Below are 57,671 nucleotides of genomic sequence, written 5' to 3'. Positions count from 1 at the left end.
CGCGACTTCCCTGCCGCGCACCACGCCGTCGACTGCGATCAGAATCTGCACGCCATGGCAGATGGTGAAGATCGGCTTGCCTGTCTCGTGAAAGTGCCTGACCAGCGCCTGAACCCGCTTGTCGATGCGGATATATTCCGGCCCGCGGCCGCCTGCCGCGTAAACGGCGTCGTAGTCGGCCGGGTTCACCTCGGCGAAGGTCTTGTTGAGTATGTAGTCGTGGCCGAGCTTTTCGGTATAGGTCTGATGACCTTCGAAGTCATGCAGCGAGGTCTTCAGCACATCACCGGCCTTTTTGTCAGGGCACACGACATGGACGGTGTGGCCCACCGCGTGCATGGCCTGCTCAAAGACGAAAATTTCATATTCCTCGCTGAACTCGCCAACGAGCATCAATATCCTCTTGCCGGCCATGCTTTTTCCTCCCTGTGCTGGTTATTTATTTCGAGGTGCGAAATATTCGACCTATCCTAAGGGCAGGAAGCCGAAAGGGGAAGCACGAATCGCACAAGTGGTCTGACCAGATGGTTTAGACCACGCCGCCGAGATCAGGAACTCGCCATGCCCACGCGAAAATGGAAGCGTCTGGTCCGACCAAGCGGCAAGAGAAGCTCAGGCTGCCGCCCGGATCATGTCCGCCGCTTTCTCGGTGATCGTGGTCGCGTGGGTGTTGCCGCCGAAGCATCCACCACGCCGCAAGCCTTCCAGACCGTGAATCCTGAGACCGGGGTCGACCACCGTCGTCGATCCCCATCTTGCAGGTGCCTGCAGGGTGGTAGATCGTATCGGCGCGGGCTCTGATATGCTGGAGGGTCAGCCGCTGCGCTTGCGCCGCCAGGAATATTTCGGCCCCTTGGCCTCCCGCTCCACGGCCGGCTGATAGTAGACCGGCAGCCCGCCGATGCGCCCTTCCTCCAGCCGCTTCAGGAGCACCGGATTGGAGACTTCGAACTCGTCGAAACCGAGCCGCAGCATATGCGGCAATTGGTCGACCAGCACCTGGCCGGTGGCGCGGACCGCGCCCTCGAAGTGATGCCGGCTGCGCAGCAATTCGCCCTTGGAGAAGGAGCGGCCGTCATTGAACGCCGGAAAGGCCAGCGCCACCAGCGACAACTGATCGAGCAGGCCGGTTATCTTCTCGAGTTCATCGCCGGGCTGCAGCAGCACGCCAATGCGTTCCCTGGCCGACTTGCGAACCTCCGGGTCCAAGCCAAGAAAAGCCTGCAGCGGCAGGATGAAGCGGCCATTGCCGGCAAGCGCCTCCGCGCTTTCCGCATGGGTCCACTCATCTTCGCGAAAACCCTCCGGGGTCCAGAGGCGGGTTTCCGCTGCCATCGATCCAGTCATCAAAATTCCCAAAGCCCTAAAGATCCCAAGGATATGTCGCTATTCAGGTCAGGCCGAGTCGAAAATGGTGGCTGGCGAGAACCCGGAGCGTGCTTGAAGTGCGTTAGCACCCGCCTACGCCGGCCGTAGCCTAAATTCAACTGCCACGCCACTCATCAGGTGCTTCGGCCGACGAAGGCCGGAGGCTACCGTTTGGCCGGCCTTCACCTGAAGAGCGGTACATCCTTAAAGTGATGCGTCGGTCAGCGACTTCTCCAGCCCCGACAGGTGAATACCGCACTCGGTCTTGGCGTGACCGGCCCAGCGGCCGCTGCGCGCATCCTCGCCCGGCTGCACCGGCTGCGTGCACGGGAAGCAACCGATCGACAGATAGCCGTAGGCAACCAGCGGATTCTCGCGCAGCGCATGCGCGCGCATGTAGTCGGCCTGATCGGCGGTCGTCCAATGCGCTAGCGGGTTGATGCGGATGCGCGACCCGACCGCCTCGAAAGCCGGGAGTGCTGCCCGCGTCGAGGCCTGGAAGCGCTTGCGCCCGGTGAACCAGGCGCGGAATGGCTCGACACCGCGCGCCAGCGGCTCGACCTTGCGTACGTTGCAGCAGGAATCGGTGTCGGTCTCATGCAGCCTGCCCGTTGGATCGACGCGCTCGATGGCGGCCTCCTCCGGCTTGATCACCCTGATGTCGGTCAGGCCGAAATCGGCGACCAGCGCATCGCGATAGCCGAGCGTCTCCTCGAAATGCTTGCCGGTGTCGAGGAAGATCACCGGCAGCGAACGGTCGATCTCGGAAATCATGTGCAGCAGGACGGCCGAGTCGGCGCCGAAGGACGAGACGGCGGCGATTGCGCCGCGGAACTCGCGCGCCGATCGTTCTATGATCTCGATCGGCTTCAGGTGGCCATGGAGAGCATCAAGCCCTGCCGCCTCCGCGGCAACGCCGGCCTCCACGGCGCCGGTCCGGTCAAGCGGCCTTGGTTTCGCCAGCATAGAGCGCCTCCTTGAACGGCGCGGGACCGACTCTGCGGTAGGCGTCGATAAAACGTTCACTGGGACTGAGCCGAAGGCCGAGATAGGTATCGACGATCTGCTCGATGGCATCGGTGATCTCATCCGAGGAGAAGCCGCGGCCGATGATCTCGCCGACGGAGGTGTTCTCGTCGGCCGAGCCGCCGAGGGTCACCTGATAGAGCTCGGAGCCCTTTTTCTCGACGCCGAGAATGCCGATGTGGCCGACATGGTGGTGGCCGCAGGCGTTGATGCAGCCGGAAATCTTCAGCTTCAGTTCGCCGATCTCGCGCTGGCGCTCCAGCGAGGCGAAGCGCAGCGAAATTTCCTGCGCGACCGGAATGGAGCGCGCCGTCGCCAGCGCGCAGTAATCGAGGCCCGGGCAGGAGATGATATCGCTGATCAGGTTGGAGTTGGCCGTCGCCAGGCCGATCTCGACCAACGCGTCATAGACGGCCTTGAGGTCGGCGCGCGCCACATGCGGCAGGATCAGGTTCTGCTCGTGGCTGACGCGCAGCTCGTCGAAAGCATACTTCTCGGCGATGTCGGCAACCGCTTCCATCTGGCTGTCGGTCGCGTCGCCGGGCACCTCGCCGATGCCCTTGAGCGAGATGGTCACCGCCGCATAGTCGGGATGGCGATGGGTGACGACATTCTGGTCGAGCCATTCGGAGAAGCTCTTGGAATCCAGCCGCGCCTGCTTTGCCGCCGCATCGCCTTCCGACCGGTCGGGCAGCGCCGGCGGCGCGAAATAGGCGTTGATCGCCTGGATGTCGGCTTCCGGCAGCTTCAGCTCGTCGTCCTTCAGTGCCAGCCATTCGGCCTCGACCTGGCGAGTGATCTCCTCGACGCCGGTCTCGTGAACGAGGATCTTGATGCGCGCCTTGTACTTGTTGTCGCGACGGCCATAGAGATTGTACACGCGCAGGATCGCCGTGCAGTAGGACAAGAGGTCGGCTTCCGGCAGGAAGTCACGGATTTTTCTCGCCACCATCGGCGTGCGGCCCTGGCCGCCGCCGACATAGACCGCGAAGCCGAGCTCGCCGGCAGCGTTCTTCTTCAAATGCAAGCCGATGTCATGGGTCTGGATGGCGGCCCGGTCGCGCTCGGCCCCGGTCACGGCGATCTTGAACTTGCGCGGCAGGAAGGAGAATTCCGGATGCACCGACGACCATTGCCGCAGGATTTCCGCATAGGGGCGCGGATCGGCGACCTCGTCGGCCGCAGCGCCGGCGAAATGGTCTGCGGTGACGTTGCGGATGCAGTTGCCGCTGGTTTGGATGGCATGCATCTCCACGCTGGCCAGATCGGCGAGGATCGCGGGAATGTCCGACAGCGCCGGCCAATTGAACTGGATGTTCTGGCGCGTGGTGAAGTGGCCGTAGCCCTTGTCGTATTTGCGGGCGATATGGCCGAGCATGCGCAACTGCCGGCTGTTCAGCGTGCCGTAGGGCACTGCGATGCGCAGCATATAGGCGTGCAGCTGCAGATAGACGCCGTTCATCAGCCGCAGCGGCCGGAACTGGTCCTCGGTGATCTCGCCGGACAGCCGGCGCTGGACCTGGTCGCTGAACTCGGCGACGCGGGCCTGAACGAAATCGTGGTCGAACTCGTCGTAACGGTACATTCTTCGTCTTTCAGGGCGCGTCCGCCCGCTGTCTTCTTGATGCCTAAGCCACCCGGGCCACAGCCGGAGCGGCCTGCTTGCCGAGATCGGTGCGAATGGTCGGGCCTGCGGCGCGGATCTTCTCGCGCAGCCGCACCGGCTCGACCAAGCCGTCGACCACGGCGACGTCGATCAGGTTGACGTCGACCACCTCATTGTTGGCGGAAGCCGCGGCCCCGATCGCCTCCAGCCGGTCTTCCGCCGCCTTGTCATGGGCGAGATCGGCGTGGCCGACGCTCTCCGCCCAGCCGCCATCGGCGTACCAGACGGCGATGCCGTCGGAGAGCCTGTTCGCGGTCAGAACCTTCATTGCTCAACTCCTTCGGCCGTAACGCCGGCCGCATCTTGATGCCCGAAATCATCATGCTTGCGCGCCGCGAGCGGCTCGGATCGTTCGAAATTGGCGCCGGCAACGGCGTCGCCAATGATCGTCATGACCGGGCCGGTGAGGTCGGCGCGCGCTTCCAGGGACGGCAGATCGGCCAGCGTGCCGTGGAAACGTCGGCGGTTGCCGAGGCTGGCGTTCTCGACGACGGCAACAGCCGTGTCCGGCGACAGCCCGGCTTCGATCAGCCGGCCGGCGACTTCGGCCGCCACCGAGCGGCCCATGTAGACGGCGACGGTGGCACCGGAGATGGCGAGCTTTGCCCAGTCGGGCAACGAGTTGCCCTTGAGGTCGTGCCCGGTGGTGAACACCATTGACGACGTCACGCCGCGCAGCGTCAGCGGCAGCTCGAAATCCGCAGCCGCGGCAAAGGCGGCGGTGACGCCCGGAACCACCTCGTAGGCGACGCCAGCCTCGCGGAGTGCGGCCATTTCCTCGCCGGCCCGGCCGAACACCAGCGGATCGCCGGACTTCAGCCGCACCACGCGCTTGCCAGCGCGGCCGAGTTCGATGAGCAGCGCGTTGATTTCTGCCTGGCTCTTGGAATGGCAGCCCTTGCGCTTGCCGACCGGCAGGCGCTCGGCATCGCGGCGTCCCATCCCCACGATCGCCTCGGGCACCAGCGCGTCAAACACGATCGCATCGGCTTCCATCAGCAGGCGGTGGGCGCGCAGCGTCAGAAGGTCCTCGGCGCCCGGACCGGCGCCGACCAGCGCGATGTGGCCTTTGGCCGGCGCGTCGGAAACCAGAAGATCGAGCGCCGCGTCATGCGCTTCGACAAGTTCTCCGGCTTCGACGGCCTTGGCCGGGGCACCGGCGAAGAAATCGGCCCAGAAGCGACGACGGCGATTGCCCTTCGGCAGCCTCTCGGCCGCTGCGCGGAACGAAGCTGCCAAGGCTGCCAGCCGACCGAGCGACGGTGACAGCATGCGATCGATTTGCACGCGCAGCATCTGCGCCAGAACCGGTCCGGCGCCCTCGGTGCCGATGGCGATAGCGACCGGCGCGCGATTGACCAGCGCAGGCGTGAAGAAATCGCAGAATTCCGGCCGGTCTACCGCATTGACCGGAATGCCCAACCGGCGCGCGTCCTCGGCGACACGACGGTCAAGTTCCTCGTCGCCGCTGGCGGCAAACACCAAGGCCGCGCCTTCCAGATGCGCGGCATCATAGGCGGCCTCGACATGGATGGCGCCATTGGACGAGATAAAGCCAAGCAGATCCGCATCCGCATTGTCGGCGATGATGCGCAGCACCGCGCTCGACTGCGCAAGCAGACGAGCCTTGGCAAGCGCCTCCCCGCCATTGCCCACGATGGCCACGGCTTCGCCGTCGACCCGCACGAAGACGGGGAAGGCGTTGAGCTTGGCGTTGGCTTGCGACATGGCGATGAGCAATACGATAACAGTCTGGCAGTTTTATGCGAGCCCGCCAAAAACCAGAAGGCACCCACTCGCGCGCGCCTTCGGAGCAGGCAATCGCTTTTTCGCAACCGCGAAAGGCAAGAGAAAAAATTTCTATTTCGACACTGCGAGCGGTCGGCCAATCGAGACAGCCACCTCGATAGATCGCAATTTTTAGCGCTCGGCCCGCGCAAGCGGCAAAATAGTTTTCTCAAATTCTACTAGCTTAGTGGATTAAAAACGGTGCCCCGCTGGGCGCCATGCTGCTGCCGGTTGGAGCAGGCGATCTGGTCGTCTGTTCGTCTGGAACAATCACGCTTGGCGACACGTTTGGCTAACGACCCATCCCATGCCTTGAGCCCTGTTCAAGGCTCGATTGGCACACCCGGCAACAGGAGGAAGCCCCATGAGCATCAAGCTGAAACACGGTCTTTGGGTTATCGTCGCCGACGGCGAGAAGGCGCTTTTCCTCCGCAACGAGGGTGATGCCAAATTTCCGAACCTGGAGGTGGTGCAGGAAATGGAGCAGGAGAACCCCGCTACCCGAGAGCAAGGCACCGACAGGCCGGGCCGCTACAGTGATGGCCCCACCGTTCACCGCAGCGCGGTTGAAGACACCGATTGGCATCGTCTCGGCAAGGAGCGTTTTGCCGACGATATTGCCGAGCGGCTGTACAAGCTCGCGCATCGGGGCGAGTTCGAGGAAATCGTGCTGATCGCGCCGCCGCAGGTGCTTGGCGAGATGCGGCAGAAGCTGCACAAGGAAGTCAGCGGCAAGGTGCAGGCGGAAATCCCCAAGACCCTGACCAATCACACGATCCCAGACATCGAGGACCTGCTTCGGGCAGCTTGAGCCGACTGGCGGAAGGACTCACCACCAGATCGGAACATTAGCCCGCCTGACGCGGGTGTTGCGCCGGCGCCGCTAGCGCTGATTTCCATGCGGCGGCGGTTGCATCATCGCCTCACTCCCCGTCATATTGCGAAAGGCGCGCGCTCGCGGGCGCCTTCTCAGCGTTGCGCCCTCGAAAGACCGCCTAATAGACGATGCCGCATGACACGCCCCTCATCGCCACCATCGTTGCCGGTCTGGGGCTTGCCTTCGTCTTCGGCGCATTGGCCAACCGTTTCCGTATCCCGCCGCTGGTCGGCTATCTTGTAGCCGGTGTCCTGGTCGGGCCGCACACGCCGGGCTTCGTCGCCGACGCCAGCCTCGCCAACGAGCTTGCCGAGATCGGCGTCATCCTTCTGATGTTCGGCGTCGGCCTGCATTTCTCGCTGAAGGACCTCCTGTCGGTTCGCGCGATCGCCATTCCGGGCGCTGTCGTGCAGATCGGCTTTGCCACGCTGCTCGGCGTCGGCCTCGCGGGGTTGCTCGGCTGGTCGCTGGGCGCCGGCCTGGTCTTCGGCCTTGCGCTATCCGTCGCCTCGACCGTCGTGCTGCTTCGGGCCATGCAGGAGCGGCGGATGATCGAGACCGAGCGCGGCCGCATTGCCGTCGGCTGGCTGATCGTCGAGGACCTCGCGATGGTGCTGGCGCTGGTGCTCCTGCCGGCGCTGGCCGGTGTGCTGGGTGGCCAGCCGCCCGTCGACGACCATTCAAGCCTGTTCTCGCTGCCAGCCAGCTACGGCATATGGGGCGTCGTCGGCGTGACGTTCGCCAAGGTCGCCGCCTTCGTCGTCGTCATGCTGGTGGTCGGTCGCAGGGTGATCCCATGGATCCTGCACTATGTCGCCCATACCGGCTCGCGCGAGCTGTTCCGGCTGTCGGTGCTCGCCATCGCGCTCGGCGTCGCCTTCGGCGCGGCAAAGCTGTTCGGCGTGTCGCTGGCGCTTGGCGCCTTCTTCGCCGGCATGATCATGAGCGAATCCGAGCTCAGCCACCGAGCCGCTGAAGAATCACTGCCGCTGCGCGACGCCTTTTCCGTGCTGTTCTTCGTCTCGGTCGGCATGCTGTTCGACCCTCTCAGCCTGCTCGACAACGGTCTGCCCATCCTGGCCACGCTCGCCATCGTCGTCATCGGCAAGTCGCTTGCCGCCTTCGTCATCGTCATTGCCTTCCGCTATCCGATCGCGACGGCGTTGATGATCTCGGCGAGCCTCGCCCAGATCGGCGAGTTCTCCTTCATTCTGGCCGATCTCGGCGTCGGGCTGAAGCTCTTGCCCGAGCAGGGCCGTGACCTCGTTCTGGCCGGCGCGATCCTGTCGATCCTGCTCAACCCGCTGATGTTCTTGATCGTCGACCGGATGAAACCATGGCTGGAAACGCGCGCCGGCAAGGCCGCCGCGCCTGAGGACGTGAAGCCGATCGGTCCGGCGACCGAGCCCGGGCAACTGGCATCGGTGGCGGCAGTGCCACAGAATGAGGACAGCGCGCCTCCACGGACGGCGCTCGCCGGCCATTGCATCCTGGTCGGCTATGGCCGCGTCGGCAGCCTCGTCGGTGCCGCGCTGAAGGAAGCCGCCCTGCCCTTCCTGGTGGTCGAGGATGCCGACAAGACGCTGGCGAAGCTGGAAGCCGAAGGGGTCGAAACCGTCGCCGGCAACGCCGCCAATGCGGAGGTCTTTTCAGCCGCCAATCCCGAAGCTGCGAAACGGCTGATCCTTGCCATTCCCAACGCCTTCGAGGCTGGTCAGATCGTGCTTCGGGCCCGCGCCGCCAATCCCGCGATAAACATCATTGCGCGCGCCCACTCCGATGCCGAGGTCGAGCATCTGAAACGGCTCGGCGCCGACACCGTGATCATGGGCGAACGCGAGATCGCGCGCGGCATCGTCGAGGTGGTGACCCACAATAACGCCCCTCAATCGACCGAGCGTGCTTTGGACGTCAAGCCTCAGCCTGCTTGAGGCGCGTTCGCGCCCAAACCAAGCGGATCAAGCAACGAACGCTGAACCACCGTTCTGCGCGATGTCGCTGAGGTATCTCGCTGGTGGCTTACCCAACGCCTTCTTGAACATGGTGATGAAGGCGGTGACGGATTCGTAGCCGAGATCGCCTGAAACCTGCTGCACGCTTGCGCCGGCGGAGAGTTCCCGCAGCGCGACGATCAGATGCAGTTGCTGGCGCCAGCGCCCGAAGCTCAGCCCTGTCTCCTTCAGCACGAGGCGGGCGAGACTGCTTTCGCTGAGCGCAACGCGGTTGGCCCATTCCGCCAGTGTGCTGCGGTCGGCAGGGTCGTCCGCCAAGGCGTCGGCGATCCGACGCAGCCGCGGCTCGGCTGACATCGGCAGGTGCAATTGCTGAACCGGCATAAGCGGCAGTTCGGCCAGCAGAATCCTTCCCAGGAACCCGCACCTCGCTTCGTCCGGCGCGCAATCCGACAGTTCGATGATCAGTTCGCGCAGCAGCGGCGAGATCGAAAGCGTGCAGCATCGGTCCGGCAGATCGGCAGCGCCCGGCTCGATGTAGACGAAGAAGATCCGGGCATTGGCGGTCGCGACGTTGCTGTGCTCCATGCGGCTCGGAATCCACACCCCGCAATGCGGCGGCACCATCCAGAACCCGCTGGGAACGCGGCAGGTGACGCCGCCACCGAGGGCGAAGACGAGTTGCCCTTTTCGGTGCCAGTGCTCGGGCACCTCGGCCCGCGTCTCGGTAACATCGACGCGCACCGCAATCGCCGGGGCGAGCACGTCGTCGACATCGAAATCCGGCCAGGGCCAGCGAAGAGGCTGTCTCATGATTGATGGCTTTTAGCGATCAGATGCCATGATAGCTAAATTCTTCAGCCAAGGAAGTCGATAGGCTCCAGTTTGTGGGTGGCGGGCAACAGTCGATCGCCTTGACGCTCCCAAACCAGCCAGGAGATACGACCCAATGCTCGCCCTCGTGACGTCTCCCGACTGCGCTACCGGCCTGAGGCTCTCCGAGGTCGAGGAGCCTCGGCCCTTGGCGAACGAGGCGCTTGTCTCGGTCCGCGCAACCTCGTTGAATCGGGGCGAACTGCGACTGCTCGCCATCCGGCCAAACGGCTTCATACCCGGCCAGGACGTCGTTGGAATTGTCGAACGCGCTGCAGCCGATGGCTCCGGGCCGGACGTGGGCACCAGGGTTGCGGCTTTGGTCGACGAGGCCGGTTGGGCCGAACGTGTCGCCGTTTCAACCGACCGTCTCGCCGTCCTGCCGGATGCCGTCAGCTTCGCCTCCGCAGCGACGCTCCCGGTGGCGGGCACCACGGCGCTGAGGACGTTGCGCCATGGTGGTGATCTGGCCGGCCAAAAGGTCCTGATCACCGGTGCAAGCGGTGCGGTCGGTCGTTTCCAGATCCAGATCGCCCATCAGCAGGGCGCGTTCGTGACCGCAGTCGCCGCCTCCCGGCACGAGGAGGACCTCCGCGCGCTGGGAGCCGAGCGAATTGTCGAGTCGATCGAGCTGGCTGAGGGGTCGTTTTCGCTGATCACCGAGTCAGTCGGGGGCAAAAGCCTCGCTGATGCGATCCAACGCATCGCACCTGGCGGAACCATCGTCATGTTCGGGTCGAGCAGCGGCGAACTCACCCCTGTCGGATTCCGCCAGTTCGTTCCGGGTCACGAGGGGGCGAGGCTTCAGACTTTCGCCTACTACACGTCCGGTTCAGGCATTGGCGCGGACATTGCCTCGCTGCTCGCCTTGGTCGCGGCCGGCCGGTTGGAAACCCGTATAGCCTTGACCGTCCCGTGGACAGAAATCGCCCGAGCCCTGGACGCATTGCGACAGCGCAGCATCAGCGGCAAGGCTGTTCTCACGATAACCGAATAGCAATCGTTAGTCTGAAGTCAGGCGCTCAAACGTGCTGGCCGCCATTGATGTGGATTTCCGAGCCGGTCACGTAGGACGCCTGGCCCGAGCACAGGAAGAAGATGATGTCGGCCACTTCCGAGGTGGCGCCGAGGCGCCGCATCGGGATCGTCTCGACGATCTTGTCGGTGCCTGGCGACAAGATCGCCGTGTCGATCTCGCCCGGCGCGATCGCGTTGACGCGGATGCCGTGCGGTCCAAAATCGTGCGCCATCTCGCGTGTCAGCGAGCCGAGTGCTGCCTTCGACGTTGCATAGGCCGTGCCGGCGAATGGATGCACCCGGCTGCCGGCGATCGAGGTGACGTTGACGATCGAGCCCTTTGCCGCCGCCAGTTCCTTGAACAGGCCCCTGGCCAGCATGATCGGCGCGAAGAAATTGACCTGGAACACGTCGCGCCAGACATGCATCGGCGTCTCGATCGAGTTCATGCGCCTGCCATCGCCGAGCTTGGGCGAGATGCCCGCATTGTTGACCAGCGCATGCAATTGCCCGCCATGCGCCTCCAGCCGGTGGCGGATTTCCGACACCGCGATGCCGACATCCTCCTGGTCGGCGAGATCGACCTTGATGTGGTCCTCCGGACCGGCCGGCCACGGACAATCCTCGGCAAAGGCCTGGCGCGAGCAGGTGATGACCCGCCAGCCCTCGCGTGAGAAGCGTTTCACCGTCGCATGGCCGATGCCGCGGCTGGCGCCGGTTAGCACGATGGTTTTTCTGGTATCGGTCTCTGCCATGGGCTTGGTCTCCGGCCGGACATGTAGCCGAAGGCGCCCGCCATGGCGAGAGGCGAAGTGCGCTCTAACCGCCGCTGAGGATGTCGAGGATCGAGGTATTCCGCTTCTTGGTCGGGCCGCCGACGTCACCCGGCGGCACCGGATGTCCGACCGAGGCGGTGGTGCCGCCGTCGCCCGGCATGTCGAAGCCGTCGGCGTCGACGGTTTGCGCCGGCCGTGCCTGCCGCACCTGAGCCTTGGCGACAGGCGTCGACTGGCCAACCGGCGCCGGGGGTGCCGGCGGCGGCTGCGAAGCGTCCGCCGACGGGATCTCGTCGGGCACGATCGTCTGGGAGGGCGTCGATTTCCAGGTGCCCGGCAGCGGCCTCACCGGCACGCCTTCATGCGCCGCCACCATGAATTCGTGCCAGGCCTGCGCCGGCAGCGCGCCGCCGGTGACCTTCTTCATCGGGCTGCCGTCGTCATTGCCGAACCAAACGCCCGTGGTGAGGTTCGCCGTGTAGCCGACGAACCAGGCGTCGCGCGAATTCTGGCTGGTGCCGGTCTTGCCGGCCGACGGCCAGTTGAACGCCGCCTTCTTGGCGGTGCCGATCTCGACCGTGCCGGTCATCATCGAATTCATCATTCCGACGACATCGGCCTTGATGACGCGGGGAGCGCCGCCGCCATTGTTGTCGTAAAGCACCTTGCCGTCGCCGGTCGTGATCCGGCGGATGAAATAGATGTCAGGCTTGTAGCCGCCATTGGCGAAAGGCACGTAGGCCGCCGTCAGTTCGAGCGGCGTCACTTCCGAAGTGCCGAGGGCAATCGAGGTGTTCGACTGCAGGTCCGACTGGATGCCCATGCGATGTGCCGCCTCGACCACCGCATCGGGGCCGACCTCCATCGTGAGCTGCGCAGCCACCGAGTTCAGTGACTTGGCCAGCGCGGTTGCAAGTGTGACCTTGCCATAATACTTGCCGCCGTAATTCTCGGGCGTCCATTTGCCGATTTTGATCGGGGCGTCGTTGCGTACGCTGTCCGGCGTGCGGCCGGCTTCCAGCGCCGCCATGTAGACGAACGGCTTGAAGGCCGAGCCAGGCTGGCGGCGCGCCTCCGAGGCGCGGTCGAACTGGCTGGTCGAATAGTCGTAGCCGCCGACCATGGCCCGCACCGCGCCGGAGTCGTCGATCGAGACCAGCGCGCCTTGCGTGACGTTGAGCTTCTTGCCGCTTTCGTCGATCAGCCGGCGGATCGACTGTTCGGCGAGCTTCTGCAGCGTCAGGTCGACGGTCGTATCGATGACGATGTCGCCGCGCACGTCGCCGATCAGGTCGGGCAGTTCCTCCATGACCGTGTCGGCGACATAGTTCTCCGAGCCGGTCCAGTAGGAAGGCGCGCGCGTCGCCGGCGCGTCAGCGCCATCTTGTATTCCTTGTCGCCGATCTTGCCCTCCTGGCGCATGGCGGCGAGCACGAGCTGCGCGCGCTCTTCGGCCGCCTTCGGATCGCGCGCCGGCGACAGACGCGACGGCGCCTTGAGCAGGCCGGCGAGAAGCGCCGCCTCGGACAGCGTCACATCGCGCGCGCTCTTGCCGAAATAGCGCCGCGAAGCCGCTTCGACGCCATAGGCGCCGGAGCCGAAATAGACCCGATTCAGGTACATTTCGAGGATCTGGTCCTTGCTGTGCTTGTGCTCCAGCCACAGCGCCAGGAGCACCTCCTGCACCTTGCGCTCCAGCGTGCGGTCCGGCGTCAGGAACAGGTTCTTGGCCAGTTGCTGCGTCAGTGTCGATCCGCCCTGCGCGAAATGCCCGCCGAGGACGTTCGTCACCATGGCGCGCGACAGGCCGATCGGATCGATGCCGAAATGCGAATAGAAGCGGCGGTCCTCGATGGCGACGACAGCCTCGGGGATATAGGGCGACATCTCATTCAGCCCGACCGCCTCGCCGCCACTCATGCCGCGATTGGCGATCAGCTCGCCATCGACCGAAACGATCTTGATGTTGGGCGCGCGGTCGGGAATCGACCATGTCGTGGCCGCCGGCATCTTGGCGCCGTAGTAAACGACGATGCCGGCTGCAGCGATGCCGCCCCAGATGCAGAACACGAAGCACCAGTAGAGCAGGCGGGCGAAAATGGAAACCAGACCGCGGCGGTTCCGATCGCGGCCGCGCCGCGATTTCGCCTTGGCGGACCTGCGCCCGCAGCGGATTTGCGATTGCCCGCACGACGCGATCCTCCTCGCTCACCGAAAACCGTCGGAGGAATTCGCCCGTGGCGAACCCTCGAGCTCGGTTCGATGCGACTGTCTCTGCGGTTCGCCATGCGCTTTTCTTGATATCCGGTGCCGATGGCGCTCGGGTGCAGAGTAGATGCGGCGGTTTAAAGGCGCGTTAATTGATGACCGCACAGCATTTGAACGCTCTGTCGTACGACAAGGAATGCAATCCATTCGCATCGCGCGGGTTTTTTAGTAGGCTGTCGCGAGGCAAGCTTGAGGATCCGGCGTGACGGCAGTCGACGATGATCGTCCTCGAAGCAAATGACCAGGGCAGCCGGCTGGAGCCACGCTGATCTCGAAATTCGAGACGCTGATCAGGAGCGCCGACGACCACTCACTCTATCGCGTTAACCCCTGTCGTTCGCACGCGATCGCGCAATCGCCGAGCCTGAGGCAATCGACCTCTTCCTTCATGCCGCCCGCTGTGGCTTGTTCGACATGAGCTGGGATGTGCTCTGTCCCCAGTCCGGGATGGTGCTCGACAGTTTCGGCGCCCTGCGCACGCTGAAGACGCACTACGTCTGCGGCCTGTGCGACGTCTCGGGCGACACCAGCCTCGACGACTTCATCGAGGTCACCTTCTCCGTATCGCCGAAGTTGCGGCGCCTGCCCCACCACAATCCCGAGACGCTCCCTGTCGAGGATTTTCACTGGAAGCTCCACTTCGGGCATGACGGGCGGCTGCCGGGGCAAAATATTCGCTTTCTTGACGTTCTGCGCGGCCTGGTTCGCGGCATGACGTTTCTGCCGCCCGGCACCACCACAGTGCTCCGCGCCGAGCTAGGACCGGGCGCCCTTGCGGGCGTCAACGTGCAGACGCAGGCCGCATTCGCTGTGCCGATATCAGGCGAGCCGGTGCTGGCGCCGACACTTCTGAAGGTCGATTATGACGGCAAACGCTTCTTGCCGGCATTGCCCGCTGTGCCGCCTGGTCCGATTGTCGTTGAGGTATCGAATAAAGGGCCGGTGCGAGGTTCGTTGCTTCTCATCAACTGGCCGCCCGAGCTTGTCGCGCTCACTAACAAGCCGGCGCTCGATTTCGACCCTTATGTTTCCGGTGGAGCGCTGCTTGCGCGGCAAACCTTCCGCCAGCTCTTCCGATCCGAACGTGTCGACGAGAAGGAAGGACTAGGCATCCGGCAGATCACGTTCCTCTTCACGGACCTCAAGGGGTCGACCGCCATGTATGAGCGCCTGGGCGACCTCAACGCCTATGCTTTGGTCCGCGAGCATTTTGCTCTGGTCAACGCGGCGGTTCGGCAACATTCCGGAGCGGTGGTCAAGACGATTGGGGATGCGGTGATGGCTGCGTTCTCGCAGCCGTCGGATGCGATCTCGGCAGCACTCCACATCTTTGAAGAAATCGATCGCTTCAATGACGAGCATGACGGGCCGGGCATCATCCTCAAGATCGGTGCCCATTGTGGCCCGTCGATCGCCGTGACGCTCAACGACAACCTCGACTATTTCGGCCAGACCGTAAATGTCGCCGCGCGCGTGCAATCCCTGGCAGAGGCCGGGCAGGTCTGCATTTCCGAGGCGCTCCATTCCGCGCCCGGGGTTAGCGAAATGCTTGCCGGCCATCGTGTCGTGTCTTTCGACGCGCCTCTTCGAGGCGTGGAGGGCGATGCAACCGTCTATCGCATCATGCCGAAATAGACCGATTGCGTGCCAACTCCAATTTGCGCTGCCTTGAACCGTCCCTCTTATGGCGTCCATGAGGATCGCTTCGCCAATTGAAAGTAACAACCTCCGAGAAACTCGCGCTTGCCGAAGGGGCTGTCGGGTCTGACGGGATTAGCGTAAGCTAATGTCCACAGGGGGTGCAAGCATGCACCGGATCATCGCCCTAGCGATCGTAGTTCTGGCGGCCGTGTTAAGTTCCGCGCGGGCTGAAGTGCTGATCGGGGTCTCGTCCGCGATGACAGGACGGCTGGCCTGGATCGGCGAGCAGGGACAGCGCGGCGCGGAGATGGCGGTCGCCGACGTCAATGCGGCGGGCGGTGTGCTCGGCCAGAAGGTGAGGCTCATCTCGGTCGACGATTTCTGCGATGCCGAGCAAGCGGTCGCGGCCGCCAAGAAGCTGGTGGCTGACGGGGTGGTGTTCGTCGTCGGGCATTATTGCTCCGGGGCCTCGATCCCCGCATCAAAAGTGTACGAGGAGGCGGGCGTCGTCGAGATATCCCCAGGCTCGACCAATCCGCAGCTGACCGAACAGGGCCGTGCCAATGTCTTCCGCACGATTGGCCGCGACGACGCGCAGGGTCTCATCGCCGGCAACTACCTTGCCGATCACTGGGCCGACAAGAAGATTGCAATCCTTCACGACAATTCGACCTATGGGAAGGGTCTCGCCGACGAGACCAGGAAGCAGCTGAACAAACGGGGCGTGACCGAAGCTGTCTACGACGCATACACGCCCGGGAAGGATGACTATTCAGCCGAGGTGGCTGCGTTGCAGACCGCCGGCGTCTCAGCCTTGTACGTTGGTGGGTATCATGCCGACGTTGCGCTGATCGCTCGCGCTGCACACGACCGTGGCTACACGGTTCAGCTCATATCGGGGGATGCCTTGGCTACCGAGGAATTCGCCCTGATCGCAGGCTCAGCAGCGGAGGGAACCCTGTTCACCTTCTCGGCGGACCCGCGGCGAAATGCCGGCGCGGCCGCGATCGTGCAGCAGTTCCGTGCCGAGAACTTCGAGCCCGCGGGCTATACGCTGTTGAGCTACTGCGCGGTCCAGGTCTGGGCCCAGGCGGTCGCGAAGGCAGGTTCGCTGGAGCCAAAGGCGGTCATAGCGACACTGCACGAACAGCAATTCGACACCATCATTGGCCGGATCGATTTCGACGACAAGGGCGACCTCACGAAGCAGAGCTGGGTTTGGTACGTCTGGCGGGGCGGGGAGTACGTGCCGGTTGAATAAGGTTCGCCGAACGCCGGCGTGCCGTCTGAGACGTCTAGTCTGATGCAGACCAGTGTGGCTGGATTGTTCCGACTGACCGCGATGCTTGAACGCCTCGGCATACGCGGTCGACTGTTGCTCGCCTTCTTCGGGATCAGCGCCCTTGCGGTGCTGGCAACCGCTGCCGCTCTGTATGCCTTCCTCCAAGTCGGCGAGGTCGTCGACCGAATTACCACGGATCGGGTGCCGTCGGCGCTGGCCTCCCTCCAGCTGTCGCGCCAGGCCGAACGGGTGGCTGCTGCCGCGCCATCGGTGCTGGCGGCGACAAGCAGGGCTCAGCACAGCGAGGTCTCGGCTGCCGTGGCGCTCGAGATGTCTCGCCTCGAGGCCCTGCGCACCGAGCTTAGGGATGCCACGCTGGGCACTGTGCCTTTGGCTGAGATCGAGGAGGCCGCGGTTGTTCTGAGGCGCAACCTGAAGGAGCTCGACTCTCTGGTTGTCGCCCGGCTCGACGTGGTCGCCCGCAAGGAGGAACTCCTGAACCGCCTCGCCGCGACGACGACCGGAAGCCATCGCCTTCTTGCCACCGGCATCTTGGTGATGGATTCCAGGCTCCCGCAATGGCGGGCGATCGCCGCCGATACGTCACTGTCGCCCGATAGACGCGCAGCGGCAACGGCCGACATGGTCCAGGCGATTGCGGCTTACATCCCCCAGCAGAAGGCGCTGCTCGATATCTCGGCAGTCAACGACGCGCTGGTGAAAGCCGCGACCGCGCCCACGCCGGGCGACCTGGCGTTGATCCTGTTTCCGCTGCGCCGCTCGCTTGCCGCTCTGGAAGCGGCCTCCTCGGAGATCGACAAAAAGCTGCAGACCCGTTTCCGGCAGCGGGTGGACGAGTTCAAGGCACTGACCGATGGTGAGAACAGCATTCCGAAGGCACGGGAGGAGGAGCTTGCGGTCCTCGAGCAGGGCGAAAAGCTTCTGGCCGAAAACAATCGGCTGTCGCGCAGTCTCACCACTGCCGTCGACCGTCTTGTCGCAGCTGCGGACCGCGAGATAGCTGCCTCCGGTCGCGAAGCCGCGCTCGTCCAGCGCTACGGCACTGGTGTTGTCCTCGGCTCCGCCTTTCTCAGCTTATTGAGCTCGGTTTTGGTCGTCTGGTTCTATGTCGACCGCAGCCTTCTCGCCCGTCTGGGAGCCGTGAGCCAGGGCATGCTCGCGATCGCGGGCGGCGATCTTCGCGCGCGGCTGCCGGCCGCGGGCAGCGACGAAATCGGGCGTATGGCTGAGGCGCTGAGGCTCTTCCGGGATACCGCTGTCGAGGTGGAGGAAAAGAACCTGCGCGACGTCGCAGAAGCGCGTCAGCGGCTAGTCGATGCCATCGAAAGCATTTCCGAAGGTTTCGCTCTCTATGACAGAGAGGACCGGCTGGTCCTTAGCAACAGCCGCTACCGAGAACTGCTATATGCCGGTCTGGAGGCCGAGCTAACCCCTGGCACGGCATTCGAGGAGATCATTCGCCGATCCGCCGAGCGTGGCTACATCAGGGATGCCGAGGGGCGGGTCGATGAGTGGGTTGCCGAGCGCCTGCGGCGGCACCGCAACCCTGGCGAACCATGGGTGCAGCGGCGGGGCGACGGACGATGGATCATGATAAGCGAGCGGCGGATCAGCGCCGGCGGCACGGTCGCCGTCTATTCGGACATCACCGAGCTGAAGCAAAGGGAGGAGAACCTTGCCGAGAAGTCCACGGCCCTGGAGGCGCTTTCCAGCAAGCTGGCCAAATATCTGGCGCCCCAAGTGTACAGCTCGATATTCACCGGGCGCCAGGACGTTAGAATCGCCAGCCAGCGCAAGAAGCTGACCATATGCTTCTCCGACATCGCCGGCTTTACCGAGACCACCGACAAGATGGAGTCCGAGGACCTTACCCAGCTCCTCAATCACTACCTGACGGAAATGTCGAAAATCGCATCGGATCATGGTGCCACGATCGACAAATACGTCGGCGACGCGATCCTGATGTTTTTCGGCGACCCTGAGACGCGCGGCGTCAAGGAGGATGCGCTGGCTTGTGTACAGATGGCGCTTGCCATGCAAAAGCGGATCAGCGAGCTTACCGAAGTCTGGCGGGACATGGGGATCGAAACACCGCTGCGCTGCCGCATCGGCATCCATACCGACTACTGCACCGTCGGCAACTTCGGCAGCGAAGACCGGATGGACTACACGATAATCGGCGGCGCCGTGAATCTCGCCTCGCGCCTGGAACAGGAGGCGGCACCGGGAGCCATCCTCATTTCCTACGAGACGTTTGCGCAAGTGAAAGACACGATCGAATGTGAGGAGATGGGGCACGTCCAGGTCAAGGGGATCGCCTATCCCGTCGCCACTTACCGCGTCATTGATCTGAAGGCCAATCTAGCGGGCGCTTGTCGCGCTGTTCGGACCGAGCAGCCTCACTTCAGGCTGGAACTTGAGCCGGACCTGATGTCCGCCGACGAACGCAGCGGTGCCGCCACTGCGCTTCGAGATGCGCTGGATCGGCTTTCTCACAAGCCCGGACAGTAGGGCTTGGCTCACCACGACCCCTTCCCAAAGGAGGCAAGGAGTAGGAGGTTGGACGCCGCTTATTGGCACTGTCGATGCGAAGGCCGCAGCACGCTCGCGATTAGAATGGTTCAACATTCATTCCATGTCCGGTGCGCCTTCCTTGTTGGCAATGGATGACCGTGACGGATATGAATGGCATGCTGAACTTGCCGAAAAACGCCGGTGGTCGCACGCCGCCACTTTCCCAATGGTCTCTTTATGGCTGCTTTTGTTCTACCACGGACCGGGCGCGGGTGAGACGGCGTGGCGCATAATCCCTTGGTTTCGATCGTGGTTCCTGCGCACAACGCCGAAGCAACGCTGGCGCGCGCGCTCGATTGCCTTCTCGATCAGGAATTGGTGGATTGGGAGGCGATCATCGTCGACGACGCCTCCACTGACCGAACCGCCAAGATCATCGCCGGTTATCTGGAGCGCGATGCCCGATTTCGGACGTTGAGTTCTTGCGCGCATGGCGCCGCCGGCGCGCGCAATACCGGGATTTCGACAGCGCGCGGCCAATGGCTCATGTTTCTGGACGCGCACGATTGGGTGGATCCCAGCTTCCTTGCCAAAATGCTGGCGGCACTGCAAACCGCCCCCGATGCAGTAGCCGCCTATTGCGGTTCTCGGCGCGTGCTGCCCGATGGCGAACTCACCCCTTCGAGCAGCGCAACGCAGGTTGCGGTCCAGCCCTTCGAGACATTCGCCCGCAGATGCGCCACCCCCATTCACGCGCTGCTGGTGGATCGGAAGAAAATTGTCGAGCTTGGCGGTTTCGATGTGTCGCTGCGCACCTGCGAGGACTGGGATCTGTGGCAACGCCTCGCACGTCTCGGCAAACCTTGGGTGATGGTCGACGAGCCGCTCGCTTTCTGTCGAGCCAGCCCCAACGCGCTCAGCCGCAATTCCACGCAGATGCTGGTCGATGCGGAGATCGTGATCGCCCGCGGCTTTTCTCCTGATCCGAGGGTCAAACACCCAGCACCGGCTCACGCCAATGGGGCCAATGATGCGAACGGCACCGCTTCCGAGGCACTCGCGTGGTTCGCGCTGTGGAACGCCGCCTCGGACTGGGGGCGCGGCTCCCGCTTCAGCCCACAAGCCCTGCGCGCGCTCCCAGCAGGACGTAAGTGGGCGCGCGAGATCGCCAAGGTGGTCTTCGATGGCCTTATGGCAAGCACCCAATCGGCGCCGGCGCAGTTGGCCGCCGGGTGGGACAGGTTCGGTGGCCCCCTCACCGAGTTGATCGTCGAACTCGGCAGGATCTGGGACGATCCTGTAGCGGCTCGCCGCGTCGAGTATCAGCTTGATCAAATGCTTCTCGACTTCGACGATCTCGCCGCGCCGCGCAGACTGGCGCGGACACTCGGGATCCGCGTCGATGCTCGAAATCCGACCTCGATCGAGCTGCCGGAAGGAATCGATCAGATCTATGCCCATCTGATGTTGGACAGCCAGATCGAGGCTCGCGTGCAGTTCGGCGCGCTCGGGAAAGTGACAAGGCGCCATTGGATGGAGCTGGCCATGGATCTCGTGCCTCCTGAGCGGCTCGCATCTCAAAGGCGCGCCGGTGCCGACAAGTCGAACATCCTTGCGAGCAAGCCACCGATGTCCATGGCGGAATCCGGGTCTGATCGGGACAGCCACTTCGGCAAGCTCGCGCGATTGGCCGCCGAAGCGCAGCGACTGGTCCGGTCGAGCGCCGAAATTTCAGAGCCTCTTCCAGCGCCGCGCCGTCCACGGGCCGCGCAGGGGCGCGACAACGACCGCACGTCGTTCTGGAACCGCTATTTCGCGACGGAGGACCCCTGGAACTACGGTTCGTCTTATGAGCAGGAAAAATATGAGCGCCAGCTCGAAATTCTGCCTGCTGGTCGCATCGCACGGGCGCTCGAGTTGGCCTGCGCGGAGGGCCACTTCACGCGGCAGCTGGCGCCGCGAGTGGGCCATTTGACCGCAACCGACATCTCCAGCGTAGCCATCGGGCGGGCGCGAGCGCGCTGCAGCGATCAGCCGAATGTTGAGTTCGGGGTGCTGGATTTCTCTGCGGACACGCTTCCGGGTGAGATGGATCTGATCGTCTGTTCGGAAGTGCTCTACTACCTGGATGATCTGGCCGAGTTGCGGCGCATCGCCAGGAAATTTGTCGAGGCTTTGGCGCCTGGCGGCAGTTTCATCAGTGCCCACGCATTCGTGCTCCGTGACAATGTTGAAAGGACGGGCTTCGACTGGAACACATTCGGTGCACAAGCGATCTCGGAAACGTTGGCGATGACCGAAGGCCTCGTCCTCGAGCATTCGATCCAGACCGAACTCTATCGCATTGACCGTTTCCGGCGCCTGTCAGCAGACGAGCTAGCGGCGGAACCGGTAATTGAGAATCTGCCAATCTGTGCGCCCATCGGTGTTGGGATCGCGCGAAATATCGTCTGGGGCGGAGCGCGGGCCTTGCGCCGCGACGTCGCACGTAGCGAGCGGCGGCAGCGTATCCCGGTTCTCATGTATCACGGCGTCTCCGATGAAGGTCCGGCAGCCCTCGCCCGTTTTCGGCTCACGCCCGCCGCATTCGACAGCCAGATGCGATGGCTGCGCGCCAATGGCTTTCACGCGATTGCGTCCGAGCAGCTGGAATGGTTCATCGCCAACCGTCGGCCTTTCGTCGGCCGCCCAGTGGTCATCACCTTCGATGACGGCTTCCAGAACTTTGCCGACCACGCCTGGCCGATCTTGCGCAGGAACGACCTGACCGCCGAAGTGTTCCTGGTCACGGACTTGGTGGGTGAAAGTGCGCGCTGGGACGCCGACAGCGGTCCGCCGACGCAGCTAATGAACGCCGCGACGGTGCGACGCCTCGCCGGCGAAGGTGCGTTCTTCGGAAGCCATCTGGCCACGCATCGCGCGATCGATGGTCTGTCGAGCTCTGACTTGGCCGCCGAGCTCCTGCGCTCTCGTATGTTCATCGAACGGTGGACCGGTCGGCCGACCACGGCGTTCGCGGCACCCTTCTCTGTGACCGACCGACGGCTTGGCCGGCTGGCCAAGGAGTGCGGGTATCGGATCGGCTTCGGCGGCAGACATGGGCCGGCGGATCTCGATTGCGATCCCATCGACCTTCCGCGCATCGAGGTTCGCGGGGATCGCTCGCTCGATGACTTCGTTGCCCGTGTCGAGGCTGTGCTCGAATGATGAACTTGTCAGCACCCTACGTGCTGCCATGAGCATGCCGCCCTTGACCTTGTTTGCCAGTCTATTGGGCGACTTGCGACACGGCTGACATCAGCTCCTGCGGGTTTGGCACCCCGAACATGTATCGCCCACCTTCTGGAACCTCGGTGAAGCTCCAGCGGACGACCCCCTGCCGGTCGAGCAGGAATTGGCCGATCAGTTGGCCATGTCCGGTTGCCATCATCTGCTCGTCGGCTTCGGTGACTTCGTAATGATCCTTCTTATCGAGGAATTTGCTGGCCGAAAAAGGATCCATTGGGCCGGGCAACTCGCCTGGTACGTCGACCCGCATCTCCTTTGCCGCCGCCATCGACACCTTGTACGGCCACTCCGTCTCATCTTGGGTGAATTCGAGATTAGGCAGTCCAAAGGCCCGATGCGATGCGCGTTCAGGGTCGGAGGCCGCAAGCAGATTCGGCATCGGGTGATAGCGGAAATAGAGACGTGCCCGCTCGATCGGCGTGTTGACAACGGTCAAGCTCCCCACGCCCTTTTCGCGCAGCTCCGGATCAAGCCGTGCCTGGGCTGCGATATGGCGCCGGCAAAACGCGCAATGCAGACCTCGAAAAAGGCCGACCAGCACCGGCTTTTGTCCGCGAAAGTCGTCGAGGGCGATCTTGCCTTCCTGTGTGATAGCGTCGAGTACCACGTTGGGCGCACGATCACCCGGTTGAAGCGGTACCAAGTCACTACGCGGCGACATTTTCAACCTCCCGCCCGGCTAGTCGAGAAAAGGCAGCACCACAAGCGTTTCCGGGTCGAGCCCGTGCTGGGCGCATATGCCCTGCGCCAGGGAAAAATATCGCTCGGCCTCGACCAGGTTGTCGAGGTCGAGATTAAGCGTTGCGAGACCATCATAGCACGGAAACAGCAGTTGGGGTTCGTCCGTTTCGCGGGCTACGTCCAGTGCTTCCTCGAACAAGCCAACCGCCAGTTCCGGACGGCCGCTGCACTGGTGGATCTGCCCCAGCACGATCAACGGCACCGGCAGATGCTCGCGCTGGTCGAGCGCCTTGTCGATCTCGATGGCTTTCTCGGCAGCAGGCACGCCCTCCGTTGGACAGCGATCCGTGAAAGTACAACAAGCGACCGCCAGATTGGCGAGGAGGCGGGCCTGGAACCCGGAATCACCAATACGACGCGCCACTTCAAGACCGCGCCGGCAGACCTCGATCGCCTTCGCCGGATTGATGGTCGTGTAAAGCACGCCGAGATTGGTGTAGCCGCGGCAGGCGGCGCCCAGCAGACCGGCGGCTTCGGCCAATTCGATGCTACGCTCCACCTGACGCACCGCTTCAAGGTTACGCCCGAGCCGCGCCAGCGCAACAGCCTTGGTGTTGAGTGCCTCGGCGGTCACGAGAGTGGCTTCTCGCCCTCCCTCCGAGACATGCTCCGTTGTCAGAGTGCGCACGCTGTCCAGCGCCGCGTCTGCCCATGTGGCCGCAAGAGCGTGATCTCCGCTCCGGCACGCGTGTCGGCCGCGCTCCTGCCACAGATGCGCCTGCTCGATCGGGGCATCCGCTCCATCGAGGAGCGCTGCCGCTTCAGCATAGCGGGATTCTGCGTTCTCCCGCTTGCCGACGTCCCAGAGCAGCCGACCGATCTTACGCAAAACGCGCGCCGAAGCGACACGATCGCCTGACTCGCGATATGCCTGCAGCACCGTTTCGTAGTGCTGGTGCGCGACCTCGCGGCGGCCCGCCGGGCCGCTCAGATCGGCAATGCGCTCTGCAACAGCCAATTTGAGCGGTGTTTGCCCGATCGTGCCCAGCGCAGTCAGCGCCCGCTCGTAGAAACGAAGGGCGTCGTCGTTGGCGTATATCATGCGAGCGCGATCGCCCGCCGCCTGCAAGTACTGCGCGCCTTTCTCGCGCTCGGCGCTTTGCGCGAAATGGTGACCGAGCACGGTCAAATCCTCGAGCCGTTCCGGCTTGTCGCCGCACAGTCGCTCCAAGGCAGCTCCCACCCGCCCATGAATGTCGGTCCGGCGCTGCAGGAGCAGATTCTGGTAGATCACGTCCTGCAGCAACGTCTGCGTAAAGCGGTAGCTTTGCGACGAGATCGAGCCTGATCCGGCAACCTCCTCGATGATTTCCGCGTCGCAAAGCAGTTCGCAGCCGGCTTCCAGGCGGCCGGGATCGGCCGTCACGGATTTCAGAAGGGTCGCGTCGAAGCGCGGGCCGATCACCGCGGCTTCCTGGGCCAGCCGGCGCACCTCTTGGGGCAGCCGGTCGACACGGGCAAGCAACATTGCCTGGATGGTGGCGGGAATGCCGGTTGCGACTTCGCCTGCCACGGTCCGCCATCGATGGCCTTCGCGCATCAGCACACCGCGATCGATAAGGCCGCGAACGATCTCCTCTACGAAAAGCGGGTTGCCGCCGGCGCGCTCGAGGATCTGGTCGACAAGCTCTCCTGCCGAGTTTACCCAACCCTCGCCGAAAACCGCCGCCAGCAGTCTGCGTCCGTCATCGCTGTTGAGCGGCGAAAGCCTGAGTGCTGTGTGACTGACCCGACTTGAGTCGAGCTGGTCGTTGTCCGGCGCCGGACGATGCGTCACCAGCAACATCAACCGCGTGCGTTCCAGCCTGTCCATCACGAAGCGTAGTGCCTCGAGCGACACAGCATCGGCCCAGTGCAGATCTTCGACGACGATCAACAGCGGCGACAACGCAAGCCGCCGTTCGATGATCGTGCGGACTGCGTAGAGAATTTGCCGCCGCAACTGCTCGGGCTCGACATGCTGCAAGGTGGCATCGGGGTCGCCAAGGCCAAGCACATGGTAGAGCAAAGGCATGAGCCGCTTCGCCTCCTCGTCCTGCAGGCCGAGTTCGGTGAGCAAGCCTGCGAGCTTCGCCCGCATTTCATCCCCATTGTCGCTTTGCATCATCCCGGCAGCGCTGCGCACCACGGCGCCCAGCGCGCCAAATGATTGTTCGCCCAGCGGTGAGCACGTGGCCTGCCGCACGGCGACGTTGCGAAAACGATCCTCGTCGCCGACGCGGGCGATGAACTCCTTCACCAGCCGCGATTTCCCGATACCGGCTTCTCCGACGAGGCGCACAAGCTGGGCCGAGCCGCCGCACGCCTGGTCGAGGCTCGCCAGCATTCTGTGGAGCTCCGCACCACGACCTATGATCGGCGCGCTGAGGCCGAGCGCCTCGAGCCCACGCGCTGCACGCGGCGCCGCAAGTGGTGCATCCAGCCGATGGACGAGCACACTTCCGGCCTTGCCGCGAAGCACGACATCGCCCAGCGGCTCATATGAGAAGGCATGCCGGGTCAGCCTGTGGGTGAGCTCGCCCACCAGCACCTCACCCGGTGCGGCCAGCGATTGCAGGCGTTGCGCCGTATTCACTGTATCGCCGGTCACCGAATAGGATTTGGCGGTGCCGATGCCCAATCCGCCGGTGACGACCGGACCAGTGTTTATGCCGATGTGCAGCAGCAGAGGCGAGCCGGAGTGGGGGGCGCTTTCGCCGAGCCGCGCCGTTCGCGCCATCATGTCGAGTGCGGCGCGAAGCGCACGTTCCGGATCGTCCTCATGGGCAACCGGCGCACCGAACAAAGCGAGCAGCGCATCGCCGATGAATTTGTCGACGAAACCGCCGAAGTTTCGCACAGCCGCCGTCAATTCCTTGAACAGCTCGTTCTGCAGCGCCTGCATCACCTCTGGGTCGAGTTGCTCGCTGAGTGTCGTGAAGCCGCAAAGGTCAGCGAACAGGACCGTCACCGTCCGGCGATCGGCGTCGGAGTCGGGATGCGGCCTGTCGCCTTCGATGTTGGGAAGCAGCGACGGAGTACGGGACGGCGGCACGATGGTCCGGCTTGGTGTCGGAGCAGGCCGTTCGACGGCTTTTGCGGGCGCACCGATGCTTGCCCCACATTTCGGGCAGAACTCGAAATCAGGTGCACACAGGTAGCCGCAACTTGCGCATGGCACGGGCTGACGCCTGCCACACTTCGGACAGAAAGCGTAACCGGATTCAACCTCGAAACCGCAGCCTGAGCAGTCCATCGAACAAGACCTCACTAGGGGCCATGACGGCGTGACCTCGCTACGCACTTCACGGCCGAGCGTTCACCCAAGGATGAACCGATAGCGGTCGACCAGCAAGCGGCAGCGCAAGTGGCAATCGAGCGCCAGTGTGGTCTGGTGGCAAAACCCTGCCGATTCCCGCTGTTGCGCGGCCGTCGTTTGCGAAAGTTCCCTCTTACCTTGCGTCTCCTGCTATCGTGGAGATTGGGAGATGGACCGATGAGCGAGAATCGGAAGCTAGCCGCAATCCTGGCTGCGGATGTGGTCGGATACAGCCGGCTCGCGAGCGCGGACGAAGATCGTACCTTGGCGAGGCTGCGGGCATTGCGCAGCGACCTGATCGATCCGATCATCGCAGTGCACAACGGGCGGGTGATCAAGCGCACCGGGGATGGAGCGCTGGTCGAGTTTCGCAGTGTGGTGGATGCCGTGCGCTGCGCGGTCGAGATTCAGAATGGCATGGTTGAGCGCAATGCCGGCGTGCCGCACGACCGCCGCATCGAGTTCAGGATCGGTATCCATTTGGGGGATGTGGTCGAAGAGAGCGACGGCGACCTGATGGGCGACGGCGTCAACATCGCCTCGCGTTTGGAGGGCGTCGCAGCGCCCGGCGCCATTTGCCTATCCGAGGACGCCTATCGCCAGGTGAAGGCGAGGCTCGACCTCTCCGTCAGCGATCTCGGCAGCACGCAGCTCAAGAACATCGCCGAGCCGATTCGGGTCTACTCGCTGCAAGTCGGCAGCGCTGCGACCAGGGCCGCAACATCGGAAACCGTGACGAGCCGGCCAGCCACGGCAGCGCCCCCGGAGCTGTCGATCGCCGTTCTGCCGTTCGCCAACATGAGCGGTGACATCGAACAGGACTACTTCGCCGACGGCATCTCCGAAGACATCATCACCGCGCTGTCCAAACTGTCGCAGCTCTTCGTCATCGCACGCAATTCGTCGTTCACCTTCAAGGGCCAGAACGTCCAGGTGCAGGAGGTGGGCAGGAAGCTCGGCGTGCGGTATGTGCTTGAGGGCAGCGTACGGAAATCGGGGAACAGGGTGCGCATCACCGCGCAGCTCATCGATGCAACCTCCGGCGGGCATATTTGGGCGGAGCGGTTCGATCGCGACCTGACCGACATATTCGCCGTGCAGGACGACGTGACGCAGCAGATCGTCGGTGCGCTGGCGCTCAATCTGGCCGAGGGTGACCTTCAGCGGCGGGCGCCCGAGCAGTCGCGCAACACGCAGGCGTATGATTGTTTCCTGCGTGGCCGGGAGCTGTGGCACCGGCTGACGGAAGAAACGAATGTCGCAGCCCGAGACCTCTTGCAACGTGCCATCGAACTGGACCCGAAATTTGCCTCTGCCCACGCTTTCCTCGCCCTCACGCACGCACTCGATTACTTGAACCGGTGGAGTGCGTCGCCGCCGGAATCGATGGCGCAAGCGGAACAGGCCGCAACACAGGCGGTAGCGCTGGATGGCAGCGATCCCTGGGCGCACTGGGCGCTGGGTATCGTCAAGCTGTACACACGACGGCACGATGAGGCCATCAGCGAGGCCGAGCGCGCGATAGTCCTCAATCCGAACTTCGCCGAAGGGTACGTCATTCTCGGCGAGGCGCTGCACTATTCGGGCAGATCCGAAGAGGCCCTGGAAAGTTTCGCCCGGGGGAAGAGCTTGAATCCATACTTCCCGGATGTGCTTCTGCACTTCCAGGCTTTGGCCTTGTTTCAACTGGGAAGGTACGAAGAGGCCGTTGACCTCTTGATGCAACGGCTGGCTCGCAACGCTGTCACCGACGTCTCGCGCGCGCTTCTGGCCGCCACCTACGGCCACCTGGGCCGTTTCGCCGAGGCCCGCGCGGCATGGCAGGAGGTGCTTCGCCTCAACCCCGACTATTCGCTGGAATACCGTCGCAAAGTCTTGCCCTACAAATACCCTGCCGATTTCGAACGCGTGGTAGACGGGCTGCGCAAGGCCGGTGTCGTACAATGAAGTGAGGCCATGTCAGGTCTGAACCGGAGCCACCAACAAGGCCCGAAGCGAGAGTCAGGTTGCCTTGATCTCTGCCCGGCCGAGCTTGCGCCATCGGGCGTCTTCGCGCACCAGTCTCAGGTCGTCGGTCGTCTCGGCAAATGTCCGCAAGCGATATTGCCGCAGTAGTTCCGGGAAGACTGCCCTTTCCGGCAGGCCGGCAAGCTGTTCGCGGACCGAGATCTTTTCGTCGATGACCCGCATGCCCCAGGCACTTTCCCGAACCTGCAGCTCTGCAATCAGATCGCGCTCATCCGGCGCGTTCTCGTCTAGCCCAGCCAGCAGGATCGAGTGGAAAAGCGCCATATAGCCAATCTGTCTCAGCCCGCCCACAACCCGCACGCGCGGCAATATGGCCAGAACGAGGAACATCAGGAACAAATTCGGCAGCAGCACGCCGTCCAGCAGCCCCTGCTTGAGATGCGTCCGCTCGAACGGGACGGAAAGACCATGCGGTCTGTCAGGCTCGATCAGTCGTCCGTTCTCGAGCACGAGCTTGCGCACGCGCTCCTCGCGGATGCCCCAGAAATAGGCCGTGGAGTTGGGCAGGAACCTGCCGAAAGGGCTCGATGCGGCCTCTTGCAGGGCATGTTCGAGACGCTGGCGCCTTGCGGGCTCAAAGAGCAGCCTGGATAGAAGGCTCCCTTCATATTCCAGATGCCGAGCCATGGCAGCCGCGGCGAGCCGATCATCGATGAAAACCGGCAGGGCCGTGCCGGAACAGTCCCAACGGGCGACCAGATCTTCGTTGAGGGCTGTCAGCGCGTCGGCGGCGGTTCCAAACACCCTGTCCTGGCTGGCAAGCAGGGTGCCGAGCCAGCGGCTGGTATCCGTTTCATCGCCCACCGCTTCCAGCGCGCGCCTGTTGAGGGCGACGGGCCCGGCCACGCACGCGCTTTTGCGGCACAGTTTGTGGCGCGCCATGCCAAACAGGTTGACCTTGTCGTCGCCGACATCGAGCCAGCCCGGCCCCTCCCGGCCAATTGTCTCCATGGTCATCGTCGTTCCCATGAAGCAGATGAAGGCCGACAGCCCGTTTTCGACCGCGCCGAGCCAAGCAAGCAGGAGCGCATCGAAGGTGATCCGGTCCATCAGAAGCAGGCAGTGCAGTCCGGACTGAACCACCGGTCTGTGCTCGAACTCTTCGAGGGCCTTGCCGATCTGTTCGGGCTGCATGATCACACCAAGGCGCTGATGCAGAACTTCGCGCACAATCGAGCGGGCAGCGATCGCCGGGCCCGATGCAGGCCTCGCCACCGGTCGCCACAGATGGCGGGCATAGTCGGAAACCGCTGCATTCCAGTTCTGCTCGATATCACACGCGACTTCCGGGCAGAGCAGCGACAGCACCGCCAGAATTTCCGCCGGAGGCGTTCGGCTTGGGTCAACACCGGCCGTCATTGGTCCCATTCCTGTTCGCCGTCTCCGCATGAATTGTTAGGTTGGCTAGAGAGTTAAGGCCAAACAGCGCATCTTCAGAATCGCAGCCGGGCCATGCTCAGGAGGTCGTGGTACTGTCCGTCGGTGAAACCGGCCTTCACATGCCGGCCTTCGATTTCGAAGCCGTGGCTTGTGTAGAGACGGATGGCCGGTTTGTTGTCGGCATAGACGGTCAATTCGACCCGCTTCAGGGCGCGCCAGTTGTCGGCCACGTCAAGCAGCGCGCCAAGGATGGCAGAGCCGATGCCCTTGCCGACAAAGCTGTCGTCAAGGCCGATATTGATCTCGCCGATATGAGAACGGCGAGGCGAATCCTGCACGATCAGGCTGCCATGACCGACGACCTTGCCGTCCAATTCCGCAACGATCCAGGTGGTCTCCTGGCCGGACTTGGCGATGCGCCGTTCCACCTGCTCGACCCTTTCGAAGGGCATCCTTAGCGTGCCCCAGCGGAACCCCGGCATGTTGAAGATGGCGCAAAGCGCCTCAGCATCGCCTGGCCGGACGGGCCGGAGCTGCGGCTGGATCTTCTCGGAGAAGGACGAAGTGGTGCTGGTCATGGCGTTTCGGCCTTAGCAATCGGCCCGGCACGATGACCGGACGTCCCCTGAAAATCCAGCCGACTCTCCAACCTGCGACGCCGATTGCGAGCTACTGCATGTCGCGCAAAAGTGTGCAGCGGTTTTGCGAAAGCGACATGCATAAAATAAAGCCCTAAAGCGTATCGCCTGGATCCGTTTCAGCGCGACGCGCTTTGAAATACCGGGAGGCGGCAACGAGTTTGAAGACACCGCTGATGCCGATCCAGCCGAAAAGGGCGAGCCAGCACAATGTCCGGGCCGCCCTCCAGTCGATCCGGTGCACCGCAGCGTCGGTGATGACGAGGCCAAGAATGGCAAACAGGCCAACCAGCACCTGCGCCAAGCCGAGCACCAGCAATTCCTCGCGCGGGGCGCTTCGCCAGACAAGATATACGCCGCCCGCGCCGGCAAGGAAGATGGCGCTGTAGACTTGGGCGTGGAAGACATCGATCGGCCATGGCCAGATGCTGCTGAATAGCAGGGGAAACAGCAACAGCCCGACGCCATAGACCCCAAGGACCGCCCATTCCACCGGCATGTAGCTGCGCAATGCGGGGGTTAGAGCCACGCCCTTTGCAGAAGGACGGCCCCTGGCCCGCCACAGGAACCACCCGGATACCGCGACCGAACCAAGATAGACCAAGAACCAGAGCCAGGGCGCTTTGCGCTCGAAGTTGAAATAGCCCAGATTGATGAACGAAGCCAACGAGACGATGACGGTGAATATGAACGCCATGACGAGCACGAGCCTGCCGGGCGACCAGCGATTCCAGAACAGCAGCGCCGCCATCACGACCATTTCGGCGGTGTAGAAGCCGCCCAGGAAGCGGGCGTTGAATGGGGTGACGGCCCAGGGCCACCGCGGCTTCACCAGCACAGGCGCGAAAAACAGGCCCGCGCCTATGATCAGGACGATGATCACGGCCGCAGAGAAAAGGCGCAGCGCCGCGGGAAATGGCGGGTTGTTCGATGTCGGCATGGGAGAGAGTCCCAAAGATGAATGCCCAAGGACATCATAGTGCCGCTTGTGGCCGGTGAAAATCGGCCGAATGGAAATTGGATTATCACCAGGTTTATCTATCGAATGGCCGCGCGGTCCGTTTCGAAGTAAAATGCAGCACTCGGACCAAGGAAGCGGTCCGGTCAACACGTCACGAGGCGCATTTTCCGGAGCCTGCACGATGAACGAAGCTCAGGATCTGTTCTCGCTTCTGCGGCAATCGACTGATGTCGATCCACTGGCAATCGACGCGATCAAGCAAACCATCGCGGAAGGCGAGGACCGCGAACTGTGCCGCATCAATGCGCCTGCCTTCGCCGGCAAGCATGGCCTCGACGAGGAGCGCACCATAGGCGCCTTTCTCCATGCGGCGCGGGTGGGCATCTTCGACATTTCCTGGAATGTTCTATGCCCCGGCTGTGGGGGCGTGCTCGACACCAACGCCACGCTGAAAACCCTGCAGAAGGACGAATACACCTGCGCGCTGTGCTCCCAGGGCTACTCGCCGACCCTCGACGAGATGGTCGAGGTGACTTTCACCGTCAGTCCCCGCATGCGCAGGATTGCCGCCCACAACCCACACGAACTGCCGTTGGTGGAATATTTTCGCCAGATCTACTGGGCGTCCGGCGTCGATCTGCCGGCGGATGAGGATTTCGCCAAAACCATGGAAGCGTTCTCGCTGGACGATATCGAGCTTGCGCCCGGTGAAAGGGCGGTTCTGACCGTGCAGCTTCCGTCCGAATTCATCATTGTCTTCGAGCCGGTCACCCATTCAGTGCAGTTCATCGACGTGAAGGGCGAACCGACAAAGGAGCGGCGAAGCCTCTCTTTGGTCTTCGACCGCGACCATGTCCAGAGCCAGACGCTGGAGATGCAGCCTGGCCCGTTGCGCATTTCTCTGGAAAACAGGACCGACACCCGCGTGCTGCCGGCGGTCTTTATCGCCGGCGAGGCATTGCATGATCTTCTGCGCAAACGCCGGCCCTTTCTGACCGCCAAGCGCCTGCTCACCAACCAGACGTTCCGCGATCTCTATCGCACGGATACGGTCGACATCAACCAGCGCCTGAAGATCACCAGCCTGAGCTTCCTGTTCACCGACCTGCGCGGATCGACCGCGCTTTACGAGCGGGTGGGCGACCTTTCGGCCTTCGATCTCGTGCGCGCGCATTTCCAGGTTCTGCACGAGATCGTCGCGGCGGAGTCGGGCGCGGTGGTGAAGACGATCGGTGATGCGGTGATGGCGACCTTCGCGACGCCCGATCGTGCGGTTGCTGCGGCTCTGAGGATGCGCGATGCCATGCGTGCGCTCAACGACAAGAGCGGGCGCGAGGACCTGCTGCTCAAGATCGGCGTCCATACCGGCCCCTGCATCGCCGTGTCTATGAACGAGCGGCAGGACTATTTCGGCCAGACGGTCAACATTGCTTCGCGCGTCCAGAACCTTGCCAAAGCGCAGGCGATCTTCGCCACTAGTGCGGTGGTCGACGACAATCTCACCGCCGATCTGTTGCACAGGAATGCGCTGACGCCCGTGCCCCACGAGGTCTCGTTGCGCGGCATTGAGCGAGAGATAGCAGTATACAGGATCCCCTGAGGGCTTGGCCGTCTCGGCCTCTCACACCCGCCTGCAGATAAAATAACGATCGGCGGGCACCGAGGGCGGCGGAGGGATGCGTTGCAAGCGCGGGTGATCGATCGGCGTGCCGCTGACCGCGATGCCGCCGACGCGAAGCAGGCGCGCGATCAGATCGGGAAGCCAGGTAGCAGTCACCGCATCGCGATCTTCATAGCCGGTACCGATGTCGGCATGAACAAGAGCGGCGTCGATACCGATGAACCTGCTCGCAGTCTCGCGTATTTCGCCGAGCACGAGGTTTTCAGCTTCGGGAATCGAGCTGGCGTGTGCGGCCAGTGCGCGGTCGAACGCCACGATCCGGCGTCCGGGCAGGCGCTCGCGCAGATGGTGGAACGTCCGCCCATTGCCGAGGCCGAGTTCGATCACCGGCCCCTCCATTTGTGCCACCTCGGCGCAGATATGATCGAGAATATCGCGCTGTGCCGTCATCCTGCGGATGAAACTGTCGAGGCGACTCATATGCGATCACATGTCCTGAACCAGCTCAAGAGACGGCAATACCCGCGACGAGAAGGGCTCACGGGGCGATGCCCGAGACGTCGTATTACACCGATCGAGCTCGCCGCATAGAGGCGAACGATGAAGACTGCAACGACCGAACAGGCTGCCGACAAGGATCATCTTGGGTGCAGTCGGTCGACGGCGCGCCGGATTTGCGACCTCACTTGTAGGGATCTGCGGCATCCCGCAAGCCGTCGCCGAGGAAGTTGAACGCCAGGATGACGAGAATGACGGGCAGGATCGGCAAAAGCAGCCATGGATAGAACGCGATCACGCTGACGCTGCGCGCCTCGGTCAGCAGGATGCCCCAACTGGTTATCGGCGCCCTCAGGCCGAGGCCAAGAAAGCTCAGCGCCGTCTCGCCCAGGATCATGCCGGGTATGGAGATCGTCGCCGTCGCGATCAGATGCGACATGAAACCGGGAATGAGGTGCCGGCGGATGATGCGGCTGCTGCTGGCGCCCATCAATTGCGCGGCCAGAACGTAATCCTCCTCGCGCAAGGCCAGAAGCTTTGAACGCACGGCGCGCGCCAGTCCGGTCCAGTCGAGCAGCCCGAGGATGACGGTGATGCCGAAATAGATCAGGATCGGGCTCCAGGTCATCGGCATGATCGCCGCCAGAGCCAGCCATAGCGGAATGCTGGGGATCGATTGCAGAACTTCGATTACCCGTTGGACGATCAGGTCGAAGATACCGCCGTGATAGCCGGCCAGTCCGCCGATGACTATGCCGAGCAGGAAGCTGAAAGCGATCCCGACGAGGCCGATCGTCAATGAAATGCGTGCGCCATAGATGATGCGCGAAAACACATCGCGTCCCAGCCTGTCGGTGCCGGCCAGAAAGAGCTGGCCGTTTTCGGCAGGGCAGACAAGATGCCTGTCACCTTCGATGAGGCCCCAGAACCGGTAACTGTCGCCCTTGCAGAAGAAACGGATCCGCTGAACGTCATCCTGTTTCTCGATGTAGTTCCGCTTGAGCGTCTCCATGTCCAGCGTCATCTGGCGGCCGTAGACGAACGGCCCGACGAACTGGCCGTTGTGGAACAGGTGCACCCGCTGCGGCGGCGAATAGATGTAGTCCATGTTGCGCGTATGCAGATTGTAGGGCGCCAGGAACTCGCAGATCAGTATCCCGAAATAAAGCGCTGCCAGAAATATGCCGGATATGAGGGCAAGCCGGTGGCGCCGGAATTTCCACCACATCAGCCGCAACTGCGACGCCTGGAAGACCTTCGACTGCTCAGGCGTCATCGCCTCGACCGACTGGAGGTCGAAGGGCGCGATGGAAACATAGTGTTGCAGTGGAGCACCCGGAGCGGGCAGCGGCGATTGCGTGTTCATTTGGTGCTGCCGCCCTGCAAACGAATTCGCGGATCAAGCAGCGCCAGCGCCAGGTCGGATATCAGGACGCCGATGACCGTCAGAAAGGCCAGGAACATCAGAAACGACCCTGCCAGATACATGTCCTGGCTTTGCAGCGCCTTGATCAGCATCGGACCGGTCGTTTCCAAAGACAGCACGATCGCCGTGATTTCGGCACCGGAGATGATGGCCGGCAGGATGGAGCCGATGTCTGAAATAAAGAAATTGAGCGCCATGCGCAGCGGATATTTGACCAGCGCCTTGAAGGGATGAAGGCCTTTTGCGCGCGCGGTCACGACATATTGCTTGTGAAGCTCATCGAGCAGATTGGCGCGCAGCCGCCGGATCATGCTTGCCGTGCCCCCGGTGCCGATGATCAGGACCGGGATCCAGAGATGGGCGAGGATCGATTTCACCTTGGCCCAGCTCATCGGCTCGCCGAGATATTGCTGGTCCATGAGATGGCCGATGGACGTGCCGAACCAGATGTTGGCGAAATACATCAGGATCAGCGCCAGCATGAAATTCGGGATGGCAAGGCCAAGAAGACCCAAGAAGGTCAGGCCGTAATCGCCCCAGCTGTATTGATGCGTGGCCGAGTACATGCCGATTGGAAAGGCGATGAGCCAGGTGAAGACGATCGTGACGAAGGAAACCAGCACGGTCAGCCACATTCGGTCCCCGACGACGTCGCGAACCGGCAGCTCATATTCGAAGGAATAGCCGAAATCGCCGTGCAGCATCCCGCCGACCCAGTAGAAGTAGCGGATGACCGGCGGCTTGTCGAAACCATAGTCCTTGCGCATCATCTCGATGCGATCGGAGTCGACCGCTTCGCCCTGAGCCCGAAGCTCGGCAACATAGCTGTCGAAATAGTCGCCTGGGGGAAGTTCGATGATCGTGAACACCAGTGCCGATATGATCAGCAGCGTTGGAACCATCACGGCGATGCGCCAGACAATATATCGCAGCACGCTCAGGACTCTCCAAGCCAGAATGTATCCGGCATGTAGACACCGAAATAGGCGGTCGGGTCGTAGCCGTAGAGCGCCTTGTCAGGCAGATTGCGCAGCCGCGCGGATGCCAGAACCGGCTGATATGTTCCGTTGACCGTGCCGATCGAAAACACCTGATCGGTGTAGATCGACAGCATTGAATTCCAGATTTCGGCGCGCTCGGTGGGTTCGGTCGACGCGTTCCAGCGTTTGAGCAAAGCCATCAGCTCGACCACAGGCGGAAGATCGGGCGCCTCGCCGAGCGTGCCGTGAGACAAGTAGTGAGCACCCCAGAGCGGCCATTGCAGCTGGTCGTCCATGGTGGGGGCCAGCTGGTACGGGTTCATGTCTGCGGTCGCCACGCCATTGTCGATGCCCGACCACATCGACATCATGATCTGGCCGCCAAGCGCGCGGCTGCGGAAGATGTCGCGCTGGGAAGTGCGGATGAACAGCGCGATGCCGATCTTGCGCCAGTGATCGGTAATGAGTTCAAGCGCGTCGGTTTCCAGCGTGCTTTCGCCGGCCGTTTCCACCAGGATCTGCGCCGGGCGTCCATCGGGAAGTATCCGCAGGCCGTCATCGTCACGCGCCTGGAGCCCGACCTCGTCGAGCAGGGCATTGGCTTGGTCAGGATCGTGGGCGACCCAGGCTTTCGCGAATTCCGGCCGGTAGAGCGGGCTCTCCGGCAGGACCGTATCGGCACTTTCCTGCGCCAATCCGTAGAACACGGCCAAATTGATCTCGCGCCTGTTCACAGCGAGCGAAAGTGCGCGGCGCACCCGCACGTCGCGAAGAAGGCCACGCCACACCTGGTCGGCACAATTCAGATTGGGCAGCAGCGCCAGCCGCGAACCCTGTGTGCGTTTCCACAGATGCATCTTCACCGGGTAGCGCTTCTCCGCGTCCTTCAGGAAGGCGTAATCGGAAAAGTCGATTCCCATGCATTGCAGGTCGCTCTCGCCCGCACCGGTCTTGGCGGAAATGATCGCCGACGAGCTCACATTCAATACGATCCGGTCAACATAGGGCAGTTGCCGCCCGTTCTCGTCTATCCGATGAAAGAACGGGTTCCGCTCGAAGATGAACTGCTCGGCCGGCGGCTTGGTCCGGTTCTGCCAGGGATCGAGCGTCGGCAGATCCGGGTTTTCCGGGCGATACTGACGCGACATGCGGATATGCAGGAGCGTCCATTTCTGGGCCCGGTTCTCCTTCATCAGGCCGGCGAGCCGGAATGGATCCTGGTACTTCTTGTGGAACTGCTTGAGATAGGCGGCCGGCAGAACAAGCGACAGCGGCGAAGCAGCAGCGAGCTTGGGCAGGAAGTCGGGATTGGGCGCATCCCAACTATAGCGGACCGTCAGCGGATCGACGATCTCGAAGCGGGGCGCCTTGCCGTCCGCCAGCAAGGCCGGAGCGAGCCCGCCTTGCGAAAGCTCATCGTTCAGCCAGACATCTTCCCAGCAATAGCGAAAATCCTCAGGCGTCAGCAGGCTGCCGTCAGACCATTTATGTCCTTCCCGGATCTTGAAAGTGAAGATGCGATCATCCGCGACGTCGAAGCTTTCGAGAATGTCGGGTTGCATGTTGAGCTTTTCGTCGTAGCCGACCAGGCGAGCATACCCGTAGATGGTCATCATCCGGATATCTTTCTGGCTGCCGATGATCGTGCGCAGCGTGCCGCCATACTGGCCGGGCTGCCGGCCCATCGCAGCGAGATTCAACGCGCGCGGGCTCTTGGGCAGGCGTTCGGCGAGTGCCGGCAGCGCCTTGGCCTTCAACTGCGCCTGAAGAAATTCCGGTTCCAGATCGCCGGCGCGCAACGTGCCCGGCAGAAATGCCGAAGCCATCAGCCCAAGGACTGTGCGCCGGCTGATCAATGGCGTAGCTCGCTGACATTGGCCGAACGTCGAGCCAGCACGAGGTGGCCGCCGCCAAGATCGAGGGGTGACAGCGTATCCGCGTCGCCCTCGTCCCGGAATTGCGGTCCCCATGCGCTGGTGTCGGAAGCGCCGCTGAGCTTCAGCGTCTTGAAATCCATCGGCCGGTCGAGATCCGGGAAGGGTACTGCGGCGACCAGTGAGCGCGTGTAGGGGTGGATCGGTTTCCTGAGCAGAATTTCGCGCGGGGCAAGCTCGACGATACGCCCGCCGCACATGACCGCGATGCGGTCAGCCATGTAGTCCACCACCGCGAGATTGTGGGATATGAACAGGTAGGTCAGGCCCAATTCCTTCTGCAGGTCTTTCAGAAGGTTCAGGATCTGCGCCTGGACAGAGACATCGAGCGCCGAAACCGGCTCGTCGCAGATCAGCAGTTCGGGTCCCAGCGCCAAGGCGCGTGCGATGCCGATACGCTGACGCTGCCCGCCGGAGAAACTGTGCGGATAGCGCTTGATAAAGCGCGGATCGAGTCCGATTGCCTGCATCAGGCTTTTGACCGTGGCCAGCCGGGACGCGGCATCGCCACGTTGATGGATTTCCAGCGGCTCGCTCAAGATGTTCTCCACCGTCATGCGAGGCGAAAGCGACGAAACCGGATCTTGGAAGACCATCTGGATTTTGGCGCGCAGCATGCGCAGGGTGTCTCCCTCGCCTGCCAAGACGTCGATCGGTCCGTCGCGACCGTTGAAGGTCACAGAGCCGCCGCTTGGGGTGACAGCCCGCATGAGGATTTTGCTGACAGTGGTCTTGCCGGAACCGCTTTCGCCGACCAGGCCCAGGCACTCACCCCGCCTGATATCGAAGCTCACGCCGTCCACGGCACGCACGGAGGTTTGATGATCGCCGCCGAACCATCCGGACTTGCGGATGGTGAAGACCTTTTTCAGATCCCTGACCGACAGCAGGATGTCGTCCGGCCCCGTCGATGCCGGTGCCGTTTGCTTGCCGAGCAGGTTCCCGACATTCACCGGCACCTCGCGGAGCGCCTTTAGCCGTTCGCCCGGCTTCAGGTCGAAATGCGGAACGGCCGCCATCAGGCCCTTCAGGTAAGGGTGACCTGGCCGGCGGAATATCGCCTCGACAGGTCCCGCTTCCATGATCTCGCCATGGTACATGACCACCACCTCGTCGGCGACATTGGCGACCACGCCGAGGTCGTGGGTGATCAGCAGCATCGCCATATTGAGCTTGGTCTGAAGCCCGCGCAGCAATTGCAGGATCTGCGCCTGGATGGTGACGTCCAATGCCGTCGTCGGCTCGTCGGCGATCAACAGGGCGGGCCGGCAGATAAGCGCCATCGCGATCATTGCGCGCTGACGCAATCCTCCCGAAAGCTCAAAGGGATACATGTCATAGGCGCGCTTGGGATTGGGAAAGCCGACAAGGCCGAGCATTTCCTCGGTCCGTGCCTTGCGCTCCGCCCGAGACATGGGTGTATGAATCTGCAAGGACTCGCTGACCTGGTTGCCGATCGTGTGCAGCGGCGACAGCGATGTCATCGGCTCCTGAAAGATCTTGCCGATGCGGCTGCCTCTAAACGCCCGTATCTCGGGTCCATCGCGCGGCATCTTCAGTATATCCTGCGTCGTGCCGGGCCGTTCAGGATCGGAAAACAGGATACGGCCGCGAACATGGGCTGATGCCGGCAAAATGCCCATCACTGCCTGGCTGAGAACCGATTTTCCGGAGCCGGACTCGCCCACAAGCGCGGTAACCTTGCCGGGCAGGACGCGAAGGTTTGCGCGCCTGACGGCATGCAACGGTCCCCCGATGATGGCAAAGGAGATGCCAACATCCTCGATCCGCAGCAGATCAACACCCGAATTCATTCCACACCAGCCCCACTCTGGCAGGTCCGAGGTGAGACTAACGCATTGCCAGCCTAGAGCAACTTGGATTCGAAGCGGTCGCCTGAGGCGGAACCGGCAACCGGACTGGCTTTGGAGCCATTCGGACCAGGTTTGCCAGTTTACTGGAGCTTTCTGGGGTCACCTGCCGACAGCCGCGCGGTATCGCGATGAAGCAGCATGACCTGCTCGGCGTCCGATCTCCGGCCGTAAATCGGCTCCAGCGCAGCGTCTTCATCGACTGCGAGAGCACCCGAGAGATCGGGTGAAAGCACCGTCAGCTTCTGCTTGATGCCGGGCAGTTCTTCCTTGCCGAGCGTCAGCCATTTGCTGGCGCCGCAATAGCTGGCGAAGTGTTCGCTGGCCAGGACGCTGTGAGGATATTTCTTAGTGAAGATCTGGAGGCGCTGGACCTCGTTCACAGCCGCGCCGAAGACGGAGAATGTCAGCCGGTCGGTAAGCCCGACATTGCCGAACATCACATTGCCGACATGCAGGCCGATGCCAAACTTTATCTCCGACAGTCCCTTTTCTTTTCTATGCAAATTGAGATCCATCACGCGCGCCGTGGCCTTGTGCGCTGCTGCAAGAGCAGCTTGGCAGGCGATCTCGGACTGCGAGCGGTGCCTTTCGCAAGGATAGACCGCAATAAAGCCATCACCTATGAAACTCATGATCTGCCCGCCATTGCGATTGAACGGTGCAGCTACGGCGTCGAAAAACTGGTTCAGCGTGTCGATATAGATTTCGCGGCCGGAGGTTTCGGCGAGCCTTGACGACCCGCGCATATCGGCCATGACCAGTGCGGCCCGGATGGTATCGCCCTCGCCGCGCTTGATCTGGCCGTCAAGCACGCGCCTGCCGGCGTCGCCGCCGAGATAGGTGGTCATCATGTTGTCGGCGAGCTTGGTGAGCACCGCCATCTTGGTTGCGATAGCGAGATGGTTCTGGATGCGCAGCAGCGCCGAAATCATGCTGTCGCTGAAGCCTGCGGCGCTGTCGGTGGACCAGGAGCCCATCATGCCCTGACTGGTGCTGCCGCCGAAGGGATGGACGAAAGCCATGTAGTCGGTGATGCCCATAAGCCTGAGTTCATCGAAAACAGGAAACTCCGACGGCACGGACGTGTCCAACCGGCGCCGCAGATGGTCGAGCTTGTTGCTGAGCAGATGGAAGTATGGACTGGTCAGGAACCTGTCGGACGGCACGCCGCCCTTATTGCGGAAGCCTTCCACTTCCATGCCATGGCCGCGAAGCCAGGTGAAGCCAAGCGCGTCATAAAGCGGATGAAGCATCGAAAAGCTCAGATGCACCCGCTTCAGCGGCAGGCCGGCAGCAGCTAGCCGTTCGCAAAAGCCCTTTACCAACGTTTCCAGGTCGTTGCCCGCCAGCGCCGATTGGGTCAGCCAATCGGCAACCTTGTCCATGAGAATGGTGGAAATCTCTGCTTGCGCTGTGCTCATGCGATCTCGAAACCCGTCGAAGACGGAGCCATTATCGTTTGATCCGTCCATAAAACAGTTCGCCAACGACTTAGATACAGGACCCTCGAAGTCAATGAAGCCGGCTTCAGCTGCAAAGCCGGCGAAGAATTTCTCGAACGCTGTCCTTGCAGGCAAGGAGCAGGCGCAACTGCTTCTACCTTCCGGGGCATTATGTGTTGAGCCCGTCGGCGGAATGCAACCACGATCCTGACAGCGGGTGAAAGATTCGCCGGCTCACACGCCTCAGGCCTTCACCACCGTGTCTCGGGCCAGCCCGAGGCGACCAAAAACATTGCGTGTGTCGACGACCAGAAGAGCGTGATCAGCGATCGCCTGATAGTCGATCGCGTCGTGGTCGGTTGCCACGACGACAGCATCGAAATCCTTCAAGGCGGCCTCGGTCAATTCGATCGAGCGGCGCCCCTTGAGCGCCATATGCTCCCGTGTGGTCGGTATCTCGGCAACATGCGGATCGTGGAATTCTGCCCTGCCGCCCCATTCCTCGATGAGCTCAATGAGCCGTAATGAAGGACTTTCCCGGATGTCGGGCACGTTCTTCTTGTAGGCGAGCCCGATGATGAGAATTCGCGAGCGGCTGAGTGCCTTGCCGCAACGCCGATCCAGCGCTTTCGCCAGTTCATCGACCACATGACGCGGCATAGCCGTGTTGATCTCTGCCGCCAGTTCGATGAAGCGGGTCGGCAGTTCGTATTCGCGCGCCTTCCACGTCAGGTAGAAGGGATCGATCGGAACGCAGTGCCCGCCAAGACCGGGGCCGGGATAGAAAGGCATGTAGCCGAAGGGCTTGCTCTTTGCCGCCTCGATAACCTCCCAGATGTCGATGCCCATCGCGCCGAGCACGACCTTCAACTCGTTGACCAGGGCTATATTGACCGAGCGGAAGATGTTTTCCGTCAGCTTGACGGCTTCGGCTGTCGCCGTGCTGGTAACCGGAACGACGGTCTCGACCACGCCCTGGTAGAAAGCCTGCACCAGCGTTGCCGCTTCAATGCCGTCGCCTGCCACGACCTTGGGGATCGTCGCGACTTCAAAGCTGCGGTTGCCGGGATCCTCGCGTTCGGGCGAGAAGCCGAGGTAGAAATCTTTCTTCGACTGCAAGCCGGTTTCTTCCAGTATGGGCTTGATCACGTCGTCGGTGGTGCCGGGATAGGTGGTCGATTCCAGCACGATCAGTTGGCCGGGAAGCAGATGCTTCGCGATGGTGCCTGCCGTGTTCCTGACAAAGGAGAGGTCCGGTTCACGGTTTTTCGTCAGCGGTGTCGGAACGCAGATGATGACGACATCGCAGACGGCCAGTTCGGCAAAATCCGCAGTGGCGCGGAACCGTCCGCTCGCCACCTGGCCGGCAAGGGCTGTCGACGTCACAGCCTCAATGTAGGATTGGCCGTTGTTCAGGCTCTCGACCTTCTGGGCTTCGATGTCGAAGCCGTAAACCGGGAAGCCGGCGCGTGCGATCGCAACCGCAAGCGGCAACCCGACATAGCCCAGTCCGATCACGCCGACTTGCGCGGCGCGCGTCGAAATCCGCTTCAGAAGACGGTCATATATCGATTGTGAGGCGTCCAAAAATCTGCCTTCCGTCACCCAAGACCTCGAGGCATATTGCGGAAAATGCACCTCCGCAAGCCGTCAGACCGACACCTTCGCCTTCAGGCTCGCGGCAGCCATCGCGTAGCCGCCAGCGGCGCCATCGATGAAATGAACGTGGTCGCGCTGCAGCGGCGAGGCGACGAGACAGGTCATCAAGGCCGATTGCTGGCGGTGCAGGCCATAGCTGCAAATGCCCGCCTCTTCCGCCTGTTTCAGCCGGTTCTCGATCCGTTGCAACACATCCGCGTCCACGTCGATGGTCATCTTCAAGCCGTCGTCGAACTTCCGGAAATCCGAATTGCTGGCCACGTCGCGTTTGTAGATCCTTGGATCGAAACGGCCGATCGTCCAGCCATACCGATCGGTGACAGCCGCAAGCGACAGCAGGAACAGTATCCACAGCTTCGACAGCCACCGCCGTCCCGCCGGCGCGACGGCCCGCGCCTCCAGATCGAGGCCGGCGGGCGAAAAACTGTAGGCCGGCCCATCGGCCGGCACCGGATGGCCACCGCGTTCCTGTCCGCCGGCAAGGCCGATGATGTCGGAAGTCAGGACCTGAAAACCGCGCAAATCGCGCGAGGCACCCGGTACGGCTATGATCGAGACGATTTCGCCATGCCGGGCGTCGATCGGGCTCCAGCGGCACGAGAGACCGGTCAGATCCGGCCGCGCGTCGGCCGGCGCAGGACCGATGCGGTAGCGCCCCGCTTTCATCTGGGCCTCCGCCCAACTGCCGCCACCGCCGGCGAACATGGCATAGAAAACCGCTTCGGAGGCTTGGAACCTCGCCACGCGAACGTCGAGCCCTTGCGCTCTTATATCCGCTATCGGCACGATTGCGGCACGCAAGGTCAGGTCCAGTTCGTCCGCCGCCCATCTCTGGACAGCCGCCAGCGCCTTGCTGGTGATCTCCAGCGCCGAGCCGGGAAACGCCACGAGCGCGCCGTCGCCGCCGAAGACAAAGGGAAGATCTTGCCGACCCAGCGCGTTGAGCAACGCCGAAATGACGCTGGCGCCAGCCATGTTGACGGTTTTATAACGCCCGGCCTCGATCGCCTTGGTCGAGCCGACGATATCGGCGGTGGCCAGCGCCCAACCATCGGGGAGAGGCCGATAGTTGTCGATATCGGCAACGCTTTCGAATTTTGCGAAGACCGGCAAAGAAGCGACAAACGGGTCGGACGCCGCAGCTGTTCCCATGAGCATCAGATAGCACATTCCACTGCTTGATGGTGAAAGTCGATCATGCTTCCAAATTGACTTGCACAGGCTTTCCAATGATAGGGTCCAGCGATGCGAATTGCCTTCTACGCGCCGCTAAAGTCGCCCAATCATGCCGTTGCCTCCGGCGACCGCCAGATGGCACGGATGCTGGTCAAGGCGCTGGAGCATGAAGGACATCGCGTCGAACTGGCATCCGAATTGCGTTTTTATCTACGCGAACCGGACTCGAAAAGTTTCGATGCGCTCAAGGCCGAGGCCCGAGAGGAAGTCGCGCGGCTGACAGAGCTTTGGGATCGTGACGGCAAGCCCGATCTCTGGTTCTCCTATCATCCCTATTACAAGGCGCCCGACCTGATCGGCCCTGAGCTGGCTTCGGCCTTTGCCCTCCCCTACGTGACTGCGGAAGCCTCCTATTCGAGGCGGCGCAGCACCGGTTTGTGGGCCGAGGCGCAAGCGTTGGTGGTGGGAGCCGTCGAACGGGCAGCGCTGAACATCTGCTTCACGCAGAGGGACCGTCGGGGACTGATCGACGCGATTCCCGACGCCGCTTTCGGCATGCTTTCGCCCTTCATCGACACATCGCTATTCCGGGAAACACCGGCAAGCACTTGTCCGACACGCCTGGTCACCATTGCCATGATGCGCCCGGGCGACAAAGTCGAAAGCTATCGCATGCTGGCGCAAGCGCTCGGTCCGATCCGCCACCTGCCCTGGACCATGTCGGTCGTCGGGGACGGCCCTGCCCGAGACGAGGTCAAAGCGCAGTTCGCCGGCTTGCCCGCCGACCGTGTCGAATGGCTTGGCGCGATCGAGCCGGCCGCCGTGCCGGATGTCCTCTACAATGGAGGAATTTACGTCTGGCCGGGTTGTGGCGAGGCCTATGGCCTTGCCTATCTTGAAGCACAGGCCGCCGGCCTTCCAGTGGTGGCTCAGGACATCGCCGGCGTTCCGGAGGTGGTGCGGGATGGCCAGACCGGGCTTCTCACCCCGCCGGGCGATGTGGCGGCGTTCAGTTCTGCCATTGAAAGGCTTCTGGTCCGTGACGACGAAAGGGCGCTCATGTCCGGCGAAGCCAGACGTTTCATCCTCGAAGAACGATCCCTCGATACTGCAGCGGCGCGTCTGGCCGAACTTCTTGCGAAGATCCCCGTTGCATGACATCCGATCAGATCTGGCAGCCCTTGGTGGAAGAACTGGCGCGCTGGCAACGGGCGGACCGTAAGGCGGAGTTCTGGCTGCGCGACGATGACGCCGTGGATCCGACGCCTGCGCTTGATCGGCTGCTGGACCTCACCCGTGAATTCGCGGTTGCGCTCACTCTGGCCGTCATTCCGGCGCTGACCGATGAGAAGCTTGTCGTCCGGCTCGACGAGGCGCCGCATGTCACGGTCGCCATCCACGGCTGGGCGCATCGGAATCATGCGCCCGAGGGCCAGAAAAAGCAGGAGCTCGGCCGGCATCGGCCGCGCGAGGCGGTGCTCGATGAGCTGGCTCGCGGGCTGTCGCGCGTAAGCGGGCTGCACGGCGCTCGTGCCGTTCCGATGCTGGTGCCGCCCTGGAACAGGATCGACCCCGGCCTGGTATCCGAGCTTGGATCGATAGGATTTGCGGCGTTATCCGCCTTTGGTCCGTCGAAGCCGGCTTCAGTGGCGGTCGTCAACAGCAATGTCGACATCATGGATTGGCATGGCACGCGCGGCTGTCGCGATCATGGCCTATTGGTTCAGGCCATCGTTGCGCAATTGCAGCATGCGTTCGACGGTGGCGAACCGGTCGGCCTGCTCACCCACCATCTCGTACATGATGAATCGGCCTGGCTTTTCCTCGAACGGCTGTTCACAGTCGCCGCACAGACCGAAGCCTGCGCCTGGCTTCCGATCAGGGCATTGATCGGGCGCAGCGCCGGTACAGCAAATCCAGGAAAAATGTGAGCGGTTTTCTGTCCGGAACCGCGTCAAACAACAAGATAGAGCAAAATAACTCAGCGCTTCTTGTGCAATGAAACTGGAAACGTGAGCGTCTGGCCGTCCCGCGCGGCAAAGGCGCCGGCAAACCTGTCTTTGGCCAGTTTCTCCATCGCGTCCAGTTCCTCATCGGTGCGTGCCGGATCGTGGTGAAACAGCGCAAGCCCCCGCGCACCGGCAGCCTCACAGAGCTTGACGCCCTGTTGCCATGTCGAGTGCCCGTTGCCGCGGCGATGTTCCATTTCCTCCTCGGTGTAGGTGCAATCGTAAATGACGAGGTCGGCATCTTCGATCAAGCCGAGCACCGCCTGGTCGAGTTTGCCCGGCTCGTGCTCAGTATCCGTGATCACCGCCACGACGCGTCCGCCCCATTCGACCCGGTAGCCTATGCAGCCGCCCGGATGAAGAAGGCTGGCGGTTCGCACCACAACCCCCTCGCGCGGCCGAAGCACGTCTCCGGAAGCAAAATCGTGACAGTCGAGCCTTGCCTTGCAGATATCCAGTTTCACCGGGAACCATGGCGGCCGCATGAACTCATCGATCATCTGCCGGGTCGTCATGCGCCCTGCAAGATGCCCGGACCAAAGCGCAACCTTAACGCTGCGGTCATAGATCGGCGCAAAAGCCGGCAGCCCGATAATGTGATCGTAGTGGCAATGGGTGAAAAGCAGATCGAAATCGGTCACGCCTGACGCCCGAAGCGCTCTCCCGGCAGGCCGTAGTCCAGAGCCCGCGTCGAACAGAAGCGTATGCTTGCCGCATCGCATCTCAATGCAGATTGTATTGCCGCCGTAGCGAGCGAATTCTGGTCCCGATACCGAGATGCTGCCGCGCACGCCCCAAAACCTGACCAGGAAATCCATGCTGCTCCTTCGGCCCGTCGTAGCCAAACAAACTGCTGCTAGGCGTTTCGTGCGTCGATCAGATCCGCGGTCGTATGGCTTAGCCGATCGGCAAGAACCCGCAATATCTCGATGGTCATCTCCGGGAACTCCTTCATAAGCCTCAGGAAATGATCCTTGTTGATTTTCAAGGCTTCCAGCGGACTTGCCGCCCTGACGGTCGCAGTGCGGGAGCTGTTGCACAATATCGCGATCTCGCCAACAATCGAATTCGGCGCCAGTTCTGCAACTTTTATTGGTCCGCTATCGGAATCGACCAGAATATCCGCCGTGCCTGAAAGGATAACATAGGCGGCGTCTCCCTCGTCGCCCTGCCGGAAAAGGATTTGGCCGGCGCTGTAGCTCACCCGATCGGACGTAAATGCAAGCAGCTTGAGCTTTGTCGCTTCGATGCCGGAGAACAAGGGAACGCGCTGCAGCATTCCAACTTCATCCTTGAGCAGCATTGTCGCAACCCTTCTCAAATTCGCGTTTGCCAGATGAGAGCAACCGACGCCCAGACAGAGTGAATTCTGTTTCCGCAATGGCGGGTCGAACCATGCGAAAGATGGCGAGCCCGCAGTCGAGCCAGCGGCCCGACAAAATGGGCGTCCGCCAGCCGGCAACGCGGAGAGCCGGGTGATTTGCGCAAAATCCTTCGGGTTTTCGGCGCAGATGTGGTCCCGCTGCGCTTTTCGCCGAATTCCTTGATCTTGCAGCAAATTCCCAGCGGCAGAATTTTCGCATCCGAATGACCGTTGCTTCTACGACAGCAGTTCCTTGAAGATACTCTTCCCTGCCAAAAGTGTCTCGTGCGTTCCGTCTTCCACCAATTGGCCCGAGTCGAAGACGATAACGCGATCGAACATCATCCCCATTGCCGGATTCGTCACGACCCACACGATTGCCGGCGAATGGCCGTCGCACCTGGCTTCCTCGAGCACGTTCCGCAGCACCTTGTCCTGCACACGCTGGTCGAGCGCCGACAGCGGCCGGTTGAGAATGAGAAAATCAGGACGCTTGAGCAGGGCCCGGGCAACATCGAGCTTCTGTCGCTGTCCAGCGGTCAGCCGCCTGCCGCCGGCGCCGACGTTGAAGTCCAGGCCGACATCCAGAAGTTCGGAATAAAGCCCCAGTTCGTCAAGAATGTCATAGACGATGGAGCGTATGCGGTCCGGCGCGTCGGGATGGTTGTTGCCCACGCGCCCGAACAGGACGTTATCCATGACGGTGGCCGCGGCAATGTATTTGTCGGGATCGTACCGTTCGATCGCATTTTGCAGCTCGGGCGGCAGGTTCTCATAGAACCGGTTGCGTGCAGCGACGATCTTGCTCATCAGCTCGTCGCTCAGCAGGCCGAATCGATGCCGGGGCTCGATATAGGCAAAGCTCAAGGTGACGATCATGGCACGGTCGCTCTCCGAGACCGCCTCGTAGGGGCGGTTCTTGAGCCGTTGCAGCAAGCTTTCGTAGGCGGGTATCTCCTCGGCGCTCATGAAGGCGAGCTGCTGGAAGAAGTGATGATCGGGCGGCAAGTCGGCGAACAACTCGATCGCCTGTTCTGCGATCTCCATGCCCATTTCGTAGAGGATGCGATCGAGGCCGGCTTCCCTCAGCACAGAAGCGAAATAGGAATTGCCCGCTAGAGCCTTGTCGGCCAGTTCCGGGCCGGCGGCAGCACCGAAGAGCAGGTTTTGGCCGATGCTTGCTTCCTTGTTGTAGGCACCCGGTTCGAAAGGAACCACCAGTCCGCTCAGCCCTTCCTGTTCCAGCCGGGTTCGCAGTGCCGTACGCAGTTCGACGATCCGGCTGGCGAGTTCCGTGTGACGCGTGAGGTCAGCCGATGAGCGCAAGCCAAGATCCAGAATGTCGCGCGACAGAACAACCGCGTCGAGCACCCGGCGCACCGCTTCAAAGAGGTCCTGCTGGCCGGTGGCGCCGGCGGCAGCATAGTCGATCCAGTCGCTGTTGATGTCGATATCCGGATTACCCGACCGGCGCGCCTCGTGCATGTTCCAGCGGTGCTGGTCTGCCGCAGAACCGTCATACGACACCGGTTTGAGCGGCGCATGCTTCAACCCGTAGAGCAGATTATCGCGCAGGCTTGCATGGAACAGGAAAACGTCGGATGAGGCATAGGACATGCGCCGGCCGGTCACCGCTTCGGGGAGTTCAAGCAGGTCGTCGGCGCCCGAAGCGACCTTTCCGCTGTCCGGCCAGCTCAGCCGCGCGAAGGCTTCTGCAAGCGCCTCCGCTCCACCCGTTCCGGTACTGACCAGCGCCACCGTCTCACCCGGCTTGACCTGGAGGGAGATACGGTCGAGGAGCATTGCACCGCCATCGTCTGCGATGGACAGATTGATCGCCGACAGGGGGTTGGTCATCGGAGCGGGAGCGTCGATCGTCAATGCCCCAATTGTCGGCGCGATGAGATCCTCGACGGTGAATTGTTCAACGACCTGCTGATATTTGACTTGGACGTCCTGCCGGGCCTGATCCCAGTCGATCAGTTCCTTCATCGGTCCGGGCAGGTCCTTGTAGGCGCTGATCACGGCCACGAGCTGGCCGACGTCCAGCCGCCCCTGGATGACCAGGTAGCCGCCGATCATGTAGAATAAAAAGGGCGTGACCTGCGCGAGAAAATTGTTGAGGAACTTTACCATGAATTTCCACTGGTAAAGATCGAAGCGGATCTTGAAGATGAGCCCGAGCCGGGCAGCAATGTCGGCGCGTTCGTAATTTGAAGTATCGTGGACGTGAACCGCGCCGATGCCGTCGACGATTTCCCCAACCCGGCCCGAGAGCGCGCGCGCCGTCAGCTGCCGTTCGCGCCCCAGCACGATCAGCCGCCGCCGCATTCGCGGGATGAGCACGATCTGAATCACAACGATCACGCCCGCTATCATCCCGAGCCAGACGTTCTGGACCATGATGAACAGCATGGCCGTCAGCGCCTGGCCGCCGAGCAGCACCGGCTGCAGGAAGGCATCGCCGATGAAGCCGCCCAGCGGCTCCACCTCGTCCTTCACCATGGTCGCCACTTCGGCGGATTTCACCCGTTTGAAGTAAATCGGCGGAAACCGCAGCACACGATCGACCAGATCGAAGCGGATGCGCCGGAGCATGCGTTCGCCGAGCCGGCCCTTGTAGGTGTTGATGTAGAGTTTGAACAGGCCGTTGATGACGACCAGCAAGAGGAACACAACGCTCAGGGCAAACAGCGTCTGCGTGCGGTCGAGCTGAAAACCGGAGAAGAACTGGACCTCTCCAACCAACGGCAGGTCATAGTGTAGCCTCATGAATGCCTGGGTCGCGCCCGGCTGCTCGAAGCCCTTGCCCTGAATTGGGCCGTTGACGATCAGCTTCGGCAGGTCGAAGGATATGAAATACGGGATCATCGAAAGCAGGACGATCATCAATATCCAGACCTGCTGCTTTTTGGTGTGCGTCCAGATATAGCGGGCTAGGCTTGGTTCCATATGCGACCGTGGATCCTTCATTTGGAAGGTTGCCGGGTGTAAAAGCAGCTGTCCGCGAATGGCCTATCGGCAATTTCCGCGTCGCCGCCGACAAGATCCGGCGCATGGTCGACGACAGCGACATGGGTATCGTTGATCAGCGAAGTCATCGGCTGGCCAAACGGTCCGCGGCTTCCGCGAGGTTTGGGCGAATAGCCGGGCGGCACGGGGCCGCGGCTGCGCGGCTGGTGCCGGCGGATGGACGCCAATGGTCCGGACAGACGCAACAGGCTCTCTCCCGCACGGGCAATGGCGAAGCGACTTGCCGCAAAATCACGTCCGCGAAATCAAACAGCCTCGCGCGAGGGCAAGATTGCGTTGTGCCGCCCGAAATCCCAACATACAAGACGAATATGATGGATGTCGCGCAACCACGCAATGCCGGCATGGACTGGCACGAGCAAGCCTTGGACCTCACGCGTGGAATTGCTGCCTATGTCAGCTGCCCTCTCGTGGCAGGACTGGCGCGCGTCATCGCCAAGCACCCGCAGGCCGACATCGCCAACGCCTTCAACCACAAGCAGGTCGCCTGCAAGATGTGGGCGCTCGACGGGCTGTTCGACAGTTGCGGCGGCCGGTTCGGGCGCATATGGGTTCTGGGTGGATGGTACGGCGTATTGCCGGCAATGCTTTTCAACGACACCCGCTTCGACATCGCGGCGATCGATAGCATCGACATCGATCCCGAAGTCGCTCCGGTCGCCCGGACCCTCAACCGGGAAGCCGGCGACCGGTTCCAGGCGCTGACGGCCGACATGTACGCGCTCGATTATGCGACCGGACGGCCCGACCTGGCAGTCAATACCAGCTGCGAACACATAGCCGATCTGCGTGCCTGGCTTGCCCTGCTTCCGCAGGGCACGAATGTGCTGCTGCAATCGAACGACTATTTCAGCGAGCCGACGCACATCAACTGCGTCGCTTCGCTTGCAGCCTTCGAAGCAATGGCGGCGCTACGGGAGGTGCGGTTTTCCGGCGAACTGCCGACAAAGAATTATACGCGCTTCATGCTGATTGGAGCCGTTTGATGCATTAATGCATGTCGCTCAGAAGTGTGCGCGGTCCTGAGACAACGACATGCGTGAAGACAAGGAGTTGAAGCGCGCCGCATGAATCTCACCAGACCGCGACGCGCGCTAACACCTTGTCGCGATCACTGAACTTTTCCGAAACCAAGCCCCTCCTTCCGGGACCATCTTCGATATTGCTCGCGCAGGATTTGCGCCGAACGAGGCCCGCCTTCCAGGTCGAGGCGATGCGCGGCTGGCGCAGGTCCCAGAAGCGCCTGTGCGATCGTTTGGGCCAAACCTTCAGGCGTCAGATCCTTTTCCATCAGCACGGTTGCAAGACCGAGTTCTTCAAGCATCAGCGCGCGAACCGTCTGTTCGGTTTCGGCGCCGGCTGCAAACGGAACGAGCAGGGAGCGACAACCGGCGCGCAGGATATCGCAAACGGTGTTGTAGCCCGCCTGCGAGACTGACAGGCGGGCGCCGGTCAGCAGGCTGGCGAAATCGGCGCGGAAGCGGAAGATGGACAGACCCGGCGTGGCATTGCGCGCGATCACGTCAAACTCGTCTTTCGGCAGGTTTGGGCCGGTGATCAAACACCATTTCCAGGCATTGTTGGCATTGTGCGCCGCCGCGATGGTGGACGTGACAAGGCTTTTCCCCGCAGCCCCGCCGCCAACCGACACCAGGACGTCGAAGCGCTCGGAGGCCGCGGACGGTGGCGGCGCAGCAACGAGCCCTGTGTAGGCAACCTCGGCCCTGATCGCCCCAGCCAGTGGAAACGTCCTGTCGATGGTTGCGAAAGCCGGATCGCCGTGGACCATGACAAGGTCGAAATGCCTGTTGATGAGATCGACCGTTTCCTCGTTTCGGCCCGGCTTGACGCGGTCCTGAAGGATATCACGGACGGACGTCGCCAGCAGCGGCTTGGGCAACGTCGCGTCGATGGCCTCGATCAGCGGCAAGAGTTCGAAATGCATCTGCCGGCGTCCAAATGGAAACGCTTCGACAATGACGATATCGGGCCTGCAATCCCGAAATGCCTGCAGCAGCATCTCTGAGCGGCATTTCTTGAAAGCTTCGTCGATGGGTTTGCCCTGGAGATCGACAAGTCCGGAAAAGCCCTCATCACCGGAGGTGACAGGCGGCAGGGCTACAGATTTCACACCCGATCCCGGAAACCCCGCGATCGGCGCTCCGCCGGTCACGACGGTGACGTCAAATCCGTCATCGACCAGAGCCGCCGCAATTCGGCTGGCGCGCGCCAGATGGCCGATACCGAGGAGGTGCTGGACGTAGAAGAAAACGCGAAGTCGCTTCATTCGGCGGGCCGCCACTCGCGCTCGAACAGTTCCTTGAGCTGTCCAATGCTTGCCATATGATCGAAATTGCCGCGCACGCGCCGCTCTGCGGCGTCGCCCAGGCGGGCGCGCAACACGGGATCACGGATCAGATGCTCCAGCGCCTGTGCCAGGGCAATCGGGTCTTCCGTCGGAACCAGCAGCCCAGTTTCATTCGCCGACAAAAGCTCCGGCACGCCGGAAATGTCGGTCGACACGCAGGCCAGCCGCTGGCTGGCCGCCTCCACCAGAACGTTCGGCAGGCCGTCCCGGTCACCGTTCGCGGTGATCCTGCAGGCCAGGGCGAAGATGTCGGCGCGGCGGTAGTGCTGAAGCACCTCCTCCTGCGCCAGCGCCCCCTTCCACGAGACGCGACCATCCAGGCCGAGCTTCTGCGCCAACGCCTTGAGCCGCTCCATCTGCTCGCCGCCGCCGATATGCTCGAAACGCCACGCCAAATCGCCAGGCAAGAGAGCAAGGGCCTCCAGCAGGGTATCGTAACCTTTCTTTTCAACGGCGCGCCCGACACTCAGAACGACAACCGGTTCGTTCGGCGCCGAGCCGTCATGCTGTTTGCGCGCTTCGCTGAAACTGCCGAAGCGATCGAGATCCAACCCATGATAGCTCAGATGCACAGGCGACTTGCCGTTGGCGAGCTCTTTCAGGCGCTCGAAGCCGGTTTTCGTGCAAGTGACCGTCCAGCGCGCCGACGAAAGCTTGCCGGCCAGATCCCAATCCGCCGAAGTCCAGATGTCCTTGGCATGGGCCGAGCAACTCCAGGGCAGGCCACGAAGCTGGCTGGCATAGCGTGTCACCGACGCCGGTGTGTGCGCGAAATGTGCATGCAGCCAGGCCCCGTCTTCCGGCCATTCGGCCGCCAGCACCAGCGCCTGTCCGAAGCGGCGCACGCGGTTGCGGGTAAAGTCACGGGGGACATCGATAGCCAGCGATCCGAGCGCGCGCCAGAATCCCGGCCTCAGCAGACAAGCACACAGCGAGCGAAGCACGCGCAGCGGCTCTTCATGCAGATATTCCGGCAGATAGTGGACGGGCGCTTTGATCTCGTCATGCACAGGGTGGCGTTTTGTGTCGGTCGGCCGCCTGAGCGCGACAAGCACCAGATCGAATCCGGCGCGCTCCAGTCCGAGCAGCTCCTGCGCGATGAAGGTTTCAGACAGACGCGGGTAGCCCTTCAGAACCACGACTATCTTGCGACGTTGCAACTCAGTTCATGCCTTCAATGACCGAAAGGTGATGGCCGGCGCGCCGGTCGAGCAGATCCGCGACGATTTCGGAAATGTGAGGCAGCCCTTCCAGCGTCAGGTGCGGATTGCTCTGCGATGGGCGGCGCCGGTCTGGCAGCACCTTCAGTGTATCGGCAAATCGCTGGTAATCCGCGGCTTCCTCCGGCAAAAGCATCTCGATGAGGCCGAGTTCGGCTGCGCGCCGCGCACGGATCAGTTGTTCCTCGCGGGGCTCGACGCGCGGCACGATCAGCGCCGGCTTGTCGAAGGACAGTATCTCGCAATAGGTGTTGTAACCGCCCATCGCCACTACCGCCCGGGCGCCGGCGATCAGCTCTTCCATGCGGTTGTCGAAGTCGATGATCTTGATATAGGGGATCTTGGCCCCCTTCTTGCGCAGCTTGTTGCGCTTGCGCGCCGGCATGTAGGGCCCAAGCACGATCAACGCCCTGTGCTGCAATTGCGAATCCTGCTGGTAGGCGTCGATGACGTTGTGGATCAGTTCGGCGCCGTCACCGCCGCCACCCGTGGTGACGAGGATATAGTCGCCCTCGGGCCGGTGGCCGGGCAATTCGTTCTGCGGCAGGCTCCGTTGCAGGAAACCGACGAACTTCATCTTTGCCCTGACAGCCGGCGGCACATCCAGGCCGACCAGCGGATCATAGAAATCCGGTGGGCCATAGACCCACACCTTATCGTAGAACAGGCCTATCTTGCGCATCACGTCCCTGCGTTCCCACTCTGCTTCGAGCAGATGCGGCGCGTCCATCACCTCGCGCAGTCCAAGCACGAGCGTGGTACCCCGCGTCTTGAGGTAGGACAGCGTGTCCTCGATCTCACCGCGCAGGCCGAGCGGTTCCTTGTCGACGATGAAGATATCGGGCCGAAAGGTCTCGGCTGTGTGGCGGATGATCGACTGGCGCATCCTTAGCGTCTCATGCAGATCGATATCCTTTTCGAGCGAGGTGTATTCGCCGTTGCGCAACTTGATGACGCTGGGGATCTTCACGAAGTCGACGCGGGCGCGGTAGTCGAAGGCGCCCGCGATGGTCGCACCCGAAATGATAAGCACCTGAAGTCCGTGGAAATCCTCGACCAGCGAATGCGCGATCGTCCGGCAGCGCTGCAAATGGCCGAGCCCGAACGTGTCGTGGCTGTACATGAGAATTCGAGCGTCTTGGACGTGCTGGGTCATTGTTGAACGTCTTTCCGAACTCTCGCCTGACACCATGCTCGCTGGTCTACCGCCTGTTGTGAAACATGAGGGCGCATTTTTCAAATTGTATTACCGAAGAGGTTCATGGCGGACGTCGTGAGGATGCCTCTGCTGGGCTGCCTGCTTGCCGGTCGGTCGGGAAGAACCTGGAGGCCTAGGGCGGGGTCGGAGTGCCGCCCTGCCCCCGGCGGCTAATCGAACCCGGCCCAGACTCGGAACAAAGAGGACTTGCGCGGCAACACCGGTTTCTTCAAGGTGAAGCAACAATGGACATAGATGTCGTTGCTTGCCGATTGACCGGAAGGCTAACAGCACGATGCCGCTCATGATTCAACGATGGGCAGTCACGAGCCTGGCACGAGGTCCCGGACGTCTGGCGGCGATGTTGGTCCTGATTGCCAGGCTGCTCATCATAGGCATCGCCCTCTTGTTGGCCGGTCCGGCAAAGGCGCAAGCGCCGGCGCCGGTCCCACCCGAAAGGGTCAAGCAGCTATTCGACCTTCTCGACGATCCGTCGGTGAAGGCCTGGGTGGCTGAACAACGAGACCGGGCCGCCGGGACAACGGGGGCCAAGGCAGCAGCTTCGCCGGCCGGCGCATCGTCCGATGCAGTCGCCCCAGGCCAGATGAATACGATGGCATCCTCGACGCTCGATCGGATCAGGCATCATATCGAAAGGATCGTGCGAACCTTGCCCTTGCTGCCCGACCAGTTCGCGCGCGTTCGGGCGGAGACCATGCAGGATATGTCCGGCAGACGGCCTGCCGGCGTATTGATGGTGATTGCGATCTTCATCGCCGCCGGTCTGGCCCTCACTTGGGCAACATACAAGTTCACCGATCCATTTCGTCTTTGGGTCAGCGCGCAACCGAAGGATACGCCCATTGGGCGAGCCAAGAAGATTGGCGGTCGCACGCTTTATTCCAGCTTGCTGATCGTCTCCTTCGCATTGGGCAGCGCCGGCGCGTTCATGTTGTTCGACTGGCCAATGCTGATCCGCGAGATTGTGCTGACATTTCTGATCGCTGCAGTCGTGACATGGGGTGTGCGCATGTATCTGACGGCCCTACTCGTCCCTTCCTTCCTAAAGGTCGAGAACGCCGTCGAGGTTCGTGCCTTGCCGATCACCAACGACGCGGCTGACCATTGGACCTATTGGCTATCCTGGATCGTCGGCGTCTTCGCCTTCTTCGCCGCCGCGTTTATCCTCTTGCCGGGTCTCGGCATCGATCAGGACGGAATGCTGGTCCTGTCGGTGGGCGCCGATCTCGCCCTGCTGTTGCTCTTTCTGCTTGCCGTTTGGCGCCGGCCGAGAACACGGCGGGACGGTGCGCGCCAAAGCGGTCATACGGGAGCGACATGGCTATTGACTGCCTATTTCGTCGTCCTGTTCCTGCTGCGCATCGGCGGCCTTCATATATTGTTCTGGTTTGCTTTGGCCGCACTCTTCCTGCCGTTGGCAATCGTGCTGACGCAGCGCGGGGTTAATTTCGTCCTGCGGCCGGGTTCGGAAGATGTTGGCCGGCCTACGATCCCGGCGGTGACGATCGCTGTCATCGATCGCGGAATCCGGATGGTCTTGATCCTGGCGGCGGCCTACCTTCTCGCGCGCGTCTGGGGTCTGAACATGCAGTCCATGCAGGACAGCAACACGACGACCACGCTCATATTGCGCGGCTTGATCAATGTCGTGGTCATTGCCCTCGCGGCCGATTTCGGCTGGTCGATCATCAAAGCTTTGATCGAAAGAAAGCTGGGCATCGAGACGCCGCACGCGGTGATCGGCGACGAGGAGATGCCGATTGTCGATCCGCAGCAGGCGCGTCTGCACACGCTCTTGCCGATCATCCAAAACATTCTGCTCGCATTGATCGTCGTGATGGCGGTGCTGATGATGCTCGCCTCAATGGGTATCCAGATCGGCCCTCTGATCGCCGGCGCCGGCGTCGTTGGCGTCGCTGTGGGATTTGGGGCGCAAACCATAGTCAAGGACGTCATCTCGGGCATATTTTTTCTGCTCGATGATGCGTTTCGTGTTGGCGAATACATCTCGTCGGGCCGTTATGTGGGCACCGTGGAGAGCTTTTCGCTGCGCTCCGTGAAGCTGCGGCACCATCGTGGCTCGCTGTTCACCATCCCTTTCGGTGAACTCGGGGCAGTCCAGAACCAGAGCCGTGACTGGGTTACCGACAAATTCAACATCACCGTCGGCTATGACACCGATATCGACTTCGCTCGCAGGCTGATCAAGCGAATTGGCCTCGAACTGGCGGAAGATCCCGAGTTCAAACACTGGGTGCTCGAACCGATCAAGATGCAGGGCGTGCAGGAGTTCGGTGAGTACGGCATCGTATTGCGGGTCAAGGTCAAAACCATACCGGGAGGCGCCTTCGGTATGAAACGCAAATTCTATGTACGCCTCCGCCAGGTCTTCAAGGAGCAGGGCATCGAACTCCCATTCCCAACCGTCCAGATCCAGGGGCCGCTG

Annotated in this window: 39 protein-coding genes and 3 pseudogenes (2 of these 42 cut by a window edge); 13 read left to right on the top strand and 29 right to left on the bottom strand. The window is 62.3% G+C overall.

Annotated features, from left to right (window positions below; genetic code table 11):
* From EJ074_RS21995 to cysG, 7 genes and pseudogenes are all read right to left on the bottom strand, one after another.
* Positions 1 to 414 carry the 5' portion of a DJ-1/PfpI family protein gene (locus EJ074_RS21995; protein ID WP_095804345.1) on the bottom strand. The gene continues 207 nt to the left of window position 1, outside the view, so the window shows 414 of its 621 coding nt (coding positions 1-414); the start codon lies at positions 412 to 414; the stop codon falls past the left edge of the window.
* Positions 415 to 612: 198 nt separating this feature from the next.
* Positions 613 to 805 (bottom strand): annotated as a pseudogene (locus EJ074_RS30435) (GMC oxidoreductase); the annotation flags it as partial.
* Positions 806 to 813: 8 nt separating this feature from the next.
* Positions 814 to 1,347, bottom strand: a complete 534-nt coding sequence (locus EJ074_RS21985) for a DUF934 domain-containing protein (RefSeq protein ID WP_095804346.1) — start codon at positions 1,345 to 1,347, stop codon at positions 814 to 816.
* A gap of 225 nt (positions 1,348 to 1,572) precedes the next feature.
* Positions 1,573 to 2,334: a phosphoadenylyl-sulfate reductase gene (locus EJ074_RS21980; RefSeq protein ID WP_095804347.1), complete on the bottom strand. Its 762-nt coding sequence runs from the start codon at positions 2,332 to 2,334 to the stop codon at positions 1,573 to 1,575.
* Positions 2,309 to 3,979, bottom strand: coding sequence for a nitrite/sulfite reductase (locus EJ074_RS21975; protein WP_095804348.1), 1,671 nt, complete (start codon positions 3,977 to 3,979; stop codon positions 2,309 to 2,311). The genes EJ074_RS21980 and EJ074_RS21975 overlap by 26 nt, the downstream gene beginning before the upstream one ends.
* Positions 3,980 to 4,022: 43 nt before the next feature.
* The gene (locus EJ074_RS21970; RefSeq protein ID WP_095804349.1) at positions 4,023 to 4,328 is read right to left on the bottom strand and encodes a DUF2849 domain-containing protein; all 306 of its coding nucleotides are present in this window, start codon (positions 4,326 to 4,328) and stop codon (positions 4,023 to 4,025) included.
* Entirely contained in the window at positions 4,325 to 5,788 is a 1,464-nt protein-coding gene (gene cysG / locus EJ074_RS21965) for a siroheme synthase CysG (protein WP_095804350.1), read from the bottom strand. The genes EJ074_RS21970 and cysG overlap by 4 nt, the downstream gene beginning before the upstream one ends.
* Before the next feature lie 424 nt (positions 5,789 to 6,212).
* On the opposite strand from cysG, the gene EJ074_RS21960 reads away from it, so the two are divergent.
* Together EJ074_RS21960 and EJ074_RS21955 are read left to right on the top strand one after the other, a co-directional pair.
* On the top strand, positions 6,213 to 6,659 hold the full coding sequence (locus tag EJ074_RS21960) for a host attachment family protein (protein WP_095804352.1): 447 nt from the start codon (positions 6,213 to 6,215) through the stop codon (positions 6,657 to 6,659).
* 194 nt (positions 6,660 to 6,853) lie between these two features.
* Complete coding sequence (locus tag EJ074_RS21955) at positions 6,854 to 8,656, top strand: cation:proton antiporter (protein WP_129553790.1); 1,803 nt, start codon at positions 6,854 to 6,856, stop codon at positions 8,654 to 8,656.
* A 27-nt stretch (positions 8,657 to 8,683) separates the two neighbouring features.
* Here the strand turns inward: EJ074_RS21955 and EJ074_RS21950 are convergent, their stop codons facing one another.
* Positions 8,684 to 9,490 (bottom strand): helix-turn-helix transcriptional regulator, encoded by an 807-nt coding sequence (locus tag EJ074_RS21950; RefSeq protein ID WP_095804354.1) that lies wholly within the window; start codon positions 9,488 to 9,490, stop codon positions 8,684 to 8,686.
* A 136-nt stretch (positions 9,491 to 9,626) separates the two neighbouring features.
* On the opposite strand from EJ074_RS21950, the gene EJ074_RS21945 reads away from it, so the two are divergent.
* Positions 9,627 to 10,547, top strand: coding sequence for a zinc-binding dehydrogenase (locus EJ074_RS21945; protein WP_095804355.1), 921 nt, complete (start codon positions 9,627 to 9,629; stop codon positions 10,545 to 10,547).
* A gap of 25 nt (positions 10,548 to 10,572) precedes the next feature.
* Here the strand turns inward: EJ074_RS21945 and EJ074_RS21940 are convergent, their stop codons facing one another.
* Both EJ074_RS21940 and EJ074_RS21935 read right to left on the bottom strand, forming a co-directional pair.
* Complete coding sequence (locus EJ074_RS21940; RefSeq protein ID WP_095804356.1) at positions 10,573 to 11,322, bottom strand: SDR family oxidoreductase; 750 nt, start codon at positions 11,320 to 11,322, stop codon at positions 10,573 to 10,575.
* Between the two features lie 64 nt (positions 11,323 to 11,386).
* A pseudogene (locus tag EJ074_RS21935) lies at positions 11,387 to 13,631 on the bottom strand (transglycosylase domain-containing protein).
* Positions 13,632 to 13,848: 217 nt separating this feature from the next.
* Here EJ074_RS21935 and EJ074_RS21930 point away from each other — a divergent pair.
* The 4 genes and pseudogenes from EJ074_RS21930 to EJ074_RS21915 all read left to right on the top strand — a co-directional run bounded on the left by EJ074_RS21930 (position 13,849) and on the right by EJ074_RS21915 (position 22,276).
* Positions 13,849 to 15,246 (top strand): annotated as a pseudogene (locus EJ074_RS21930) (DUF5939 domain-containing protein).
* Positions 15,247 to 15,418: 172 nt separating this feature from the next.
* Complete coding sequence (locus EJ074_RS21925) at positions 15,419 to 16,513, top strand: branched-chain amino acid ABC transporter substrate-binding protein (RefSeq protein ID WP_095804359.1); 1,095 nt, start codon at positions 15,419 to 15,421, stop codon at positions 16,511 to 16,513.
* A gap of 81 nt (positions 16,514 to 16,594) precedes the next feature.
* Positions 16,595 to 19,066: an adenylate/guanylate cyclase domain-containing protein gene (locus EJ074_RS21920; protein ID WP_095804360.1), complete on the top strand. Its 2,472-nt coding sequence runs from the start codon at positions 16,595 to 16,597 to the stop codon at positions 19,064 to 19,066.
* 285 nt (positions 19,067 to 19,351) lie between these two features.
* Complete coding sequence (locus tag EJ074_RS21915) at positions 19,352 to 22,276, top strand: glycosyltransferase (RefSeq protein ID WP_129553789.1); 2,925 nt, start codon at positions 19,352 to 19,354, stop codon at positions 22,274 to 22,276.
* 61 nt (positions 22,277 to 22,337) lie between these two features.
* Here EJ074_RS21915 and EJ074_RS21910 read toward each other — a convergent pair whose 3' ends face one another.
* Both EJ074_RS21910 and EJ074_RS21905 read right to left on the bottom strand, forming a co-directional pair.
* Positions 22,338 to 23,018 carry a redoxin family protein gene (locus EJ074_RS21910; RefSeq protein ID WP_095804362.1) on the bottom strand — a complete coding sequence of 227 codons (681 nt, stop codon included), beginning with the start codon at positions 23,016 to 23,018 and terminating at the stop codon, positions 22,338 to 22,340.
* Positions 23,019 to 23,036: 18 nt separating this feature from the next.
* Entirely contained in the window at positions 23,037 to 26,333 is a 3,297-nt protein-coding gene (locus EJ074_RS21905; RefSeq protein WP_129554082.1) for an adenylate/guanylate cyclase domain-containing protein, read from the bottom strand.
* 240 nt (positions 26,334 to 26,573) lie between these two features.
* Between EJ074_RS21905 and EJ074_RS21900 the strand changes: the two genes are divergently transcribed.
* Complete coding sequence (locus EJ074_RS21900) at positions 26,574 to 28,343, top strand: adenylate/guanylate cyclase domain-containing protein (RefSeq protein WP_095804364.1); 1,770 nt, start codon at positions 26,574 to 26,576, stop codon at positions 28,341 to 28,343.
* Between the two features lie 54 nt (positions 28,344 to 28,397).
* Here the strand turns inward: EJ074_RS21900 and EJ074_RS21895 are convergent, their stop codons facing one another.
* The 3 genes from EJ074_RS21895 to EJ074_RS21885 form a co-directional block, all read right to left on the bottom strand.
* Entirely contained in the window at positions 28,398 to 29,783 is a 1,386-nt protein-coding gene (locus EJ074_RS21895) for a hypothetical protein (protein ID WP_095804365.1), read from the bottom strand.
* 74 nt (positions 29,784 to 29,857) lie between these two features.
* On the bottom strand, positions 29,858 to 30,382 hold the full coding sequence (locus EJ074_RS21890; RefSeq protein WP_095804366.1) for a GNAT family N-acetyltransferase: 525 nt from the start codon (positions 30,380 to 30,382) through the stop codon (positions 29,858 to 29,860).
* 154 nt (positions 30,383 to 30,536) lie between these two features.
* On the bottom strand, positions 30,537 to 31,550 hold the full coding sequence (locus tag EJ074_RS21885) for a hypothetical protein (protein WP_245420268.1): 1,014 nt from the start codon (positions 31,548 to 31,550) through the stop codon (positions 30,537 to 30,539).
* Between the two features lie 34 nt (positions 31,551 to 31,584).
* Here EJ074_RS21885 and EJ074_RS21880 point away from each other — a divergent pair, with 34 nt between their 5' ends.
* Positions 31,585 to 33,003, top strand: a complete 1,419-nt coding sequence (locus EJ074_RS21880) for an adenylate/guanylate cyclase domain-containing protein (RefSeq protein ID WP_095804368.1) — start codon at positions 31,585 to 31,587, stop codon at positions 33,001 to 33,003.
* Between the two features lie 21 nt (positions 33,004 to 33,024).
* Here the strand turns inward: EJ074_RS21880 and EJ074_RS21875 are convergent, their stop codons facing one another.
* The 8 genes from EJ074_RS21875 to EJ074_RS21840 all read right to left on the bottom strand — a co-directional run bounded on the left by EJ074_RS21875 (position 33,025) and on the right by EJ074_RS21840 (position 44,007).
* Positions 33,025 to 33,504 (bottom strand): class I SAM-dependent methyltransferase, encoded by a 480-nt coding sequence (locus tag EJ074_RS21875; protein ID WP_095804369.1) that lies wholly within the window; start codon positions 33,502 to 33,504, stop codon positions 33,025 to 33,027.
* Positions 33,505 to 33,706: 202 nt separating this feature from the next.
* Positions 33,707 to 34,888 carry an ABC transporter permease gene (locus tag EJ074_RS21870; RefSeq protein ID WP_095804370.1) on the bottom strand — a complete coding sequence of 394 codons (1,182 nt, stop codon included), beginning with the start codon at positions 34,886 to 34,888 and terminating at the stop codon, positions 33,707 to 33,709.
* A complete protein-coding gene (locus EJ074_RS21865) occupies positions 34,885 to 35,883 on the bottom strand; it encodes an ABC transporter permease (RefSeq protein WP_095804371.1) in 999 nt (332 codons plus the stop codon). Before EJ074_RS21865 ends, EJ074_RS21870 begins: the two co-directional genes overlap by 4 nt.
* 2 nt (positions 35,884 to 35,885) lie before the next feature.
* A complete protein-coding gene (locus tag EJ074_RS21860; RefSeq protein ID WP_095804372.1) occupies positions 35,886 to 37,784 on the bottom strand; it encodes an ABC transporter substrate-binding protein in 1,899 nt (632 codons plus the stop codon).
* Positions 37,781 to 39,676: an ABC transporter ATP-binding protein gene (locus EJ074_RS21855; RefSeq protein WP_095804373.1), complete on the bottom strand. Its 1,896-nt coding sequence runs from the start codon at positions 39,674 to 39,676 to the stop codon at positions 37,781 to 37,783. The genes EJ074_RS21860 and EJ074_RS21855 overlap by 4 nt, the downstream gene beginning before the upstream one ends.
* A gap of 140 nt (positions 39,677 to 39,816) precedes the next feature.
* Positions 39,817 to 41,157, bottom strand: a complete 1,341-nt coding sequence (locus EJ074_RS21850) for an adenylate/guanylate cyclase domain-containing protein (RefSeq protein WP_095804374.1) — start codon at positions 41,155 to 41,157, stop codon at positions 39,817 to 39,819.
* Between the two features lie 264 nt (positions 41,158 to 41,421).
* Positions 41,422 to 42,765 carry a nucleotide sugar dehydrogenase gene (locus tag EJ074_RS21845; RefSeq protein WP_095804908.1) on the bottom strand — a complete coding sequence of 448 codons (1,344 nt, stop codon included), beginning with the start codon at positions 42,763 to 42,765 and terminating at the stop codon, positions 41,422 to 41,424.
* Between the two features lie 63 nt (positions 42,766 to 42,828).
* Entirely contained in the window at positions 42,829 to 44,007 is a 1,179-nt protein-coding gene (locus tag EJ074_RS21840; protein ID WP_095804375.1) for a DUF3095 domain-containing protein, read from the bottom strand.
* Positions 44,008 to 44,082: 75 nt separating this feature from the next.
* On the opposite strand from EJ074_RS21840, the gene EJ074_RS21835 reads away from it, so the two are divergent.
* A complete protein-coding gene (locus tag EJ074_RS21835; protein WP_129553788.1) occupies positions 44,083 to 45,171 on the top strand; it encodes a glycosyltransferase family 4 protein in 1,089 nt (362 codons plus the stop codon).
* Positions 45,168 to 45,944: a polysaccharide deacetylase family protein gene (locus EJ074_RS21830; RefSeq protein WP_129553787.1), complete on the top strand. Its 777-nt coding sequence runs from the start codon at positions 45,168 to 45,170 to the stop codon at positions 45,942 to 45,944. The genes EJ074_RS21835 and EJ074_RS21830 overlap by 4 nt, the downstream gene beginning before the upstream one ends.
* 50 nt (positions 45,945 to 45,994) lie before the next feature.
* Here the strand turns inward: EJ074_RS21830 and EJ074_RS21825 are convergent, their stop codons facing one another.
* The 3 genes from EJ074_RS21825 to EJ074_RS21815 form a co-directional block, all read right to left on the bottom strand.
* On the bottom strand, positions 45,995 to 46,840 hold the full coding sequence (locus EJ074_RS21825; protein ID WP_129553786.1) for an MBL fold metallo-hydrolase: 846 nt from the start codon (positions 46,838 to 46,840) through the stop codon (positions 45,995 to 45,997).
* A gap of 38 nt (positions 46,841 to 46,878) precedes the next feature.
* The gene (locus tag EJ074_RS21820; RefSeq protein ID WP_095804379.1) at positions 46,879 to 47,325 is read right to left on the bottom strand and encodes a cyclic nucleotide-binding domain-containing protein; all 447 of its coding nucleotides are present in this window, start codon (positions 47,323 to 47,325) and stop codon (positions 46,879 to 46,881) included.
* A gap of 297 nt (positions 47,326 to 47,622) precedes the next feature.
* Complete coding sequence (locus EJ074_RS21815; protein WP_129553785.1) at positions 47,623 to 50,337, bottom strand: ABC transporter ATP-binding protein; 2,715 nt, start codon at positions 50,335 to 50,337, stop codon at positions 47,623 to 47,625.
* Between the two features lie 395 nt (positions 50,338 to 50,732).
* On the opposite strand from EJ074_RS21815, the gene EJ074_RS21810 reads away from it, so the two are divergent.
* The gene (locus EJ074_RS21810) at positions 50,733 to 51,404 is read left to right on the top strand and encodes a class I SAM-dependent methyltransferase (protein ID WP_129554081.1); all 672 of its coding nucleotides are present in this window, start codon (positions 50,733 to 50,735) and stop codon (positions 51,402 to 51,404) included.
* Between the two features lie 125 nt (positions 51,405 to 51,529).
* On the opposite strand, the gene EJ074_RS21805 is transcribed toward EJ074_RS21810, so the two are convergent.
* From EJ074_RS21805 to EJ074_RS21795, 3 genes are read right to left on the bottom strand one after another with little or no spacing between them, the layout of a single operon-like run.
* Positions 51,530 to 52,705, bottom strand: a complete 1,176-nt coding sequence (locus tag EJ074_RS21805) for a glycosyltransferase family protein (protein WP_129553784.1) — start codon at positions 52,703 to 52,705, stop codon at positions 51,530 to 51,532.
* Entirely contained in the window at positions 52,702 to 53,946 is a 1,245-nt protein-coding gene (locus tag EJ074_RS21800) for a glycosyltransferase family 4 protein (RefSeq protein ID WP_129553783.1), read from the bottom strand. The genes EJ074_RS21805 and EJ074_RS21800 overlap by 4 nt, the downstream gene beginning before the upstream one ends.
* A 1-nt stretch (position 53,947) precedes the next feature.
* Positions 53,948 to 55,162: a glycosyltransferase family protein gene (locus EJ074_RS21795; RefSeq protein ID WP_095804383.1), complete on the bottom strand. Its 1,215-nt coding sequence runs from the start codon at positions 55,160 to 55,162 to the stop codon at positions 53,948 to 53,950.
* A 403-nt stretch (positions 55,163 to 55,565) separates the two neighbouring features.
* On the opposite strand from EJ074_RS21795, the gene EJ074_RS21790 reads away from it, so the two are divergent.
* Positions 55,566 to 57,671: the 5' portion of a mechanosensitive ion channel family protein gene (locus EJ074_RS21790; protein WP_129553782.1), read on the top strand. It continues 120 nt past the right edge of the window; 2,106 of the gene's 2,226 nt are visible here — the first part of the coding sequence; its start codon is at positions 55,566 to 55,568; its stop codon lies beyond the right edge, outside the window.

The sequence above is a fragment of the Mesorhizobium sp. M3A.F.Ca.ET.080.04.2.1 genome (assembly GCF_003952525.1).
Lineage (GTDB): Bacteria > Pseudomonadota > Alphaproteobacteria > Rhizobiales > Rhizobiaceae > Mesorhizobium.
This window is presented reverse-complemented; position numbering and strand designations above follow the sequence as displayed.

Bases quoted from the DNA above. Each gene is read 5' to 3' on its own strand.
- EJ074_RS21985 (WP_095804346.1), bottom strand. From the start codon at position 1,347: ATGACTGGATCGATGGCAGCGGAAACCCGCCTCTGGACCCCGGAGGGT.
- EJ074_RS21980 (WP_095804347.1), bottom strand. From the start codon at position 2,334: ATGCTGGCGAAACCAAGGCCGCTTGACCGGACCGGCGCCGTGGAGGCC.
- EJ074_RS21975 (WP_095804348.1), bottom strand. From the start codon at position 3,979: ATGTACCGTTACGACGAGTTCGACCACGATTTCGTTCAGGCCCGCGTC.
- EJ074_RS21970 (WP_095804349.1), bottom strand. From the start codon at position 4,328: ATGAAGGTTCTGACCGCGAACAGGCTCTCCGACGGCATCGCCGTCTGG.
- cysG (WP_095804350.1), bottom strand. From the start codon at position 5,788: ATGTCGCAAGCCAACGCCAAGCTCAACGCCTTCCCCGTCTTCGTGCGG.
- EJ074_RS21960 (WP_095804352.1), top strand. From the start codon at position 6,213: ATGAGCATCAAGCTGAAACACGGTCTTTGGGTTATCGTCGCCGACGGC.
- EJ074_RS21955 (WP_129553790.1), top strand. From the start codon at position 6,854: ATGCCGCATGACACGCCCCTCATCGCCACCATCGTTGCCGGTCTGGGG.
- EJ074_RS21950 (WP_095804354.1), bottom strand. From the start codon at position 9,490: ATGAGACAGCCTCTTCGCTGGCCCTGGCCGGATTTCGATGTCGACGAC.
- EJ074_RS21945 (WP_095804355.1), top strand. From the start codon at position 9,627: ATGCTCGCCCTCGTGACGTCTCCCGACTGCGCTACCGGCCTGAGGCTC.
- EJ074_RS21940 (WP_095804356.1), bottom strand. From the start codon at position 11,322: ATGGCAGAGACCGATACCAGAAAAACCATCGTGCTAACCGGCGCCAGC.
- EJ074_RS21925 (WP_095804359.1), top strand. From the start codon at position 15,419: ATGCACCGGATCATCGCCCTAGCGATCGTAGTTCTGGCGGCCGTGTTA.
- EJ074_RS21920 (WP_095804360.1), top strand. From the start codon at position 16,595: ATGCTTGAACGCCTCGGCATACGCGGTCGACTGTTGCTCGCCTTCTTC.
- EJ074_RS21910 (WP_095804362.1), bottom strand. From the start codon at position 23,018: ATGTCGCCGCGTAGTGACTTGGTACCGCTTCAACCGGGTGATCGTGCG.
- EJ074_RS21905 (WP_129554082.1), bottom strand. From the start codon at position 26,333: ATGGACTGCTCAGGCTGCGGTTTCGAGGTTGAATCCGGTTACGCTTTC.
- EJ074_RS21900 (WP_095804364.1), top strand. From the start codon at position 26,574: ATGAGCGAGAATCGGAAGCTAGCCGCAATCCTGGCTGCGGATGTGGTC.
- EJ074_RS21895 (WP_095804365.1), bottom strand. From the start codon at position 29,783: ATGACGGCCGGTGTTGACCCAAGCCGAACGCCTCCGGCGGAAATTCTG.
- EJ074_RS21890 (WP_095804366.1), bottom strand. From the start codon at position 30,382: ATGACCAGCACCACTTCGTCCTTCTCCGAGAAGATCCAGCCGCAGCTC.
- EJ074_RS21880 (WP_095804368.1), top strand. From the start codon at position 31,585: ATGAACGAAGCTCAGGATCTGTTCTCGCTTCTGCGGCAATCGACTGAT.
- EJ074_RS21875 (WP_095804369.1), bottom strand. From the start codon at position 33,504: ATGAGTCGCCTCGACAGTTTCATCCGCAGGATGACGGCACAGCGCGAT.
- EJ074_RS21870 (WP_095804370.1), bottom strand. From the start codon at position 34,888: ATGAACACGCAATCGCCGCTGCCCGCTCCGGGTGCTCCACTGCAACAC.
- EJ074_RS21855 (WP_095804373.1), bottom strand. From the start codon at position 39,676: ATGAATTCGGGTGTTGATCTGCTGCGGATCGAGGATGTTGGCATCTCC.
- EJ074_RS21850 (WP_095804374.1), bottom strand. From the start codon at position 41,157: ATGAGCACAGCGCAAGCAGAGATTTCCACCATTCTCATGGACAAGGTT.
- EJ074_RS21840 (WP_095804375.1), bottom strand. From the start codon at position 44,007: ATGTGCTATCTGATGCTCATGGGAACAGCTGCGGCGTCCGACCCGTTT.
- EJ074_RS21835 (WP_129553788.1), top strand. From the start codon at position 44,083: ATGCGAATTGCCTTCTACGCGCCGCTAAAGTCGCCCAATCATGCCGTT.
- EJ074_RS21830 (WP_129553787.1), top strand. From the start codon at position 45,168: ATGACATCCGATCAGATCTGGCAGCCCTTGGTGGAAGAACTGGCGCGC.
- EJ074_RS21825 (WP_129553786.1), bottom strand. From the start codon at position 46,840: ATGGATTTCCTGGTCAGGTTTTGGGGCGTGCGCGGCAGCATCTCGGTA.
- EJ074_RS21820 (WP_095804379.1), bottom strand. From the start codon at position 47,325: ATGCTGCTCAAGGATGAAGTTGGAATGCTGCAGCGCGTTCCCTTGTTC.
- EJ074_RS21815 (WP_129553785.1), bottom strand. From the start codon at position 50,337: ATGGAACCAAGCCTAGCCCGCTATATCTGGACGCACACCAAAAAGCAG.
- EJ074_RS21810 (WP_129554081.1), top strand. From the start codon at position 50,733: ATGGATGTCGCGCAACCACGCAATGCCGGCATGGACTGGCACGAGCAA.
- EJ074_RS21805 (WP_129553784.1), bottom strand. From the start codon at position 52,705: ATGAAGCGACTTCGCGTTTTCTTCTACGTCCAGCACCTCCTCGGTATC.
- EJ074_RS21795 (WP_095804383.1), bottom strand. From the start codon at position 55,162: ATGACCCAGCACGTCCAAGACGCTCGAATTCTCATGTACAGCCACGAC.